Origin of the sequence: Polaromonas sp. (assembly GCF_029945925.1) — a bacterium.
Classification (GTDB): domain Bacteria; phylum Pseudomonadota; class Gammaproteobacteria; order Burkholderiales; family Burkholderiaceae_C; genus Polaromonas.
The window spans coordinates 1-50,897 of record NZ_JAQSDN010000025.1 but is presented as its reverse complement, the minus strand read 5'-3'; the positions used below and the strand labels follow the sequence as shown (position 1 = coordinate 50,897).

At 63.0% G+C, this 50,897-nt stretch carries 54 protein-coding genes; 38 read left to right on the top strand and 16 right to left on the bottom strand.

The annotated features are described in order from the left end of the window. The first annotated feature begins 226 nt into the window (after positions 1–226). Both flgK and flgL read left to right on the top strand, forming a co-directional pair. Positions 227–2,215: a flagellar hook-associated protein FlgK gene (gene flgK / locus PSV40_RS06515; RefSeq protein WP_300535714.1), complete on the top strand. Its 1,989-nt coding sequence runs from the start codon at positions 227–229 to the stop codon at positions 2,213–2,215. Between the two features lie 23 nt (positions 2,216–2,238). After that, on the top strand, positions 2,239–3,468 hold the full coding sequence (gene flgL, locus PSV40_RS06510) for a flagellar hook-associated protein FlgL (RefSeq protein WP_300535712.1): 1,230 nt from the start codon (positions 2,239–2,241) through the stop codon (positions 3,466–3,468). Positions 3,469–3,714: 246 nt separating this feature from the next. On the opposite strand, the gene fliR is transcribed toward flgL, so the two are convergent. From fliR to fliF, 13 genes are all read right to left on the bottom strand, one after another. Then, on the bottom strand, positions 3,715–4,509 hold the full coding sequence (gene fliR / locus PSV40_RS06505) for a flagellar biosynthetic protein FliR (RefSeq protein ID WP_300535710.1): 795 nt from the start codon (positions 4,507–4,509) through the stop codon (positions 3,715–3,717). After that, positions 4,509–4,778 carry a flagellar biosynthesis protein FliQ gene (gene fliQ, locus PSV40_RS06500; RefSeq protein WP_300535707.1) on the bottom strand — a complete coding sequence of 90 codons (270 nt, stop codon included), beginning with the start codon at positions 4,776–4,778 and terminating at the stop codon, positions 4,509–4,511. The genes fliR and fliQ overlap by 1 nt, the downstream gene beginning before the upstream one ends. 13 nt (positions 4,779–4,791) lie before the next feature. Next, positions 4,792–5,514, bottom strand: a complete 723-nt coding sequence (fliP, locus tag PSV40_RS06495; RefSeq protein WP_300535728.1) for a flagellar type III secretion system pore protein FliP — start codon at positions 5,512–5,514, stop codon at positions 4,792–4,794. A gap of 47 nt (positions 5,515–5,561) precedes the next feature. Then, positions 5,562–6,032 (bottom strand): flagellar biosynthetic protein FliO, encoded by a 471-nt coding sequence (gene fliO / locus PSV40_RS06490; protein WP_300535705.1) that lies wholly within the window; start codon positions 6,030–6,032, stop codon positions 5,562–5,564. After that, positions 6,029–6,502: a flagellar motor switch protein FliN gene (gene fliN, locus PSV40_RS06485; protein WP_300535702.1), complete on the bottom strand. Its 474-nt coding sequence runs from the start codon at positions 6,500–6,502 to the stop codon at positions 6,029–6,031. Before fliN ends, fliO begins: the two co-directional genes overlap by 4 nt. Then, positions 6,495–7,499, bottom strand: a complete 1,005-nt coding sequence (gene fliM, locus PSV40_RS06480) for a flagellar motor switch protein FliM (RefSeq protein WP_300535699.1) — start codon at positions 7,497–7,499, stop codon at positions 6,495–6,497. Before fliM ends, fliN begins: the two co-directional genes overlap by 8 nt. A 21-nt stretch (positions 7,500–7,520) precedes the next feature. Further along, complete coding sequence (gene fliL, locus PSV40_RS06475) at positions 7,521–7,997, bottom strand: flagellar basal body-associated protein FliL (protein ID WP_300535697.1); 477 nt, start codon at positions 7,995–7,997, stop codon at positions 7,521–7,523. 122 nt (positions 7,998–8,119) lie between these two features. Then, positions 8,120–9,511, bottom strand: coding sequence for a flagellar hook-length control protein FliK (locus PSV40_RS06470; protein WP_300535694.1), 1,392 nt, complete (start codon positions 9,509–9,511; stop codon positions 8,120–8,122). A 17-nt stretch (positions 9,512–9,528) separates the two neighbouring features. After that, the gene (gene fliJ / locus PSV40_RS06465) at positions 9,529–9,984 is read right to left on the bottom strand and encodes a flagellar export protein FliJ (RefSeq protein ID WP_300535692.1); all 456 of its coding nucleotides are present in this window, start codon (positions 9,982–9,984) and stop codon (positions 9,529–9,531) included. 50 nt (positions 9,985–10,034) lie between these two features. Next, the gene (gene fliI / locus PSV40_RS06460) at positions 10,035–11,450 is read right to left on the bottom strand and encodes a flagellar protein export ATPase FliI (protein WP_300535690.1); all 1,416 of its coding nucleotides are present in this window, start codon (positions 11,448–11,450) and stop codon (positions 10,035–10,037) included. Continuing rightward, positions 11,443–12,216 (bottom strand): flagellar assembly protein FliH, encoded by a 774-nt coding sequence (fliH, locus tag PSV40_RS06455; RefSeq protein WP_300535688.1) that lies wholly within the window; start codon positions 12,214–12,216, stop codon positions 11,443–11,445. The genes fliI and fliH overlap by 8 nt, the downstream gene beginning before the upstream one ends. After that, complete coding sequence (gene fliG, locus PSV40_RS06450; RefSeq protein WP_300535686.1) at positions 12,209–13,204, bottom strand: flagellar motor switch protein FliG; 996 nt, start codon at positions 13,202–13,204, stop codon at positions 12,209–12,211. The genes fliH and fliG overlap by 8 nt, the downstream gene beginning before the upstream one ends. After that, positions 13,197–14,891: a flagellar basal-body MS-ring/collar protein FliF gene (fliF, locus tag PSV40_RS06445; RefSeq protein ID WP_300535684.1), complete on the bottom strand. Its 1,695-nt coding sequence runs from the start codon at positions 14,889–14,891 to the stop codon at positions 13,197–13,199. The genes fliG and fliF overlap by 8 nt, the downstream gene beginning before the upstream one ends. 333 nt (positions 14,892–15,224) lie before the next feature. Between fliF and fliE the strand changes: the two genes are divergently transcribed. The 17 genes from fliE to PSV40_RS06360 all read left to right on the top strand — a co-directional run bounded on the left by fliE (position 15,225) and on the right by PSV40_RS06360 (position 29,482). After that, entirely contained in the window at positions 15,225–15,542 is a 318-nt protein-coding gene (fliE, locus tag PSV40_RS06440; RefSeq protein WP_300535682.1) for a flagellar hook-basal body complex protein FliE, read from the top strand. Between the two features lie 206 nt (positions 15,543–15,748). After that, complete coding sequence (locus tag PSV40_RS06435; RefSeq protein WP_300535679.1) at positions 15,749–15,967, top strand: ribbon-helix-helix protein, CopG family; 219 nt, start codon at positions 15,749–15,751, stop codon at positions 15,965–15,967. Positions 15,968–15,969: 2 nt separating this feature from the next. Continuing rightward, positions 15,970–16,140, top strand: coding sequence for a hypothetical protein (locus PSV40_RS06430; protein WP_300535676.1), 171 nt, complete (start codon positions 15,970–15,972; stop codon positions 16,138–16,140). Between the two features lie 553 nt (positions 16,141–16,693). Then, a complete protein-coding gene (locus PSV40_RS06425) occupies positions 16,694–18,538 on the top strand; it encodes a flagellin (protein ID WP_300535674.1) in 1,845 nt (614 codons plus the stop codon). 140 nt (positions 18,539–18,678) lie between these two features. Continuing rightward, positions 18,679–19,038, top strand: coding sequence for a flagellar protein FlaG (locus PSV40_RS06420; RefSeq protein WP_300535671.1), 360 nt, complete (start codon positions 18,679–18,681; stop codon positions 19,036–19,038). Positions 19,039–19,061: 23 nt separating this feature from the next. Continuing rightward, positions 19,062–20,504: a flagellar filament capping protein FliD gene (fliD, locus tag PSV40_RS06415; protein ID WP_300535668.1), complete on the top strand. Its 1,443-nt coding sequence runs from the start codon at positions 19,062–19,064 to the stop codon at positions 20,502–20,504. A gap of 10 nt (positions 20,505–20,514) precedes the next feature. Next, positions 20,515–20,991 (top strand): flagellar export chaperone FliS, encoded by a 477-nt coding sequence (gene fliS, locus PSV40_RS06410; protein ID WP_300535665.1) that lies wholly within the window; start codon positions 20,515–20,517, stop codon positions 20,989–20,991. 1 nt (position 20,992) lies between these two features. Continuing rightward, positions 20,993–21,337, top strand: coding sequence for a flagellar protein FliT (locus PSV40_RS06405; protein WP_300535663.1), 345 nt, complete (start codon positions 20,993–20,995; stop codon positions 21,335–21,337). After that, positions 21,334–22,701 (top strand): flagellar hook-length control protein FliK, encoded by a 1,368-nt coding sequence (locus PSV40_RS06400; protein ID WP_300535660.1) that lies wholly within the window; start codon positions 21,334–21,336, stop codon positions 22,699–22,701. The genes PSV40_RS06405 and PSV40_RS06400 overlap by 4 nt, the downstream gene beginning before the upstream one ends. Beyond that, complete coding sequence (locus PSV40_RS06395) at positions 22,691–22,993, top strand: EscU/YscU/HrcU family type III secretion system export apparatus switch protein (RefSeq protein ID WP_300535658.1); 303 nt, start codon at positions 22,691–22,693, stop codon at positions 22,991–22,993. Before PSV40_RS06400 ends, PSV40_RS06395 begins: the two co-directional genes overlap by 11 nt. A 293-nt stretch (positions 22,994–23,286) precedes the next feature. Beyond that, positions 23,287–23,604 (top strand): flagellar transcriptional regulator FlhD, encoded by a 318-nt coding sequence (gene flhD / locus PSV40_RS06390; RefSeq protein WP_300535656.1) that lies wholly within the window; start codon positions 23,287–23,289, stop codon positions 23,602–23,604. 54 nt (positions 23,605–23,658) lie between these two features. Further along, complete coding sequence (gene flhC / locus PSV40_RS06385) at positions 23,659–24,309, top strand: flagellar transcriptional regulator FlhC (protein ID WP_300535654.1); 651 nt, start codon at positions 23,659–23,661, stop codon at positions 24,307–24,309. 25 nt (positions 24,310–24,334) lie between these two features. Next, positions 24,335–25,198, top strand: a complete 864-nt coding sequence (gene motA / locus PSV40_RS06380) for a flagellar motor stator protein MotA (RefSeq protein ID WP_300535652.1) — start codon at positions 24,335–24,337, stop codon at positions 25,196–25,198. A 21-nt stretch (positions 25,199–25,219) separates the two neighbouring features. Further along, on the top strand, positions 25,220–26,161 hold the full coding sequence (gene motB / locus PSV40_RS06375; RefSeq protein ID WP_300535650.1) for a flagellar motor protein MotB: 942 nt from the start codon (positions 25,220–25,222) through the stop codon (positions 26,159–26,161). Further along, positions 26,161–26,529 carry a response regulator gene (locus PSV40_RS06370; RefSeq protein ID WP_300535648.1) on the top strand — a complete coding sequence of 123 codons (369 nt, stop codon included), beginning with the start codon at positions 26,161–26,163 and terminating at the stop codon, positions 26,527–26,529. Before motB ends, PSV40_RS06370 begins: the two co-directional genes overlap by 1 nt. 77 nt (positions 26,530–26,606) lie before the next feature. Further along, positions 26,607–28,667, top strand: a complete 2,061-nt coding sequence (gene cheA / locus PSV40_RS06365; protein WP_300535646.1) for a chemotaxis protein CheA — start codon at positions 26,607–26,609, stop codon at positions 28,665–28,667. 149 nt (positions 28,668–28,816) lie between these two features. Further along, positions 28,817–29,482 carry a response regulator gene (locus tag PSV40_RS06360; RefSeq protein WP_300535644.1) on the top strand — a complete coding sequence of 222 codons (666 nt, stop codon included), beginning with the start codon at positions 28,817–28,819 and terminating at the stop codon, positions 29,480–29,482. Between the two features lie 96 nt (positions 29,483–29,578). Here the strand turns inward: PSV40_RS06360 and PSV40_RS06355 are convergent, their stop codons facing one another. Next, positions 29,579–30,646 carry an MBL fold metallo-hydrolase gene (locus tag PSV40_RS06355; RefSeq protein ID WP_300535642.1) on the bottom strand — a complete coding sequence of 356 codons (1,068 nt, stop codon included), beginning with the start codon at positions 30,644–30,646 and terminating at the stop codon, positions 29,579–29,581. 112 nt (positions 30,647–30,758) lie between these two features. Here PSV40_RS06355 and PSV40_RS06350 point away from each other — a divergent pair, with 112 nt between their 5' ends. The 16 genes from PSV40_RS06350 to PSV40_RS06275 all read left to right on the top strand — a co-directional run bounded on the left by PSV40_RS06350 (position 30,759) and on the right by PSV40_RS06275 (position 45,863). Next, positions 30,759–31,163 carry a MerR family DNA-binding transcriptional regulator gene (locus PSV40_RS06350; RefSeq protein WP_096667450.1) on the top strand — a complete coding sequence of 135 codons (405 nt, stop codon included), beginning with the start codon at positions 30,759–30,761 and terminating at the stop codon, positions 31,161–31,163. A gap of 42 nt (positions 31,164–31,205) precedes the next feature. Beyond that, positions 31,206–31,667: a PaaI family thioesterase gene (locus PSV40_RS06345; protein ID WP_300535639.1), complete on the top strand. Its 462-nt coding sequence runs from the start codon at positions 31,206–31,208 to the stop codon at positions 31,665–31,667. Between the two features lie 21 nt (positions 31,668–31,688). Then, positions 31,689–32,870 carry an isovaleryl-CoA dehydrogenase gene (locus PSV40_RS06340; RefSeq protein WP_300535637.1) on the top strand — a complete coding sequence of 394 codons (1,182 nt, stop codon included), beginning with the start codon at positions 31,689–31,691 and terminating at the stop codon, positions 32,868–32,870. Between the two features lie 38 nt (positions 32,871–32,908). Beyond that, on the top strand, positions 32,909–33,565 hold the full coding sequence (gene can, locus PSV40_RS06335; protein WP_300535634.1) for a carbonate dehydratase: 657 nt from the start codon (positions 32,909–32,911) through the stop codon (positions 33,563–33,565). Positions 33,566–33,571: 6 nt separating this feature from the next. Continuing rightward, positions 33,572–35,383: a bifunctional isocitrate dehydrogenase kinase/phosphatase gene (gene aceK, locus PSV40_RS06330; RefSeq protein WP_300535632.1), complete on the top strand. Its 1,812-nt coding sequence runs from the start codon at positions 33,572–33,574 to the stop codon at positions 35,381–35,383. 92 nt (positions 35,384–35,475) lie between these two features. After that, positions 35,476–36,657, top strand: coding sequence for an acetyl-CoA C-acyltransferase (locus tag PSV40_RS06325; RefSeq protein ID WP_300535725.1), 1,182 nt, complete (start codon positions 35,476–35,478; stop codon positions 36,655–36,657). Between the two features lie 258 nt (positions 36,658–36,915). After that, positions 36,916–37,581: an SDR family oxidoreductase gene (locus PSV40_RS06320; protein ID WP_300535630.1), complete on the top strand. Its 666-nt coding sequence runs from the start codon at positions 36,916–36,918 to the stop codon at positions 37,579–37,581. A gap of 9 nt (positions 37,582–37,590) precedes the next feature. Further along, entirely contained in the window at positions 37,591–38,718 is a 1,128-nt protein-coding gene (locus tag PSV40_RS06315; protein WP_300535628.1) for an acyl-CoA dehydrogenase family protein, read from the top strand. Between the two features lie 157 nt (positions 38,719–38,875). Then, positions 38,876–39,325: a rhodanese-like domain-containing protein gene (locus tag PSV40_RS06310; RefSeq protein ID WP_300535626.1), complete on the top strand. Its 450-nt coding sequence runs from the start codon at positions 38,876–38,878 to the stop codon at positions 39,323–39,325. Between the two features lie 147 nt (positions 39,326–39,472). After that, positions 39,473–39,871: a YchJ family metal-binding protein gene (locus PSV40_RS06305; RefSeq protein ID WP_300535722.1), complete on the top strand. Its 399-nt coding sequence runs from the start codon at positions 39,473–39,475 to the stop codon at positions 39,869–39,871. 96 nt (positions 39,872–39,967) lie between these two features. Further along, positions 39,968–40,630: an HAD family phosphatase gene (locus PSV40_RS06300; protein WP_300535719.1), complete on the top strand. Its 663-nt coding sequence runs from the start codon at positions 39,968–39,970 to the stop codon at positions 40,628–40,630. 101 nt (positions 40,631–40,731) lie between these two features. Further along, positions 40,732–41,703 carry a thiamine pyrophosphate-dependent dehydrogenase E1 component subunit alpha gene (locus PSV40_RS06295; RefSeq protein WP_300535716.1) on the top strand — a complete coding sequence of 324 codons (972 nt, stop codon included), beginning with the start codon at positions 40,732–40,734 and terminating at the stop codon, positions 41,701–41,703. After that, entirely contained in the window at positions 41,694–42,650 is a 957-nt protein-coding gene (locus PSV40_RS06290) for a transketolase C-terminal domain-containing protein (RefSeq protein ID WP_300535624.1), read from the top strand. The genes PSV40_RS06295 and PSV40_RS06290 overlap by 10 nt, the downstream gene beginning before the upstream one ends. 75 nt (positions 42,651–42,725) lie before the next feature. Beyond that, positions 42,726–43,250: a TRAP transporter small permease gene (locus tag PSV40_RS06285; protein ID WP_300535622.1), complete on the top strand. Its 525-nt coding sequence runs from the start codon at positions 42,726–42,728 to the stop codon at positions 43,248–43,250. 235 nt (positions 43,251–43,485) lie between these two features. Further along, on the top strand, positions 43,486–44,784 hold the full coding sequence (locus tag PSV40_RS06280; protein WP_300535619.1) for a TRAP transporter large permease: 1,299 nt from the start codon (positions 43,486–43,488) through the stop codon (positions 44,782–44,784). A gap of 44 nt (positions 44,785–44,828) precedes the next feature. Further along, entirely contained in the window at positions 44,829–45,863 is a 1,035-nt protein-coding gene (locus PSV40_RS06275; RefSeq protein WP_300535616.1) for a DctP family TRAP transporter solute-binding subunit, read from the top strand. Positions 45,864–46,045: 182 nt separating this feature from the next. On the opposite strand, the gene PSV40_RS06270 is transcribed toward PSV40_RS06275, so the two are convergent. Further along, the gene (locus PSV40_RS06270; RefSeq protein ID WP_300535614.1) at positions 46,046–46,939 is read right to left on the bottom strand and encodes a LysR family transcriptional regulator; all 894 of its coding nucleotides are present in this window, start codon (positions 46,937–46,939) and stop codon (positions 46,046–46,048) included. Positions 46,940–47,044: 105 nt separating this feature from the next. On the opposite strand from PSV40_RS06270, the gene PSV40_RS06265 reads away from it, so the two are divergent. From PSV40_RS06265 to PSV40_RS06255, 3 genes are all read left to right on the top strand, one after another. Then, positions 47,045–47,482, top strand: a complete 438-nt coding sequence (locus PSV40_RS06265) for a cupin domain-containing protein (protein WP_300535612.1) — start codon at positions 47,045–47,047, stop codon at positions 47,480–47,482. 326 nt (positions 47,483–47,808) lie between these two features. After that, positions 47,809–48,189: a YciI family protein gene (locus PSV40_RS06260; RefSeq protein ID WP_300535609.1), complete on the top strand. Its 381-nt coding sequence runs from the start codon at positions 47,809–47,811 to the stop codon at positions 48,187–48,189. Positions 48,190–48,342: 153 nt separating this feature from the next. Continuing rightward, positions 48,343–48,573: a YciI family protein gene (locus tag PSV40_RS06255; protein ID WP_300535606.1), complete on the top strand. Its 231-nt coding sequence runs from the start codon at positions 48,343–48,345 to the stop codon at positions 48,571–48,573. 120 nt (positions 48,574–48,693) lie between these two features. On the opposite strand, the gene PSV40_RS06250 is transcribed toward PSV40_RS06255, so the two are convergent. Next, a partial coding sequence (locus PSV40_RS06250; RefSeq protein WP_300535604.1) for a hypothetical protein occupies positions 48,694–50,897 on the bottom strand: 2,204 nt, incomplete at its 5' end.

Genomic DNA, 50,897 nt, shown 5'->3' with positions numbered 1-50,897 from the left:
AGCCCGCTGCACCGGCCGGCGAATTGGCTGCGGCCGGTGGCAGTTGGGAAACGTTCTAGTTCATGACTTCCCGGGGTATTGAGGCTGAAGTTTTCTGCAAACGGGCGCTTGCTTCATCCTCAAGTTTTCCGGGGAAGTGTCGTTATCTATTTCAGAAGCGGTCGAAAAACGCCACCGGGTCACCGGAGTCACCGGGTAACAGTCGCCGCCTTGAAAGGCCAGCCTAATGTCGAATAGCATGTTTTATACCGGCCTGAGCGGTCTCAATGCCGCCCAGGCTGCATTGGTGACCACCGGCCACAATACCGCCAACGTCAATACCCCCGGCTACAGCCGCCAGGCCGCGCAAGTTGCATCGAATGGCGGCATTTACAGCCCAAGCGTCGGGTTCTTCGGCAGCGGTGTGAAGGTGGGTGACGTGACACGCAGCTACGACCAGTACCTGGCGTCGCAGCTCAACCAGGCACAGTCCCTGAACCAGTCGCTGACCACCTACTACACGCAGATCAGCCAGATCGACAACCTGCTGGCCGATCAGAAAGCGGGCCTGGCACCCCAACTGCAGTCCCTGTTCACCAATATCCAGGCGGTGGCCAACACCCCGGCCGATCCGGCGGCCCGGCAGCAACTGATCAGTTCCGCCCAAGCCACGGCCAACCAGTTCCGGTCCATGGACCAGTACCTGACCGGCCTCAACGGAAGCGTCAATGACCAGATTGCCGGCAGTGTCGAGCAGATCAACACTTATGCCGAGCAGATCGCCAGCCTGAACAAGCAAGTGGCCATGCTCAGCAATGCCACTGGCGGACAGGCGCCCAATGACCTGCTGGATCAACGGGACCAACTGGTCAATGAATTGGGACAGCTGATCGGCACCAAGCTGGTGGTGCAGGACGGCGGCCAGTACAACATCTTTATTGGCAACGGACAGACCCTGGTACTGGGCGACAGGGCCACCAAGCTGGCGGCGGTGTCATCGTCGGGCGATCCCGCCCGCACCATTGTCGCGGTGGTCAACGCTGCCGGAAATGCCGTGCAACTGCAGGACAGCATGCTCGGCGGCGGCGGCTCACTCGGCGGGCTGCTGCAATTTCGCAGCGAAACGCTGGCCCCGGCGCAAAACTCGCTGGGCCGCATGGCGATTGCGTTGGCCGATACGTTCAATGCCCAGCATAACCTCGGCATTGATCTGAATGGTGTTCTGGGTTCTGATTTCTTTTCGCAGGCCAGCCCCGGTGTGCTGTCGAACAGCAAGAACACAGGCAACCTGGTGTTGACGCCGTCTTTTTCCGACAGCAGCCAGCTGACCACCAGCGACTACCGCCTGGACGTGACCGCCGGCCCGGCCTACACCCTGACGCGGCTGTCGGACAACCAGGCCCTTCCCCTGACAGCTGGTTTTCCCGGCGCAGCGCCTGCGGATACCACCACCTTCGACGGCGTCACCCTGACGCTGGCCAGCGGCGCCGGCGCACCGGGTGATTCTTTCCTGATCCAGCCCACCCGCACCGGCGCACGCGACCTGTCGGTGCTGGTGTCCGACCCGGCCAGAATCGCGGCGGCCTCGCCCGTCGTGACCGGCAACACCGCCGGCAACCAGGGCAGCGGCGCCATCAGCGCCGGAAAAGTCGACGCGGCCTACCTGGCGACACCGCTGGCGGCCACGGTGACACTGACCTACAACAGTGCCACCAATCAGCTGTCGGGTTTTCCGGCTGGAGCCGCCGTCACCGTGACACCCGCCAACGGTGTGCCCGACCCTGCAAGCCCCTATGCCGCGGGCGCTCCCGTCACGTATTCGCCGGGGGCGACCATGAGTTTCAATGGCATCACCGTCACCATCAGCGGCACGCCTTCGAACAGCGACCGGTTCACCGTGGAGAAAAACAGCGGTGGCGTTTCCGATGGCAGCAATGCCTTGCTGCTGGGCGCCTTGCAAACCAAGAAAACCATGGGAAAGGGGTCGGCCAGCTTCAACGACGCGTATGCGCAGTTGGTCAGCAGCGTCGGCAACAAGGCACGGCAGATCCAGATCGCCGGTACCGCCCAGACCAGCCTGACCACCCAAATCCGGTCTGCCCAGCAGTCCGTGTCGGGTGTCAACCAGGACGAGGAAACCGCCAACCTGTTGATGTTCCAGCAGATGTACCAGGCCAATGCCAAAGTGATCCAGACGGCGTCCACCATGTTTGACGCGGTGCTTGGCATCCGTTAAGCGCCACACCCGAGGAATCCACAATGCGTGTCAGCACACAATCTTTTTATGAACAAAGCCGCGTCGCCATGGGCGGGCAGCAGAGTAGCCTTCTGCGCGTGCAACAGCAGCTGGGCGCCGGCACCAAAATCCTGGCACCATCGGACGACCCGCTGGGCGCCACCCGCGCGCTGGCCGTGTCGCAATCCATCGCCCTCAATGCGCAGTACGCGGCCAGCCGCGGCCATGCGGTGCAAAGCCTGACGCTGGAAGAAAACGCCTTGCAAAGCGTCACCACGGTGATGCAGAGCATCAAGACCCAGTTGATCGCCGCTGGCAACGGCACCCTGACCGATGTCGACCGTGCGACCATCGCCGGCACCCTGCAAAGCAGCATGGACCAGCTGCAGGGCCTGGCCAACAGCGACGACGGCAACGGCCAGTTTCTGTTCGCCGGCTTCAAGAGCGGCTCCGCGCCCTTTACCTTGCAGGCCGACGGCAGCATGAAGTACAACGGTGACCAGGGCCAGCGCATGGTGCAGGTTGATGTGTCGCGCCAGATGGCCGGTGCGGACGACGGCCGCAGCATTTTCCAGTCGGTGCAGGGTGGTGCGGGTTACGTCAGCGCATCGCCGGCCAGTTCCTCGTCGGCGCCCAATGCCGGCAGCGGCGTGTTCAGCTCGGTGAGCGTGGTGGATGTTTCGAACACAAGTTACGGCCAGGATTTTGAAATCAATTTCGTGGACGCGAACAACTACACGGTGACGACCAGGTCACAGCCACCGGTCACGAGCGCGTCCACCGGTTACACCGCGGGCAGCGCGATCAGCTTCGGTGGCCTGCAAATCAGCATCAGCGGCGAGCCGGCTGCCGGCGACAGCTTCAGCGTCGCCACCGCCAAAAATGCAGGCACCAATGTGTTTGAGGCCATCAACGACGTGATCAAGGCCCTGAAGGTGCCGGTGGATACCGGCGCGCCGGCGGCCAAGGCCCAGCTGCTCAATGCCCTGAGCACAGGCAACGTCAAGATCACCAACGCGCATGACAACGTGCTGACGGTGCGTTCCTCGGTGGGTTCGCGCCTGCAGGAGCTCGACGCGCTGCAGGTCACCGGCGACAGCCGCAAGCTGGCGGACAAGAGTTACCTGTCCGACCTGCAGGACCTGGACTACGCCGCGGCCATCGCGGAGTTTTACCAGCGCCAGACCGCGCTGCAGGCCAGCCAGCAGACTTTTGTCAAGATCCAGCAGATTGCGCTGTTCAACTACCTGTAGACCTCCTCTTTATTGCTATATAATTCATAGCTGATGGCACCCGTGGATAAAGAGCTGGCGTCCGATTTGGCTTGAAAATGCGGCCGTGTGCGGTCTGGGGCCGGCCCTCACCCCCGCCCTCTCCCGGAGGGAGAGGGAGAGGGAGAGGGAGATGGAAAAAAAGACGGGAGGTGGGAGGCCACCCTTCTTGCTCCCTCTCCCCCTGGGCGAGGGCAGGGGTGAGGGCAGCCAGCGCGTCTGCAGTCCTCAGGACCTCAGTGCCCCCAGAAACTCCAGGATGGACGTGAAAGTCGCCGCAAAACGTGGCTCCAGAAACGGCCCCAGGTATTGCATCAGGAGCTGCAGCATGGCCATGCCGGCCAGCAGCGTGATGGGGAAACCCACCGCGAAAATGCTGAACTGGGGAGACACCCGGTTCAGGATGCCCATGGCCAGGTTCAGGGTCAGCAAGATGGCGATCAGCGGCAGGGCCAGCATCAGCCCGTCCGAGATCACATGGCCGCCGGCCGAGGCCAGCAGAAACCAGCCACCGGCCGCCAGCGGCGCGTCGGACACCGGAAGCACCTGAAAACTCTGGACCAGCACCATGATCAGCATCAGGTGGCCGTCCACCGCCAGAAACAGCAGTATGGCTATCACATTGAGCAGACGCGCCAGCACCATGGTGTTGCCCCCGCTGGTCGGGTCGAAAAAAGATGCAAAAGACAGGCCCATTTGCAGGCCCACATATTCACCGGCCGCCTGCACCATGGCAAACACCAGGCGCATGGAAAACCCGATCGCCGCGCCTATCAGCACCTGCTGCACCATGATCCACAAGCCGCCCACGGACATCAGCGGCACGGCGGGCATGGCGCCCAAGGTGGGCGAGACCACGATCGCCAGCAGCGCGGCCAGGCCGACCTTGGCCGAGCGCGGCACGGCACGTTCGCTGAACAGCGGCGCCGTGCTGATCAGCGCCAGCATGCGCACAAAGGGCCAGAGAAAAGCCAGCAGCCAGAGGTTGAGCTGGTCCGAGGTGACCGAAACAATCGCGGGCATCACCCGATGATTTGCGGAATCGACGAGAACAGGTTGTGCATGTAGTCGACCACCGAGTTGAGCATCCAGGGCCCGGCCAACACCAGGGTGGCGAACACCGCCAGCAGCTTGGGGATGAAGGACAGCGTCATCTCGTTGATTTGCGTGGCCGCCTGGAACAGGCTGATGAGCAAACCGGTGACCAGTGCCACCAGCAGCAGCGGGGCGCCCAGCAGCAGCGCCAGCTTCATGGCCTCGTAGCCGAGCGTCATGACTGATTCGGGTGTCATATCCAGTTCATCCCTAGGTGTAGAAGCTCTGCGCCAGCGCGCCTATCAGCAGCTGCCAGCCGTCCACCAGCACAAACAGCATCAGCTTGAAGGGCAGCGAAATGGTCGCAGGTGGCACCATCATCATGCCCATGGACATCAGCACACTGGCGACGACCAGGTCAATGATCAAAAAGGGCAGAAAGATGGTGAAGCCGATCTGGAAGGCGGTTTTGAGCTCACTGATCACAAAGGCCGGCAGCAAGATGCGCAAGGTCACCTGTTCCGGGCCTTCCATGGACGGCGCATTGGCAAGTTTGGCGAACAGCGCCAGGTCGGCCTCGCGGGTCTGTTTGAGCATGAATTGCTTGAAGGGCGCGATCCCGCGTTCGAGTGCCTGCTCGGCGCTGATCCGGTTTTCGGCAAAAGGCTTGTAAGCCTCGCTGTGGACCTTGTCGAACACCGGCGACATCACGAAAAAAGTCAGGAACAGCGACAGGCCGACGAGGATCTGGTTGGGCGGGGCCGACTGCGTGCCAATGGCCGTGCGCAGCAGGCCCAGCACGATGAGAATGCGGGTGAAGCTGGTCATGGACAGCAGCAGCGCCGGCAGAAACGACAATGAGGTCAGAAGCACCATGGTCTGCACCGTCAGCGACCAGGTCTGGCTGCCGCCGGGGCCGCGCGTGCTGGTGATGCCGGGCAGGCCCTGGGCCGATGCCAGCGCGGGCCACAACAGCCACAGCAGCACAAACATCAGGGGCAGCAGGGCCGCGCGGCCCGGCAGGCGAACAGGGCGCATGCTCAGTCCCGCTTCTTGAGTTTGTTCAGGGATTCAAGCAGTTTCTGGGAGAAGGCCCCCGCGCCCTCCATGCCGCTGAACATGGGCGCCGCGTTGGTGTCGGATAACTTTCCGGCCGGCATGGTGTGCAGTGCGCTGACCTGGCCCGCGGCGACGCCGAGCACCAGCCACGAGCCGCCGATTTCCACGACCACCACGCGTTCGCGCTGGCCCACCATGGCACTGGACACCACCTTCAGCAGGCGGCCGCCGCCGGCCTGCGGCAGGCCGAAGCGCCGTGCGGCCCAGGCGCAGAGAAAGATGAGGGCAAGCACCACGGCCAGGCCCAGGCCAGCCTGCAGCAGGCCGGCGGCGCCGAATGAGCGCACGGGTTCTGCCGCCGCTGTGGGAACGGTCGGCAACACCGCACCGGCTGAAAAACTGACGCAGGCCAGCGCGGTGGCGGCCAGTGCGCGGAGGTCCGGCCGGCTCATCGGTTCAGTTTCTGCATGCGTTCGGACGGCGTGATGATGTCGGTCAGGCGGATGCCGAACTTGTCGTTGACAACCACCACTTCCCCTTGTGCAATCAGGTAACCATTGATGAAAACATCCATCGGCTGCCCCGCCAGGCCGTCCAGTTCGACAACCGAGCCCTGCGACAGCTGGAGCAGGCTCTTGATGGTGATGCGCGTGCGTCCCAGTTCAGCGGTCAGCTGGACAGGAACATCCAGCACCCTGTCGATGTCGCCCCTTGCGATGTCAGAACCCGCTTGGCTCTGCAGCGGCTGGAAAACCCGCTCGCCGGCCGGTGTGGACGGTACCGCGGGCGCCGGAGGCGGCGCAACAGGGGCGGGTGCAGGTTCAGGGGCAGGTTCAGGTGCGGAGGCGAGCGCCTGCTCGGCGAGCGCGCTGCCCCAGTCGTCCAGTTCCGCCGCCGGCTCTTGCTTGCTGTCTTCACTCATGGTCTTTTCCCTTGCTGGAGTCGCTGTCTTGGTGGTGGATCATTTTTTCCACGCGCAAGGCATAGTGGTTGTTGGAGGTGCCGTAGCCGCATTCCATGACGGGCACGCCATTGACCTTGCCGATGATGGTTTCCGGAATCTCCACAGGCAGCACGTCGCCGGCCTGCAGTCTGAGAAGCTGGCCAATGCTCGACTGCATGGTCAGGAAATGCGCCCTGAGCTCGACGTCGGCGCTTTGCACCTGCTGCGACAGCTGTTTGACCCAGCGTTTGTCAACTTCGATTTCGTCCTGCAGCGGGTTGGACAGCAGGTCCCGGATCGGCTCGATCATGGAGTACGGAATGCAGACATTGAGCGCGCCCCCAATGGGCCCGAACTCGATCTGGAAGGTGGTGTTGATCACCACTTCGTTGGGTGCCACGATGTTGGCCAGTTTGGCGTGCATCTCGGAGCGCACATATTCAAAGTCAAGCGGATAGACCGGCTGCCACGCGCTGCCGTAACTTTCCAGCGTGAGGTTGAGCAGCCGCTTGATGATGCGCTGTTCGGTCTGGGTGAAGTCGCGACCCTCGATCCGGACGTGGTAACGGCCGTCGCTGCCGAACAGGTTGTCCACCACGAGGAAAACCAGCTTGGGGTCGAACACGAACAGGGCCGTGCCGCGCAGCGGCTTCATGTGCATGAGGTTGATGTTGGCCGGAACCGGCAGGTGCCGGATGAAGTCGCCGTACTTCTGGATCTGCACCGCGCCGACCGAAATGTCGGCGCTGCGCCGCATGAAAGTCAGCAGCGCACTGCGCAGTTGCCGGGCAAAACGGTCGTTGATGACCTCCAGCGTGTGCATGCGGCTGCGCACGATGCGATCATCGGTGCCGAGGTTGTAGGTCGGCGGACCTTGCGGGGGAGGTGGCGGTGCAGTGACTGCGTCGGTGTCACCGGTGACACCCTGCAGCAGCGCATCTACTTCGTCCTGGGACAGCTGCTGGTCATAAGCCATGGGTGAATTTCATTGAGCGGGTTACTGCAGCATGAAAGTCGTGAACATCACGCTGGAGATCTTCAGCGACGGCAAATTGGCCACGAAGGGCTGGTTGAGCGTCGTCATGATGTCAGCGGCCAGTTGGGCTCTTTCTTCCGGGGTGACCAGCGACTCGGCCGCGCGATTGGACAAGGCCGAGAGAAGCCGGCTGCGCACTTCCGGCAGGTATTGGGTGACCAGTGCCTGCGACTTGACGTCCGGAACCTTCAGCGTGACGGCCACATGCAGGAAGCGGCTGCGGCCGTTGGGCTGGAGGTTGACGGTCATGGGCTCCAGAGCAATAAAAATCGGATCGACAGGTACCACTGCGACGGGCGCAGCTTCCTTGCGCTGGCTGACCAGATAAAAGGCTGCGCCAGCCGCCGCCAGGACGACCAGCGTGATCAGAACGATGACCAGGATGATGAGCTTGCGGGACTTGTTGGGTGTCTTCGCGGGGGGGGTGCTGGTGGCCATGGCTTCGCTGTTTGGGTTTGAGAATCGATTGTTTTCGAAAACCGGCGCCCGGCATCGCCGGATAAGCAGGGGTAAAACGCGTCAGATCCGGCATTTGCCGGACACGCGCCTCATGGCGCGCCTCAAGCGTAGGTGTCCACGCTGATCCCTCTGCCGGCTGGCCGCGAAGCTTCCGTGGCTGGCCGGACCACCGGTGCCAGGTTGTCGGGCGTGCGCTCCGCGCGGTAGCTGCGCTGGCCGGATTGCCCGTTTTGCCCGTTTTGCCCGTTCTGGTCCTGGGCAAAGGTGGTTTGTTGCTGGCTCTCGGAGTTGACCGAGGTGTTGCCAAGGCTGATTCCGCTGTCGGCCAGGGCGGTACGCAGTTGCGGCAATGCCGCCTCCACGGCGGCCCGCACCGATGAATGCGCGGTCACAAACATGGCCTGGACCTGGTGGTCGTTCATTGTCAGTGTGACTTTCAGGGGGCCGAGTCCCGGGGGATTGAGCTGGAGCTCCGCCACCTGTTCACCGCCCTTGCCCATGTGGATCATCTGCTGGCCCAGGGCCTTGCCCCATTCACCGCTGCCGACCTCAGGAGCGAGCGTCCGGGTCATGGCGGCAGGCGCTGCGCTGGAGGCAAGCATCGCGGTTGGTGCTGGCGTTGCTGCGACGCCGGCCGAGCTGATGGGCGGGGTGGCGCTGGCGGCGGAGATGTCGGTGACCGCCGCCTGACCGATGGCGCTGGTGCTGGTGCCTGACGCTGTGGCATCGGCCGTCGCCATCCCCTGGAGGGGCATTTTGACGCTGCTGTGTGTGGTGTCGGCTTCCGGTCCGCTGCCGGCTGTCGTTTCAGCCGAGACCTGCGGCAGGTTGTCGGCCCGGTCACGGTGCTGCGGCGACTGACCGGCAGTCCCGCTGTCCGAAGCGCCGGACGGGCCGGTGATGCCAGCCGTGGCCAATGCCACTGCCGGGCCGGCCTCGGCTGCCTGAAGCCGGGCGGGCAGAGCGGGTAGCCCTTTGTCCTTCTGGCTGGCCGCCGCCAACTCGGGTGTCAGCCCGGGTGCCGGCATCAGTAGTGGCGCAGCCTCCCCAGCGGATGCCACCTGTGCAGGCGCGGTGATCGGCTCGCCCGCCATCGCCATGTCTGCCGCGAGGGTTTTCCCCGCAAGCAGACCGGTGAGTCCAGGGTTGGCAGCGCCCGGGACGGTGCCGGCGACTGGCGTCGCGGCAGCATGGCCGGCGGCCACGGCTTGGGGCAGCAGGTTTTCAAGCGGGGCCAGGGGCATTGCCATGGCATTGATCAGCTCGTCCGGTTCGGCCTTGCGGCCCTCCGGTGGACGCCGGGCCGACGCGGCGGTTGCCGTCTTGCCCTCGGCCTTGCCGGCTGCCTCGCCGGCGGGCGCCAGTGAGCGGGAAAGCACGGCGCCGAAACTTTCGGCGCCATTCGGGTCCGGCTCATCGCTGCGTGCTGACGCCTGGGACGGCTGGCTGTCGGGTTGATGGGGGGCGCTGACGGGTGGAAGACTAAAAGACATGGTTTTCTCGGGTGAATTCAATCGGCCACGGTGCCTGCGCGCAGGTAGAACTGCCGGGAAGTGCGTTCGTCACTGTCGCGCTGCTCCTTTTTGCCGAGGGTGAGCATCTCCTGCTGGCGAACCCGGTTGGACAGGGTGTCGAAGGAGTTGAGGCGGCGCTTGTTGTTTTGCCAGTCGCCGCGTCCATGCGCCAGCCGCGTGTCGGCCTGGACGGTCAGGGCGCGCTGCTGCTCGATGGCGCCGTCCAGGGTGCCGATGAAATCCTGGAAATTGCGCACATGGGACGATGACAGGCCGGCCTGCATCTGGTGCTGCAGCTGGTCCAGGTACTCCTGCCGGTACTGCAGCAACATTTCCAGTTTTCCGGCCGCGCTGGTGTGGGCGTTCTGCAGCTGGCCCAGCCGGCGAGTCGCCTCGTCGGTCTTGTTTTGCGCCAGTTCGATCAGTGTCGCGAGAGGGAGCTTGTTGGGCACGGCGTTTTCTCCTGGTGGTTTGAGGGGCTGCGGTGAATGCGTAATCGGGCTCAGGCCTGGAAAAGTCCGTTCAACTGACCAGTGGCGGTCGCGTAGTCGACGCGTTCTTCCATCGTTTGCTGCAAAAAAGCCTCAATTTTTGGGTAGAGGGCAATGGCCTGGTCCAGCTGGACGTCGTGGCCGGGTGCATAGGCACCCACGCTGATCAGGTCGCGGTTGCGCTGGTAGCGCGACAGGGCCTGCTTGAAACTGCGAATGACCTGGAATTGCGCGGGGTCGATCAGCGCCGTCATCGCACGGCTGATGGACGCTTCGATGTCGATGGCCGGGTAATGGCCAGATTCGGCCAGGCTGCGTGACAGCACCACGTGGCCGTCCAGAATGGCGCGCGCCGAATCGGCAATCGGGTCCTGCTGGTCGTCGCCTTCGGTCAGCACTGTGTAGAACGCGGTGATGGAGCCGCCGCGGCCCTCGGCATCACGCGCGCCATTGCCCGCGCGTTCCACCAGGGCCGGCAGCTTCGCAAAAACCGAGGGCGGGTAACCTTTGGTGGCCGGCGGTTCGCCGACGGCCAGCGCGATCTCCCGCTGTGCCATCGCGTAGCGGGTCAGCGAGTCCATGATCAGCAGGACATTTTTCCCCTGGTCGCGAAAATATTCAGCCAGACAGGTGGCGTACGCGGCGCCCTGCAAGCGAAACAGGGGCGAAGTATCGGCCGGCGCCGCCACCAGCACGGCGCGGGCCATGCCTTCCTTGCCCAGCGTGTTTTCAATGAAGTCCTTGACCTCGCGGCCCCGTTCGCCAATCAGGCCAACCACAATCACGTCGGCGCTGGTGTAACGCGCCATCATGCCCAGCAGCACACTCTTGCCGACACCGGAGCCGGCGAACAGTCCCATGCGCTGCCCACGCCCCACGGTCAGCAGGCCATTGATGGCGCGCACCCCGACATCGAGCACGCTGTCAATCGGCGCGCGGGTCAACGGGTTGATGGGAGCCGCCGCCAGCGGCACTTCCCGGGAAAAATCGAGCGGACCCAGTCCGTCGAGAGGACGACCGGCCGCATCGACCACGCGGCCCAGCATGCCGTCGCCCACCGGCAGGCGTTTGGTACGGGGGCCGGTGCCACTGGCGTGGCCCCCGGGCGATTCCAGCGCGTAGACCCGGGCCCCCGGCAGCAGGCCGTCCACCTCGCTTTGGGGCATCAGGAAAATGCGGTCGCCGGCGAAACCGACGACTTCGGCCTCGGCGTTTTTTTGGGGGTAGCCGGGAGGCAGTTCAATCAGGCAGTCACTGCCGACCGGCAGTCGCAGCCCGACCGCTTCGAGGACCAGTCCCACGGCGCGTGTCAGCCGGCCATAGGTACGCACCGGAACACTGAGTGTCACGGAAGACCGGGCATCTTCCAGCAGGTTCTGCCAGGCCTCCAGCGGCGGCTTGGTGACGGCGTCGGGGGTGTCAACCATGGACCAGCGGCGCGGTGGCGGCCGTGTGGGGGGCCAGGGCTGCGGCGACGCGGTCCCAGCGGCTTTGCAGTGTGGCGTCCCGCTCGCCGCTGGCGGCCAGAACGCGGCAGCCGCCGCGCTGGGTATCCGCGTCGGCACGGATTCGCCATCCCGCAGTCTGCAGGTCGTCAGCGAGGTGTTCCCGCACCAGCGCCGCATCATCCGGGTGCAGGACCAGCTGGGGCGAACCGGTCAGGGCGGGTTCCGCCTGCAGCAATTCACGGACCGTCGGCAAAATGGTCTGGGGATCCAGTGCCAGCGCCTGGCCCAGCACCTGGCGCGCAATGTCCATCGCCAGCGCCAGCAACTGTCCGGCAACCTCGCGCTCGGCAAGGCGCAAGGCGGCGGGAAGGGCCTGGGTCAATGCCCGCAGGTGGCCGGCCTGTTCGTGGACGGCCGCCATCGCGGCGGCATGGCCCTCGGCCTGCCCCTGCGCATAACCCTGTTGGCGCCCTTCTTCCTCGCCGGCCTGCCGCGCCTGAAGCCGCAGGCGTGCCAATTCCTTCTCATTGATCAGCAGCGCCGGCTTGAGCGGCTCGACGACGGGCGTCGGCTCGGGTTCAGCGGGAACGGGCGTCATGTCCTGCGCGAGGGAGGTCATCTCCCAGCGTTCCCAGGCGGTCATCTGTTCCTTCGCTGTGCCGGGCCGGCGCACGGCAGGCGCGGCGAAGCCGGAGGCAAACCGGTCGGCGCCGGAACGCTGCGCGAGCGGGGCTTTGTCATACATAGGAGTCGCTTCCCTGCCCGCCGAGCACGATTTCCCCGGCATCGGCCAGGCGGCGCACGATCAGCAGAATGCCTTTTTGCTCGGTTTCGACCTGTGACACCCGTACCGGGCCACGCATCTCGATGTCCTCGCGCAGCATTTCGGCAGCGCGTTGCGACATGTTCTTGAGGAACTTGTCGCGCAACTCCTGCGGTGCGCCCTTGAGCGCAATGATCAGCGACTCCGACTCCACTTCCTTGAGCAGGAGCTGGACGCTGCGGTCTTCGAGTTCCAGCAGGTTCTCGAAGAGGAACATCTCGTCGATCATCTTCTGCGCCAGCGCTTCGTCATGCTCACGAACATGCTTGATCACGCTTTCTTCCTGCGCGCTGCTCATCATGTTGACAATTTCGGCGGCGGCGCGGATGCCGCCGAGCCGGCTGCGCTTGCCGCCTTCGCCGCCCAGCATGTCGGTCAGTACCTCGGTTAGTTCCTTCAGCGCCGCAGGCTGCACGCCGCCGAAGGTGGCCACGCGCAACACCGCATCGTGTCGTGCACGCTCGGGAAGTTGCTCCAGAACGTCCGCGGCCTTGTTGCGATCCATGTGGACCAGCAGCGTGGCGATGATCTGTGGATGCTCGTCGCGAATCAGCTCGACCACTTCGGTGGCCTCGAGCTGGTTCAGCCGCTCGATGCCGCTGACCGATTCATTCGATTGCAGGATGCCCTCCAGCAGGTCTGCGGCACGGTCATTGCCCATGGCCTTGTTCAGCACGGCCCGCAGGTAACTGCCCGAATCCAGGTGGAGAGCCGAATACTGTTCGGTTTCGAGGCGGAACTCTTCCAGAACGTCATTGACCTCGGTGCGTTTGACATGCGCCAGGGTGGCCATGGCCTCGCCGAGCGCCTGGACTTCGCTGGGGGACATCTGCTGCAGCACCTTGCCGGCAGCTTCCTCGCCGAGCGTCATCAAGAGGATGGCGCTTTTACGTGTTCCTTCGTCAAGCATTTTTTTCGCCCATCCAGTGTTTGATCAGCATGGCCACAGCCCGTGGCTCCTTGGCAGCTGTTTCCTGCGCATACCGGATGTTCTCCAGATGACGCTCGGCCTGCCGTTCCGGTGGTTCCGCAACGGTGTCTGCGGAGGGCACTTCTTCATGGCCAGTCGCTGCTGCCTGGGCCGGCACCGGATGCAAATGCTTGCGCAGCAGCGGCCGCAGCACGGCAAACCAGATGTACAAGGCCAATATTCCCAGCAACAGGTATTTACCGCCGGCCTTGGCCATCTCGATGTTGTCGGGCTGACGCCAGACGGGCAGTTCCGGCGTGTCGGTGGCATCCGAGGCAAACGCACTGTTCACCACATTGAGCGAATCGCCGCGCGCGGCGTTGAAGCCCATGCTTTCGCGCACCAGGTTCTGTATCTGCGTCAGCTCGGCCGCCGACAGCGCCTGCGTGGTCCGCTTGCCCTGGGCGTTCACCGTGGAGCGGTAATTGACGACCACCGCCACCGACAGCCGCTTGATGCCACCTGCACCCTGCTGCACATGGCGAATGGAGCGGTCCAGCTCGTAATTGATAGTGGTGTCCTTGCGGTTGCTGGCCGGGCCCGTGCCGCGCGCCGGCGCACCCATCACGGCGCCCAGTTCCGTGGTCATCTTGAGCTGACCTGCGCCGGCTTCGGCCGGTGGCTTGCCGGGCGCGGTGATGGGGGCCACCGGATCGGGTCCGGGCTGATTGGTCAGCGCGCCCGGCACGCCGCCCACTGCGCCCGCACCTTGCTGGCCGGACTCGCTGGACTGCTGGCTGCGCACCGCCGCGCTGCCGGGGTCCTGATTGGGCCTGTATTTCTCGTCGGTGTTCTCGACGACGGAAAAATCAATGTCCGCCGCTACCTGGGCGTGCACATTGTTGGCGCCAACAATGGGCTGCAAAATGGCTTCGATGCGGCGGATATAACCCTGCTCGATTTCCTGCGAATACTTCAGCTGGGTCACGTCCAGCCCGCGGGTGCCGGCGTTGGCCGCCGACAGCAGGTTGCCGGCCTGATCCACCACCGTGATGCTTTTGGAGGACAGCTCGGGCACGCTGCTGGAAATCAGGTGCACCATCGCGCTGATCTGACCCTCGTCCAGAGAGCGACCCCGGTGCAGGCTCAGGACCACCGAGGCACTGGGTTTTTTCTGGTCGCGCACAAACAGCGAAGGTTTGGGCAGCGCCAGGTGGACCCGGGCCGACTCCACCGCCGAGATGGAATTGATGGAGCGGGCCAGCTCACCCTCGAGCGCGCGCTGGTAGTTGACCTGTTCGGCGAACTGGCTGGTGCCGAACTTCTGGTTGTCCATCAGCTCGAAACCCACCGAGCCGCCCTTCGGCAGGCCCTGGGAAGCCAGCCGCAGCCGCGCCTCGGGCACCTTGTCGGCCGCCACCAGCAAGGCGCCGCCGCCGGCGGCGAACTTGTAGGGAATGTTCATCTGCTGCAGCGACGCGATGATGGCGCCGCCGTCGCGATCCGACAGGTTGCTGTACAGCACGCCGTAGTCCGGGGCACGGCTCCACAGCCACATGGCGGCCACCGCCGCCACCGCGGCAGACGCGCCGATCATCAACGGCAGGCGGGGATTGGCCCGCAGCTGCTCCAGCCATGGCAGGGCGTTGGGCAGGGCCGCTTCATTGCCCATGGCAGCAGAACTCATGTGTTCAACCGCCTGCCGCCGCGGAACGGAATGGGTTCGCGCCAGTGGATGTCAGGCAGTCCGGATGCCTGCGGAGGCTGCTGATCGGCGACAGGGCAGAAACGACAGGTGACATACGACAGTGGTTGATTGATAAGGCATAAGGCAAAGGGCCGTCTGGCCGGTGCTGGGGGGCAACCGGTGTTCGTGAATGATTGTCAGAGCGGGGTGTCTTTCCCGATCAGCCGAATAGCCGGGGGTTTTGCCGTCTTTTGGCGGGATGCGCCGCCTGACCCGCTGGTACGCTTCAAGCCGTTCATCAAGCAATGGGCGCACAGGCGCCAGGAAAACACCATGGCGATATCTTCTATTGAGTCCGTCCTGCAGCAAATGCGGGTTCTTGCCCAGACTTCCGGTCACCCGTCGGCGGTGAGCAGCGAGGTGGCCAGCGGCGGATTTGCAGGCGAACTGCGCAAATCGCTGGACCGCATCAGCGGCGCCCAGCAAACCGCCTCCAGGCAGGCCGAGGACTTCGAACTCGGCAAGCCCGGGGTGGCGCTGAACGACGTGATGGTGGATATGCAAAAGGCCGGCATCGGCTTCCAGATGGGCCTGCAGGTGCGCAACAAGGTGGTGGCCGCCTACCAGGAAATCATGAACATGCCTGCCTAGCTATTTGCTACTGTATTGATAGCTGCTTGCGCACGTTCTGTAAGGGCTGGAGCCCGATTTGGTATATATTTTGTGGCTCGGGCTAACGCAGCGTAACCCGAAGCTCCGCACAACGCCGACGCACAGGAAGCGCCCGCAAGCGCCAATGGAGGGTCCCCGTTGGTAGCCAGTTTTGTATTGCCATGTCGTACAAATTGGAGATTCGCATGCAAAGCACGCTGACCGTTCGACTGACGGACCACGAAGCACGAGCCCTTGATGTGCTGTGCAGCGGCACGCACAAATTGCGCAGTGAGGGGGTGCGCGACGCGTTGCGCGCCTACCGATTGCGCGAGCCCTTGCGCCAAAGCCAGGCTCAGTTGGCGCCGCTGGCACGGACATCGGGATGGCTGACCGAAGAGGACATCCTGCAAGACGTGTCATGAGGGTGTATCTGGATACCAATGCCTGCGATCTGTTTGAGGCCGTTTGGCAAGAGGCACAACTCATTGACGATGCGCCGGAGCCCGCGAACAACAATGACGCTCGCCTGGTGGCCGCTGCAACTGCAGCAGGCATGCGGCTGTTTGTCACCGGCGACAAGCGGGTGCTCGGGTAGCCTGGCATGCAGGGTCCGAAGGACGTGATGCGCATCCTGTCACCCAGGCAGGCTTGGGATGCGTTGTTTGGGTCGGCGACAGGTCATTGAGTGCGGGGTTGCGGGGCTCGATGGGCGCTTGCGCGTCAGGCTCACACTGCACTTGCCCCCTCTCGCAGGTCGGGTTAGCGCAGCGTAAGCCGACGCTTCCCACGATACCTTGAATAGCCGGGGGTTTTGCCATCAGTTGGCGGCATGTGACCGGGCCTATCCTTGATATTCTGGCCGACATCCCCCGGACGCCGCAGCCAACGCCGGTGTCGGGTGACGCCTGCGGCTAAACCGCCCTGCGAAGCTTCCCGGGTCCGGCGCGACAGGGTTTTCATCAGGTTTCGGTCATGAAGGGTGGTTTTTCCGGAGGGAGAGCGGGTTTTTTGAGTCCAGCCCTAAAGGTTTTGCAGGCACTGGCCGATAACCTGAATAACGGTGGCTTGCAAACTGTCCAGGCAGGCAACAAGGCCAGCGTGACGGCAAGAAGCCGGAGTACACAAACTTTGAAATTCAGGAGTTCCTCATGGGCCAAGTCATCAACACCAATTCGCTTTCGCTGCTCACGCAGAACAACCTCAACAAGTCGCAGGGTTCGCTGAACACCGCGATCCAGCGCCTGTCTTCCGGCCTGCGCATCAACAGCGCCAAGGACGACGCCGCCGGCCAGGCGATTGCCAACCGCTTCACCTCCAACATCAAGGGCCTGACGCAAGCCTCGCGCAATGCCAACGACGGCATCTCGATGGCGCAAACCACCGAGGGCGCGCTCGGCGAAATCAACACCAACCTGCAGCGCATCCGCGAACTGGCGGTGCAGGCCAGCAATGCCACCAACTCCACGGCCGACAAGACATCGATCCAGGCTGAAATTAAACAGCGCCTGGAAGAAATCACCCGCACGTCAGCCCAAACTGACTTCAACGGCACCAAGGTGCTCAATGCCGACCAGTCCCTGAAGATCCAGGTCGGTGCGAACGACAACGAAGTCATCAGCATCGATCTGAAGAAAATGGACCTCGCTGCCCTGGGCTTGACCAGTTTCAATGTGGACGGCCAAGGCAGTGTTGCCAATGCTGCCGCCACTGCGGATAAGCTTCTTGTTGCCGGTTTCGCCAAGGCTGGTTCGGCCAACGCGAATGGTTCGTTCGACTACACAAAGACCGCCGTGACGCCTAACACCGCATCCTCTGCCAGCGCCGTACTGTCCACGATGGCAAACGCCGCGGTGGCTACTTTTGCGGGTGCAGGCAATGCTTACGGTCAAGCTGCAACGGGCAATGCTTACACGTATAACAGTACCGCTGGCAATTTCTCGTACAGCACGGCTGATGTTGCTGCTGCTAACGTCGCCACTGCGCTGACTCCGGCTGCGGGTGCTGCTTCTGTATCGGCAAGCATCAATATTGGTGGCACTTCGACGAGCGTGTTGATTACCAATGCCGGTGACATCACGGCCGCTGACGGCCAGGCGCTGTTCATTGACGCGTCCGGCAATCTGACCGAAACGACGGCTGGCGCGAATACCACCTATGCGAAGGCCACGGTTGCAAATCTGACCACGGCGATGGATAGCGATGCCGCTGGCGCCAGTACCAATATCTTGGCTGCGGATGGGGTTACCAACTTGCAGGTTGGTGGTGTTGGTGCAGATATCGGTGTAGCCATCGCCAGCGCCGTGATTACCATGGCCGATGGCTCGACCCTGACAGGCAATGCCGGGGTGAATGCTGACGGTATTGACGTGGTGGGTGCCAAGATCAGCTCTACCGAACTGTTGAATGCCGAGGCTGCGGGTACTGCTAACGACTTGACCTTCAGTGTCAATGTCAACACCGCTGGCGTTTCTGCTCTTACCGCAATTACCGTCAGCACGGCTGTTGCTGGCACGACGACGATTAAAGCTGGTGGAAATACCATCCGGAACGACCAAGGAACCAATGCTGGTGAGTTCACTGTGGACGCAGCTACCTCTGTGACAACCACCTACGTCGCCCAGACCAATGGCAATGTTACGGACACTTCAGGCGGGAAAATCTACCAGGTTGCAGCTGACAACACGTTTACCCTGGATGAAAACACCCTCTCTGCGGCTACTGGCAGCCCGCTGGACGTGCTGGACAAGGCCCTGTCAACAGTGGACAACCTGCGCGGCGCACTCGGCGCGGTGCAAAACCGCTTTGACTCGGTGATCTCCAACCTCGGCACCACCATCACCAACCTGCAGGCTTCACGCTCGCGCATTGAAGATGCAGACTACGCGACCGAAGTGTCCAACATGACGCGCGCGAACATTCTGCAACAGGCCGGCACCTCGGTGCTGGCCCAGGCCAACCAGTCGACCCAGGGCGTGTTGTCGCTGCTGCGTTAATCGGCTAAGAAAGCGTGTGCCACGAGGCGCACGCTTTTGGGCTTGATGTGTCAACCAGGCGGCCAGGCCGCCTGCGTTAAGCACTCCCGCTTGGAAAACTTCAGGCGGGAGTCCCTAGCGATTCCTCAGGAGATGAAGTCATGACGATTCCCGTAAAAGCCTTGCCGGCAAACACGCAGCGCGAGCCGGTGTTGCCGGCGCAGCAGCCGTCCAAAACTGCCGGACCGGCGCGTGAAGCAGCGCTTGTGGGTCGCGCGGAAAAAAGGCCTGAAACCGCACCCGAACAGGCGCATGTCGCGCTGGCCGAGATCAACCATGTCTTGCAGATGGCGTCCGTCGGGGTGCGTTTTGAGTTCGACAAGGAGGCCAACACCATGGTCACCAAGGTGGTGGACATGGAAAGCGGCGAGATGATTCGCCAGATGCCTTCCGAAGAGGCGGTGCACCTCTCGAAAGCGCTGGGCAAGTTGCAGGGTCTTCTGGTAAGCCAGAAGGTCTGACTGTCAATATTTAGGGAATCATCATGGCGTCAATTGCAAATCTGGGTGTGGGCTCCGGCCTTGAGTTGAGCAGCTTGCTCTCACAGCTGGGCACTGCAGAGAGGCAGCCCCTGGTGGCCCTGGAAGCCAGGGCCAAAAGTTACACCACCAAGCTGTCGGCCTACGGCACGCTGCAAAGTTCGGTCAGTGCGCTGCAAACGGCGTCTGCCAGGTTGTCGAGCCTGAGCCTTTTCCAGGGGGTCAAGGCCGCGTCAAGTTTCAACACGGTCCTGACCGCCAGCGCCGAGACCACGGCGGTGGCGGGCAGCTATGCCATCAATGTGAGCCAGCTGGCGCAGGCGCAGTCACTGGCCACCACCGGGCAGGCCAGCGCAAGCGCGGCCGTGGGCAGCGGCACCATGACCTTTGACTTTGGCGCCGTCGCCACGGATGACGTGGTTGGCAGCCCGACCTTCGGCCAGCAGTACTTCAAGAGCGATGTCAGCCGTTCCGCTACCGTCACCATTGGCACGAACAACACCCTTGAAGGCATTCGCGATGCGGTCAATGCCGCCAACGCGGGGGTGTCTGCCAGCATCGTGAACGACGGCAGCGGCACACCGCATCGCCTGGTCCTGGTGTCGAGTCAAACCGGTGCAGCGTCGAGCATGAAAATCTCGGTGGTGGGTGATGCGGCCTTGGGAACCCTGATGAATCACGACCCGCTTGGCACGCCCACCATGACGGAGACGCTGCAAGCAAAAAACGCCCAGCTCACCGTCAATGGCCTGGCCATTTCCAGCGCGACCAATACGGTGTCGGAGTCCATGCAGGGCGTGACGCTGACCCTGGCCAGCAAGGGCGACAGCACGCTGACGGTAGCGCGTGATACATCGAGCGTGTCATCGGCCATCAATGCGTTTGTCGCTGCTTACAACGGTTTGCTGAGCACCGGCGCCAAACTGACAAGCTACGACGCAGACACCCAAAAGGGCTCTGCCTTGACGGGCGACTCGACGCTGCGCAACCTTCAGGTACGCATTCGCGGCGCGCTGACCTCGCCGCAAAGCGGTGCGACCGGTGATTTCACGATGTTGTCGAACATTGGCGTCTCGTTTCAGAAAGACGGCACGCTGGCGGTGGACGCCACCAAGCTGGAGGCAGCGCTCGGCGCCAACATGGATGGCGTGGCCAAGCTGTTTGCGGGTAGCGCGACCGACACGGCCGGCTATGGCAAGCAGTTGTCTGCGCTGGCGCTGAGTTTTACCGCCACCGGTGGTGCCTTGACGGCGGCGGCGGATGGCTTGACGACCTCGATCAAACGGCTAGACAAACAATACGATGCGATGGAAACAAGGATCGAAGCAACAGTTGCGCGTTATCGCGCCCAATTCACGCAGCTGGATATCGCGATGTCGAGCATGAACTCGACCACCAGCTACCTGACCGCGCAGTTTGACGCCATGAACGCAAACGCTGGAAAATAAGGAGACATTTGTGTACACCCCGGCTCATTCCTACAACTCGGGCGCCACCGCCTACGCCAAGATCAGCACCGAAAGCGGCGCCATGAGCGCCTCACCGCACCAGCTGATCACCATGCTGTTTGATGGCGCGAAAACCGCCATCACCATGGCGCGCCACCACATGGCCAACCAGGACATCGCGGCCAAGGGCAGGGCGATTTCCAAGGCGATCAACATCGTCGACAACGGCCTCAAGGCCAGCCTGGACGCCGAAGCGGGCGGCATGGCCGGCGCCAACCTGGTCGCAGATTTGTCGGCGCTTTACGATTACATCGCCCAGCGCCTGATGTACGCCAACCTGCGCAATGACCCGGCGCTGCTTGACGAAGCAGACCGTTTGCTCGACAACATCAGTTCTGCCTGGCGCGAGATTGACCCGCATAAACCCAGTGACGTGCCAGATACATCCGCTGCGCCCGCGACCGCCCGTCTTTCCATAGGCGTTTGAGATGTGCTCCCACAGTGAAGTCATGCACTGCTACGAGCAGATTGCATCGCTGAGCGAGCGCATGTTGTTGCTGGCCCGCACCAAGCAGTGGGGTGATCTGCCGGCGCTGGAAGCCCAGTACAGCGACATGGTGGCCCGCCTGAAGGCCATCGAAGCGCTGGAGGCGCTCGATGAGGCGCAGTCGGCCCGCAAGTACCAGCTGCTCAGTCGGATCAATGCCAACCACGACGGGATTTCCAGCTTGGTGGTGCCGCAGCTGGCCAGGCTGAGGGACGCGCTCAAGAGCCTGGAGCAACAGGAAAGCCTGCACAAGGTCTATGGCCAGACCGATGATGCCCTGTTATGAGTGGTGTCACGCCCCTGCTTGACACGCTGCTGGCCACGCGGCTGGCGCAGCGTGTGGATCTGGTTCCATTAAAGGGGGAGCTCGAGATCGCCGGCCCCGGTGCCGTGACAAATGTCGAAAAAATCAGCAATGACGTCCGCCTGCCATCGCGCGAAGCCCTGCAGCGTCAGTTGGCCGGGGTGCTTTCCGACAAGGGTGACAGCGGGCAGGGTCGCGCCTCCAACCGGGCGGGTGGGGCCGTGACCCTGAGTGCCGCCGCCCGTGTTGTCAGCACCATCCTGAATCTGCCGACCGATTCGGTGCCTGCCGTGCGAGGAACGGTCCCCCTTGCACCGCAGGTTGCCACACTGGCGGTGCCCGTCCTGGCGGCGACGCTGGCCCGGACGGTTGCCGGCTCAGGCCTGTTTTATGAATCCCACCTGCAGCAGTATGCCGCCGGCACGCGCACGCTGGCCCAGATGGTGCAGGAGCCGCAAGCCGGGCTGCCGTCTGCCGCCAGGCGCGTCATGATCGCTCCGGCGACGCCTATGGCGATTCCGGATCTGGTTGCCGGCGGTGCCGGAGGGCTCCCGACGCCAGCCATACCGGCCGCCTCTGCCGTGGCGCTTGCGGGAGCCGTTGCTGCACTGCCCGGCGTCGATACGCAAGCGCTTGCGACGCCGCCGCAGGATGCCGCCCCGGCTGCCCCGCTTGCCACATCGGACGGCAGCGCCGAACCCGGCGCCAATCCGGACCGCGCGCCGCAGCCGCCGGTCATCAGGATTGTTCATCCGGAAACAGCCGAACTCGCCGCGGCCTACCGCCGTGTGGGGACGCCGGCAAGCGGGCTGGGCGCCCTGCATGGCGCTGGCGGACAGGAATTTACCGACGCGGAGCCCGGCACGGGCTCCGTACCCGCTCAAGAGCGTGGCGAACCGGTCGCAGCCATTCATCCGGAGGCTGTTGCGCTGGTGCGCCAGCAACTCGAGATGCTGGCATCACCGGTATTTCGCTGGAGCGGCGAAGGCTGGCCGGGCATGGCCATGGACTGGGAAATACACGAGGAGCGCGGTGAGCCGCAGGAACAGGAGGAGGGCCGCGGTGACGACGGCGATCTCCCGGCTGCCTCCACCTGGACCACCCGGGTCACCATGCAATTGCCCAGGCTGGGCGCCGTGGACCTCCGCTTGAGCCTTGCCGACACCGCGCTACGGCTGCATCTGGTGGCCTCGGAAAAGGCCACCGTGGCACTGCTCGACGCGGGCCGCGATGTGTTGCCGCAGCGTTTCGGTGCATTGGGGCTGCAGTTGACCGAGTTGCAGATCGGCGCCTTGACGGAAGACACCTCGGCATCGGCCACACCGGGGCAGGAAGATGCCGCTTGACACCCCCCAGGGACCCATGGCCGAAAGCCCGCTGCCCACCAGGCCAAGCGCGATTGCGCTTTCTGCTGGGGTCGGAAATGCTGCACCCAGGGTCGTCGCCAAGGGCTACGGCGCCGTGGCCGAGGCCATCGTCCAGCGTGCGCAGGAAAGCGGCCTGTACGTCCACACCTCGCCAGATCTGGTGAAACTGCTGATGCATGTGGACCTCGATTCCCGGATCCCGCCCAACCTGTACATCGCCGTCGCGGAAATGCTGTCCTGGGTGCACCAGCTTGAGAGGCAGCAGAAGTAGGCAGTAATAGCTGCCAAGTCGCCAGAAAGACTTTTTAAATAACTAAAAGTTTGGTTTTGGCGGTCTGATTGGCTCATTTATTTGATAATCGACGTAAAAATGATACTCAAACGATAAATATGTTTCCTATATGTAAGTTTTACGATTGGTGTGTTAAAAATTGCAATACAGGCTTTGTCTGACGTAAGTGATGAGAAATCTGTGAAAGCGCGGAAATTTGACAAAAGCACTGCCGTTTACTCTGCTTTTGACCCCCTCCGCAATGAACATGACGAGATACAAGGAGTTCAGACGTGATTGAAACTGGTACCGCCAACGAGGTTGGCGATTTGAATTTGGCTTACCTGCTGCTTGCCCAGCGACTGGTCAGGGAAGATGTCGCCTCTGCCATGTTCCGGCTTGGCATGAGCCGGGAACTGGCCGACCTGCTTGGCAGCCTGTCGCTTTCGCAGATTGTGAAGCTGGCCGGCTCCAGCCTGCTGCTGTGCCGCTTCAGGTTTGACGACCAACCCATTTTGTCGGCCCTGACGCTGGACGGCAAAAATCTGGCCTTGCAGCAGGCGCACGCCGCCATTTTGCTGTCCGGCCAGCAGGTCGAGGCGGTCCGGTGATGTGCCGCCCTGCCCACGCCGTCAACGCACTTTACATTTGCGGGAGCCGTCCTCATGGCCACTAAAAGTGTCATCCTTGAAGCACGTGAAATTCACCTGGCCATTGACCTGATCAAGCTGGGTGCCCGCCTGCAGTTCCTGGAAGCCGAAACCAGCCTGAGCCGGGACCGCCTGGTCAAGCTGTACAAGGAGATCAAGGGCGCTTCGCCCCCCAAAGGCTTGCTGCCTTTCTCCACCGACTGGTTCATGACCTGGATGTCGAACATCCACTCGTCGATGTTTTACAACATCTACCGCTTCATGGTCACGCATGGGGGGTGCACCCGGATTCCGGCCATCATCAAGGCCTACCGGCTTTATCTCGAGCAGGTGCAGCAGCAGGGCGGCGAGCCGGTTCTTGACTTCACCCGGGCCTGGACACTGGTGCGTTTCTTTGACAGCGACATGTTGCAGCTGAGCACTTGCACCCGCTGCACGGGCCTCTTTGTCGCCCATGCCCACGACTCCCAGTCCGGTTACGTCTGCGTGTTGTGCCGCCCTCCCTCGCGTGCAGGCAAGACACGCAAGATCAGCGTCCAACATGACCATGCCGACATGCCAGTCGCCGTCGCCGGCAACCAGCGCGTGGCGTCATCCTCGCAATGGCTGGCGGATGTGATGAACGGGGCGCACGGGGCACAGGCGGCTGGCTTGCCAGCCGCCTGATTTGAATGATTAGTGGGAGAACACTGTGCTGGTGATTGTTGGCTATTTGGTTGTGCTGGGGTCCGTGTTCGGCGGCTATGCGCTGATGGGCGGGCATTTCGGCGTGCTGTTTCAGCCGCTCGAGGTGCTGATCATTGGCGGGGCCGCCGTGGGGGCATTTATCGCAGGCAACGACGGCAAGACCATACGCGCCACGATGAAGCAGCTTCCCAAGTTGCTGGGCAACTCGAAGAAACACGACAAGGCGCTCTACATGGAACTGCTGGCACTGCTGTATGTGCTGCTGTCCAAGGGCCGCAAGGAAGGAATGATGGCGCTGGAGTCGGACATCGACGACCCCCAGAACAGCCCCATTTTTGCCCCCTACCCGGTGATCCTGAAAGACGAGCGTGTGCTGGAGTTCATGACCGACTACCTGCGCCTGATCGTGAGCGGCAACACCGATGCGCATGAGATCGGCGAGTTGATGGAGCACGAGCTCGAGACCTACAAGCACGAGGCGGAGGTTCCTGCGCACAGCCTGACGCGGGTCGGCGATGCGCTTCCGGCGCTGGGCATTGTCGCTGCGGTTCTCGGTGTTGTGCATGCGCTGGCATCCGCCGACCTGCCGCCTGCGGAGATGGGGCAATTGATTGCACATGCGATGGTCGGCACTTTTCTCGGCATCCTGCTGGCCTACGGCTTTGTCTCGCCGCTGGCCACGCTGATCGAGCACAAGGTGGTCGAATCCCTCAAGGTCTACCAGTGCGTCAAGGTCACCCTGATGGCGAGCCTGAATGGTTATGCACCCCAGTTGGCGGTGGAATTCGGCCGCAAAATCCTGTGTTCGACCGAACGGCCTTCCTTTTCCGAGCTTGATGAACATGTCCGCGACGTCAAGAGCCGCTAAGGCGGGCGGGAGGAGTCTGCCATGAGCGACGCTGGCGGCAAACGGCCCATCATCATTATCAGGCGGCCGGTGATGGCGGCGGCCCATCACGGCGGGGCATGGAAAATCGCATTCGCCGATTTCATGACGGCGATGTTCGCGTTTTTCCTGGTCATGTGGTTGTTGAGCACCTCGTCGCCCAAGCAGCTGGCCGGCATTGCGGAACAATTCAAGATGCCCCTGGCGGTGGCCGTCAGCGGCGGCAAGAAAAGCAGCACCAGCACCAGCGTGATACCGGGTGGGGGCGCCGACCCGACTTCCCGTATAGACGGCGAAGTCAGCAAATCCGACGAAGAGAGCGCCAACGACCCCAATGACGGCAGGCGCCTCGACGACCTGAAGAAACGGTTGGACGACATGATCGAGTCCAGCCCGGTTCTCAAGCAGTTCCGGCCGCAGCTGCTGATCGACATCACGCCCGAAGGCCTGCGGATCCAGATCGTCGACAGCAGCAACCGACCCATGTTCGACCGTTCCAGCGCTGTGGTGGCGTCCTACATGCGCACCATCCTGCGCGAACTCGGACCGGTGCTCAACGAACAACCCAGCAAACTGACGCTCTCCGGACACACCGACTCAACGGCGTACACGCAGGGCGACAAGTCCTACAGCAACTGGGAGCTGTCCGCAGACCGGGCCAACGCGTCGCGGCGGGAACTGCTTGCCGGTGGCATGCAGGACACGAAGGTGTTGCGGGTCGTGGGGGTGTCTTCGAGTGTGCACCTGAACAAGGATGACCCGTATGCACCGGTCAACCGCCGCATCAGCATCGTGGTGCTGAACAGGCGTGCGCAAGCAGATATAGAAAACGCCAATGCCGTTCCTTCCGACGCCGCCGCCCTCAAGCAGGTCAGTGTCAGGCCGGACGGCGGCAAGCAAACCGCGGTGCCCCCGACAGCCCTCAAACCTGGAAGCCGGATCTGATGAACAGAAAAACCATATTGGTGGTCGACGATTCGGCCGTGATGCGTCATTTGAACTCGGCAGTTCTCGAAGAAGGGGGCTACCACGTGCTGCTGGCCGAAGACGGCAGTGCTGCCCTGGAGCAGGTCAACAAGTCCGCCGTCGACCTGGTGCTGACCGACTGGACCATGATTCCCATGGACGGCTGCGAGCTCACGCGCCAATTGCGGCAGCGGCCCGATTGCACGCAGGTGCCCATCCTGATTCTGAGCACGGTCAGCAACGATGCCAGCAAGGCAGCGGCGAGAAAAGCCGGCGCCACCGGCTGGCTGTGCAAGCCCATCGAGCCCGAAACCCTTCTGGCGGTGGTGGGCAGCCTGATGGCCTGACACCGGCTTCCTCCCCGGTGGGCGACATCTGTCGCACGCCGGGGACAGACAGTACCTAACACGAGAGACTTAGCGCGATGGATATCACCCAGTTTTACCAGGCATTTTTTGAGGAGGCCGACGAGTTGCTCGCCGAGATGGAGTTGCTGCTTCTGGGGCTCGATCTCGAGGCGCCGGACAGCGAGCATCTCAACGCCATCTTTCGTGCCGCGCATTCGATCAAGGGCGGCGCAGCCACGTTCGGTTTTCTCGCCCTGACGGAGACCACGCACCTGCTGGAAAACCTGTTCGACCGTGCGCGCCACGGGGAACTCAAACTGAACACCAGGCTGATGGATGCCTTTCTGGAGACCAAAGACGTGCTGCAAAAACAAATGAATGCCTACCGGGATGGCGGCGAACCCGACCGCGAGACCGTCGTGCGAATCTGCGAGGTGCTGCGGCAGCTGGCTCAGGAGGAAGAGGGCGGGCCGGCTGCCGCGGCTCCAGCCGCCCCCGCCCAGGCGGTGGCCGTTGTGGCGGAGCCGGTCCTGCCTGCGGGTGAGCCGGCTGCCGCCGCGGACGGACGGACGTTGAAGGTGCGTTTCAGCAAAATCTCCGAAGGCGACGGCCGGGTGCTCAGCGAGGAGCTGGCCAATCTGGGCAAGGTGACCGCCCAAACCCGGACGGAGGACAGCCTGAGCATCTGGCTCAAGACCACTTGTGATGCCGATGACATCATTGCCGTGTGCTGTTTCATCATCGAGGCCGATCAGATGGAAATCAGCACGGAGCCCCTGGCCGCTCCCGATGCCGCGCCAGTGGCCCCGCAAGTCAGCCTCCTGACGGGCCAGGCTGTTCCCCCGGAGAGTTCTGCGGTGGCACCGGGTCCAGTTAAGCCCGCCGCGGGTGCCGCCGCGGCTGCGGCGACCGGAGGCGCCAAGGAGTCAAGTTCCATTCGGGTGGATGTCGAAAAGGTCGACCAGATCATCAACCTGGTCGGTGAGCTCGTGATCACCCAGTCGATGCTGACGCAGACCGCATCGACGCTGGACCCGGTTCTGCACGAGCGCCTGCTCAGCGGCATGGGCCATCTTGAGCGCAATGCCCGGGATCTGCAGGAATCGGTGATGTCGATCCGGATGATGCCCATGGACTACGTCTTCAGTCGTTTTCCGCGCCTGATCCGCGACCTGTCGGCCAAACTCGGCAAGCAGGTCCAGTTGGTCACGGTCGGCAAGGAAACAGAGCTGGACAAGAGCCTGATCGAGCGGATCATCGACCCGATCACCCACTTGGTCCGCAACAGCCTGGACCACGGCATCGAAAGTCCCGAGCAGCGCGTTTTCGCGGGCAAGGACCCGGTCGGGCGCCTGACCATGTCGGCACAGCACCAGGGCGGCAGCATCGTGATCGAGGTCAAGGACGACGGCGGCGGGCTGGTCCGGGAGAGGATTCTGGCCAAGGCGATCCAGCAGGGCATGGCGATCAGCGAGACCATTTCCGATGACGAAGTCTGGCAGCTGATTTTTGCGCCCGGATTTTCCACGGCAGAGGCCGTGACGGACGTGTCCGGTCGCGGAGTGGGCATGGATGTGGTGAAACGCAATATCCACGAAATGGGCGGCCACGTGGAAATCGCGTCCGCACAAGGCAAGGGCACGACCATCAGGATCGTCCTGCCGCTGACGCTGGCCATCCTCAACGGCATGTCGGTCAAGGTTGGCAAGGAGATCTACATTCTTCCGCTGAACTACGTCATCGAATCCCTGCAACCGCTGGAAAAGGATGTCCACTCGATCACCAGCGACGAACATGTCATGCATGTACGCGGCGAGTACCTGGCGCTGATCGAGCTGCACAAGCTGTTCGGAGTCCCCGATGCGGTGAGCCATCCGATGCAGGGCATCGCTGTCATCGTGCAGGCCGACGGAACGCGTTTTGCCCTCCTGGTGGATCAACTGGTCGGCCAGCATCAGGTGGTGGTCAAGAACCTGGAAACCAACTACCGCAAGGTGCCGGGCATTTCCGCTGCAACGATTCTGGGCGACGGCAACGTGGCGCTGATCATTGATGTCGTGGCAGTGCAGCGGATCAACCGCGAAAAGGCAGGCCAGCGGGGCTTGCCTCGTCAGGGGTTCGAGCAAAACCCAGGCTGATCCTCCCCTGTCGCCCAGCCGGTCTGTTGGGCGTCCGCGGGGGGAGGGGCGAAGCACGGTACCATGGCGGTAAATTCAGCAAACAAGCATCAAATACGCTGAAATAGTCAAATTCATGAACCAATCCATCAAAATACCCCATTTGCCGGATGCCAACCTTTTCGGGTTTTCTTGTGACGCGTGAACCGCAATCCTTTGAGAACGCCATTTCGGCGAAAGAGTTTTCCAGTGACGACTACTGCGGCACCACCTATGCCGCCAAGTTGCTGGGGCTGTCGGTGGCCACGGTGCAGTCGCTGGTTGAAAGGGGGGAAATCCCGGCCTGGAAAACACTGGGCGGCCATCGCAGGCTGTCCCTGCGTGCGATCAATAGCTACCTGAAAAAACACAACCCGCAACTCACCCAGGCCGAACCGGATCCCCGGCAGCGTCTGAGTGTCCTGGTGGTGGAAGACGAAGAACTGACCCGCGAGTTGTACCTCTCCCATTTCGACGAATGGGACCTGGCGATGGACTGCACCTTCATGCCGTCGGCCATGGAAGCGCTGATGGACATTGCCAGCATGCGGCCGGACTTGCTGATCACGGACCTGAACATGCCCGGCGTCGATGGCATCGAGATGCTGCGCAGCATCAAGCGCAACCAGCAACTGGCCGCCATGCAGATTCTGGTGATCAGCGGTTTGTCCCAGGAAGCCATCCAGGCCAGGGGCGGCCTTCCGTCCGACGCCCATTTCCATGGAAAACCGATCAATTTTGACTGGTTGCAAGGGTATGTTACCGCCCTGATCGGGGCCAATCGCAGATGGCGTTGATGCAGTGCTGATGCGGCAGGTTCCCGGCGGTTTGGGCGCCGTTTCCGTCAGTTGACAGCATACGCCCGTTGAGTCAAGCCCTCCAGGCGCGTCGCTTCAGTCCGGTGCGAACCGGTATATACCATCATCGCCCAGCCGGCGCTGCAGCCGGCCTTCAAACCACAAGGTGTGCAGATGTGCCACGGCCTCACCCATGGCGAAGGTGGTCTGGTGCAGGTCCAGGGCACGCTTGAACATCACGGGCAGGATGTCTGCGCCGCTGCACGGGCTGGCCTGGCAGGCTTGTATTACCTCGGCCAGACGGTCGCGGTGATGCTCATGCAGCTGCGCAATCCGTGTGTGCAGGCCCCGGAAGGGCTTGCCGTGCGAGGGCAGGGTCAGCGTGTCGGCGTGCAAGGGCGCAAACTTGTTGATGGACTGCAAAAACAGGGTCAGCGGATTCGATTCGGGCTCGGTGTCGTACACGCTGACATTGGTAGAGATGCGCGGCAGCACCATGTCGCCGCTGATCAGCGTTTGTGTTTCGGCGCAGTGCAGCGCAATGTGTTCGGGCGCATGGCCGTAACCGCTGATGCAGGTCCAGCGGCGTCCGCCGATGGTGATGACCTGGCCGTCCATCATGCGGTGGAAGTGGGCGGGCACTTCGGGTACCAGGCCCGGGTAATAGTTGGCGCGAGCCCGGATCAGGGCCAGGGATTCGGGGTCGGTCAGGCCATGCGAGGCAAAAAAAGCGGCGGCGCTGTCGCCGCCGAAGCCGGTGCTGTTCCCGGTGGCCAGGCGCGCCGTGTGGTAATCGGTGGCGCTGATCCACAGCGGCGCGTTCCAGCGCCGGCACAACCAGTGCGCCAGGCCGATGTGGTCCGGGTGCATGTGCGTCACGATAACCCGCAGAATCGGCAGGCCTTCCAGTTCACCGGCAAAAATCTGTTCCCACTGCGCTTTCGCCTCGTCCCGGCTGACGCAGCAATCCACCACGGTCCAGCCGGGCACGGCGCCGTCGGGGCCGGGCAGTTCGTCGCGCAGCAGCCAGAGGTTGATGTGGTCCAGCACAAAGGGCAGGCGCATGCGCAGCCACTTGACGCCCGGGGCGACCTCCATGGCACCGCCGGACGGCGGCAGGGCATCGCCGAAAGGGTAGTGCAGCTGGGCTTCCTGTGGATTCATCTTGTAAGATCGCCGTTTGGATTGACGTTTACGTTAACGTAAACTTGATGCCTGCATTACACCCGAATTAGCGAGCGGGCTCACCAGCAACCTGTCCCCAGGGTTTCACCACATGGCAACCACGACCACGCACTCCATCAGCGATCTGGCCAAAGAGTTCGACCTGACCACACGCGCCATCCGTTTTTACGAAGACATGGGCCTGTTGCAGCCGCAGCGCGAGGGGCCCGGCGGGCGCAACCGCGTGTACAGTGCGCGCGACCGCACCCGGCTCAAGCTCACCCTGCGTGCCAAGCGCCTGGGGCTGAGCCTGTCCGAGGCGAAGGAAATCATCGACACCTACGACAGCCCGCGCGACACCGGCCCGCAACTGAAAAAATTCCTGGCCGTGCTGGCCCAGCACCGCAAGCAGCTCGAGGAACAGATGGCCGATCTGCAGGCCAACCTCGAAGAGGTCAGGCTCCACGAAAAGGAAGCCCGCGCCCTGCTGGCCAAGACGGCCAAAACCGCAAAATAGGCCATAATTGACGTTTACGTAAACGTCAACCAGGAACCGGCCATGGAACTGCCCCATTTCGAGCCCAAGGATCAGGCTTACGCGGCCCGCGTGCAGGACAGTTTTGCACGCCAGGGGGCCATGGCCACCCTGGGCGCCTCGCTGGCCGGCATCACGCCTGGCCGGGTGGTCATCGAGCTCGATTGGGCCGCCGGGCTGAGCCAGCAGCACGGCTTTCTGCATGCCGGCATGGTGGCCACGGCGCTCGACTCGGCCTGCGGTTACGCCGGCTTCACGCTCATGCCGCTTGACGCCGGCGTGCTGACCATCGAATACAAGATCAACCTGCTCGCCCCCGCCAAAGGCCAGCGTTTTCGCATGGTGGGCCAGGTGATCAAGCCCGGGCGCACCGTGACCGTGACCGAGGGGCGCGCCTATGCCATCGACGACGGCCGCGAAAAACTCATTGCCACCATGGGCGCCACGCTGATGACCATCACCGGCCGCGACGACGTGAAAAACTGAACCAGAAAAGGAGACTTTCCCATGAACAACCTGCCCGGACTCAACTTCCAGCTCGGCGAAGACATTGACGCACTGCGCGACGCGGTGCGCGAATTCGCCCAGGCCGAGATCGCGCCGCGCGCCGCCGCCATCGATGCCAACGACCAGTTCCCCATGGACCTCTGGCAGAAAATGGGCAGCCTGGGCGTGCTCGGCATCACCGTCAGCGAGGAGTACGGCGGTGCCAACATGGGTTACCTGGCGCACATGATCGCCATGGAAGAAATCAGCCGCGCCAGCGCCTCCGTGGGCCTGTCCTACGGCGCGCACAGCAACCTGTGCGTCAACCAGATCAAGCGCAACGGCACCGAAGCGCAACGCGCCAAATACCTGCCCAAACTGATCAGCGGCGAACATGTCGGTGCTCTGGCCATGAGCGAGCCCGGCGCCGGCAGCGACGTGATCAGCATGAAGCTGAAAGCCGAAGACAAGGGCGGCTACTACCTGCTCAACGGCAGCAAGATGTGGATCACCAACGGCCCCGACGCCGACACCCTGGTGGTTTACGCCAAGACCGAACCTGAACTGGGTGCGCGCGGCGTCACCGCCTTCCTGATCGAAAAAGGCATGAAAGGTTTTTCGGTCGCGCAAAAGCTCGACAAGCTCGGCATGCGCGGCTCGCACACCGGCGAGCTGGTTTTCAGCAATGTCGAGGTGCCGGCGCAGAACATCCTGGGCGGCCTCAACAGCGGCGCCAAGGTGCTCATGAGCGGGCTGGACTACGAACGTGCGGTGCTCACCGGCGGGCCGCTGGGCATCATGCAGTCCGTCATGGACAGCGTGATTCCCTACATTCACGACCGCAAGCAGTTCGGCACCAGCATCGGCGAGTTCCAGTTGATCCAGGGCAAGGTGGCCGACATGTACACCGTGCTGCAGGCCGGCCGCTCCTTTGCCTACACCGTCGCCAAAAACCTCGACCTGCTGGGCACCGAGCATGTGCGCCAGGTGCGCAAGGACTGCGCTTCCGTCATTCTCTGGTGCGCCGAAAAAGCCACCTGGATGGCCGGCGAGGGCGTGCAGATTTTCGGCGGCAACGGCTATATCAACGACTACCCGCTGGGCCGGCTCTGGCGCGATGCCAAGCTGTATGAAATCGGCGCCGGTACCAGCGAGATCCGCCGCATGCTGATCGGGCGCGAGCTGTTTGCCGAGACCATGTAGAGACCAGGTAAATTGCGACGCAGGCCACAATAACGCTTATGACTTCTTCCATCAACGACCTTTTCTCCCACAACCGCGCCTGGGCCGAGCAGATGGAGCGTGATCGCCCCGGCTTTTTCACCAAGCTGGTCAAGCAGCAAAAGCCCAAGTACATGTGGATTGGCTGCTCCGACAGCCGCGTGCCGGCCAACCAGATCACCGGCCTGGAGCCGGGCGAGGTGTTTGTGCACCGCAACGTGGCCAACATCGTGGTGCACTCCGACCTCAACGCGCTGTCGGCCATCCAGTTTGCGGTGGACATGCTCAAGGTCGAACACATCATGGTGGTGGGCCACTACGGTTGTGGCGGCGTGCAGGCGGCGCTGGACGGCGCGCGCATCGGCCTGGCCGACAACTGGATACGCCACATCCAGGACGTGCGCCACCGCCACCGCCAGCTGCTCGACAGCCTGGCCGAGGGCGTGCGCGCCGACGCGCTGTGCGACCTCAATGTGATCGAGCAGGTGGTCAACGTCTGCGTCAGCACCGTCATGGTTGATGCCTGGGCCAAAGGCCAGAAGGTCAGCATCCATGGCTGGGCCTTTGGCGTGCACGACGGCCTGCTGCAGGACCTGAAGATGACCATTTCCGACCCCGCCGATCTCGATACGCTGTACCGTGCCGCGGTGGACCGCGTCTGGGACACGAGACGGTAAACAAACATGTTTCCGCAGCGCCTTGACTCGCCGCTTGCCTACGACATTGCCAAGGCGATGATGGACGGCTTCAACCGGCACTACCAGCTGTTCCGCACCGAGTCCGCGCGCGCCAAACACCGCTTTGAAACCGCCGACTGGCACGGCCAGCAGCGGTCGCAGCGCGAGCGCATCGAGTTCTACGACCTGCGCGTGCGCGAGGCCTCGACCCGGCTGGAGCGCGAGTTCAGGGCGGGCGAGCAGTCCATGGACGTCTGGCACCAGGTCAAGCTGCATTACATCGGGCTGCTGGTCGACCATCACCAGCCCGAGCTGGCCGAGACCTTTTTCAACTCGGTCACCACCAAGATCCTGCACCGCAGCTACTTCCAGAACGACTTCATTTTTGTCCGGCCGGCCATCAGCACCGAGTACATCGAAAACGACGAGCCCGCCGCGCGGCCCACCTACCGGGCCTACTACCCCCAGCGCGACACCCTGCACGACCACCTGGTCCGGCTGGTCAACGATTTCGAGCTGCACATCGAGTTTGAAGACCTGGCGCGCGACGCCGGCTACGTGGTCGAGGAACTGGGCGGCCGGCTGGGCGACGTGAAGCTGCGCGCCAACTTCCAGATCCAGGTGCTCTCGGGCCTGTTCTTTCGAAACAAGGGCGCCTACATCGTCGGCAAGCTGATCAACGGCTTCAACGAGCTGCCCTTTGCCCTGCCGCTGCTGCACGCCAAATCGGGCAAGCTGGCGATTGATTCCGTGCTGATTGGCGAAGACGACCTGCTGATCCTGTTCAGTTTTGCCCGGGCCTACTTCATGGTGGACATGGGCATTCCCTCGGCTTATGTGCAGTTCCTGCGCAGCATGATGCCGCGCATGCCGCGCGCCGAAATCTACAACGCGCTGGGCCTGGCCAAGCAGGGCAAGACGCTGTTTTACCGCGACTTCCTCTACCACTTGCGCCATTCCACCGACAAGTTCCGCATTGCCCCCGGCATCAAGGGCATGGTCATGCTGGTGTTCGACCTGCCGTCCTTTCCCTATGTGTTCAAGGTCATCAAGGACTACTACCCGCCGCAGAAGGACACGACACGCGAGCAGATCAAGGCCAAGTACCTGCTGGTCAAGCAGCACGACCGCGTCGGCCGCATGGCTGACACGCAGGAGTACAGCGAGGTGGCCTTCCCGCGTGAGCGTTTCGACGACGAGCTGATAACCGAGATCGAAAAGTTTGCGCCCAGCCAGCTCGAGATCAGCGACCGCGACGGCGACGGCAACATCGAGGTCATCATCAAGCATGTGTACATCGAGCGGCGCATGATCCCGCTCAACATCTACCTGCAGGAAGCCTTCGACACCGGCGTGGACGAGCCGGCGGCGAAGGCGCAGATCGAGCGCGCCGTGATCGAATACGGAAATGCCATCAAGGACATGGTGGCGGCCAACATCTTCCCGGGCGACATGCTGTTCAAGAACTTCGGCATCACGCGCCACGGCAAGGTCGTGTTCTACGACTACGACGAGATCGAGTACCTCACCGACTGCAACTTCCGCAAGGTGCCCACGCCGCGCAATGAGGAAGAAGAGATGAGCGGCGAGGTCTGGTACTCGGTCGGGCCGCGGGACGTGTTCCCGGAAACCTTCGAGCCCTTCCTGCTCGGCAACCCTGCCGTGCGCGAGGTCTTCATGAAGCACCACGCCGACCTGCTCGACGCCGCCTTCTGGCAGGGCCACAAGGAGCGTATTGCCGCCGGCCATGTGCACGACGTGTTTCCCTACGAGCGCGAGCGGCGTTTTGTGGGCAGGCACGCGGCGCAGAAAGCCTGAGCACGGCCCTGTGAAGAGCGCGGCGCAGTCATCCAGCTTGCCTAATTTGTTTAACTTGTTCAACTCAGGAGAAAACCACCATGTCCAATCCCATCACTGATTCCGTCGTCATCCTCGGCGCCGCCCGCACCCCCATGGGCGGCTTTCAGGGCGACTTTTCCAGCCTTGCCGCGCACGACCTTGGCGGCGCCGCCATCAAGGCGGCCATCGAGCGCTCCGGCATTGCGGCCGAAAAAGTCGACGAAGTGCTGTTCGGCAACTGCCTGATGGCCGGCCAGGGCCAGGCGCCGGCGCGCCAGGCCGGTTTCAAGGGCGGCCTGCCCGCCAGCGCGGGCGCGGTCACGCTGTCCAAGATGTGCGGCTCCGGCATGGAAGCCACCCTGCTCGCGCACGACCAGCTGCTGGTCGGCAGCCGCGACGTGATGGTGTCCGGCGGCATGGAAAGCATGACCAACGCACCGCACCTGCTGCTCAAGGGCCGCAGCGGCATCCGCATCGGTCATGACCGCATTTACGACCACATGATGCTTGACGGCCTGGAAGACGCCTACGAACCCGGCCGTGCCATGGGCACCTTCGGCGAGCAGTGCGCCGAGAAGTATCAGTTCACGCGGGAAGCGCAGGACGCTTTCGCCACCACCAGCGTCAACCGCGCCAAGGCCGCCACCGAGTCCGGCGCCTTCAAGGCCGAGATCACGCCCGTCACCGTCAAGGGCCGCAGCGGCGACACCGTGATTTCCATCGACGAAGGTCCGGGCAAGGTCAAGCTCGACAAGATTTCCACGCTGCGCCCCGCCTTCAAGAAAGACGGCACCATCACCGCCGCGTCCAGCTCGTCGATCAACGACGGCGCGGCCGCCCTGGTGCTCACCCGCGAATCAACGGCGAAGGAGCTGGGCGCCAAGCCGCTGGCCCGCATCGTCGGCCATGCCACTTTTGCCCAGGCGCCCGAGTGGTTCACCACCGCACCGGTCGGCGCGGTGCAGAAGCTGCTCAAGAAAATCGGCTGGAGCGTGAAAGACGTGGACCTGTGGGAAATCAACGAGGCTTTTGCCGTGGTGCCCATGGCCGCCATGAAGGAACTCGGCATCAGCCACGACATCGTCAACGTCAATGGCGGCGCCTGCGCGCTGGGCCACCCGATTGGTTGCAGCGGCGCACGCATCATCGTCACGCTGATGTATGCGCTCAAGGCCCGCGGCCTGAAAAAAGGTGTTGCCACGCTGTGTATAGGCGGCGGTGAAGGCACGGCGATAGCGATTGAGTTGCTATAAATTATATAGCTGGTTGCGCACGTCGTATAAGGGTTGGAGGCTGATTTCCCTTGAGAAAATGTAACTACTCAGGTCGTCTGGGCGGGTTTTACTCCCTCTCCCCCTGGGAGAGGGCGGGGGTGAGGGCTGGCGGTCTGTGCATAGAGTTATCGCCTGTTGTGCCCTGCTGGCCCTCACCCCAACCCTCTCCCACAGGGCGAGGGGGCAAGAAAAGCATGCTGCATGCAGCGACCTGAGTAGTTACGAAAAAATGCTGATATGAGCACCGTCCTCGTCATCGGCGCCTCGCGCGGCATCGGGCTGGAGTTTGTGCGGCAGTATGTGGCCGACGGCGCAAAGGTCATTGCCACGGCCCGCGACGACGCGGGGCTGCAGCGCCTGAAAGCGCTGGGCGCCAAGGCCCTGCGCGTTGATGTGGCCGAGCCGGCCAGCATCAGTGGCCTGGACTGGTTGCTCGATGGCGAAAAAATCGACGTCGCGCTGTATGTCGCCGGGGTTTTGGCGGGCGGCAATGCGAGCGACCCACCGGCTGCCGATGTGTTCGATCAGGTGATGCGCACCAACGTGCTGGCGCCTATGCGCGTCCTGCCGCAACTCGTGGAGGTTCTGGCGCCTGACGCCCGGCTGGTGGTCTTGTCATCCCGCATGGGCTCTATCGGGCTGCGCACCAATGGCAACAGCTGGCTGTACCGCGCCTCCAAATCCGCCGTCAACTCGGTGGTCAAAGACATATCGTTTGGCTTGCAGGGCAAAGCCATCTGCGTTGCGATGCACCCCGGCTGGGTCAAGACCGACATGGGTGGCGCTGGCGCCGATCTCGATGTCACGCAAAGCGTTGCTGACATGCGCACCACCGTGGCCAGCCTGCGCGCGGAACACAATGGCACTTTCATCAACCACGACGGCCAGGTTTTGGCCTGGTAGGTACTCCTCATGCTGCTGACACAAGACCAGGAAATGATTCGCGACGCGGTGCGCGACTTTGCCCAGACCGAACTCTGGCCCCATGCCGCAAAGTGGGACAAGGCGCACCACTTCCCGAAAGAGGCGCACCAGGGACTGGCGGCGCTGGGTGCTTACGGCATCTGCGTGCCCGAAGAGTTGGGCGGCGCCAACCTCGACTACCTGACGCTCGCGCTGGTGATCGAGGAAATCGCCGCTGGCGACGGCGGCACCAGCACCGCCATCAGTGTGACCAACTGCCCGGTCAACGCCATCCTTTTGCGTTACGGCAATGCCGCGCAGAAAAAGCAGTGGCTCACGCCGCTGGCGCAGGGGCAGATGCTGGGCGTGTTCTGCCTGACCGAGCCGCATGTAGGCAGCGACGCCTCGTCGCTGCGCACCACCGCGGTGAAAGAGGGTGACGAATACGTGATCAACGGCGTCAAGCAGTTCATCACCAGCGGCAAGAACGGCCACGCGGCCGTGGTGATTGCCGTCACCGACAAGGGCGCCGGCAAAAAAGGCATGAGCGCCTTCATGGTACCCACCAACGCGCCCGGTTACGTCGTTGCGCGGCTTGAAGACAAGCTGGGCCAGAACTCCAGCGACACGGCGCAGATCAACTTCGACAACTGCCGCATCCCGGCCGACAACCTGATCGGCGCCGAGGGCGAAGGCTACAAGATCGCACTGGGCGCGCTCGAAGGCGGGCGCATCGGCATTGCCGCGCAAAGCGTGGGCATGGCGCGCAGCGCGTTTGAATTTGCCGTGCAGTACGCCAAAGAGCGCAAGAGCTTCGGCACCGCCATCTTCAACCACCAGGCGGTCGGTTTCCGTCTGGCCGACTGCGCCACCAAACTGGAAGCCGCACGCCAGCTGATCTGGCACGCCGCCAGCCTGCGCGACGCCGGGCTGCCCTGCCTGAAGGAGGCGGCCATGGCCAAACTCTTCGCCAGCGAAATGGCCGAAGAAGTCTGCAGTGCCGCCATCCAGACCCTGGGCGGCTACGGGTATGTCAGCGACTTTCCGGTGGAACGCATCTACCGCGACGTGCGCGTCTGCCAGATCTACGAAGGCACGAGTGACGTGCAGAAAATCATCATCCAAAGGGCACTTTAGCCCCCACGGTCGTTCACTGCGTGTAACTCCCTGCCCCCCGAGGGGGCCGCTGCGCCTGCGGTCCGGCAAAGCCGGTCCCGCGGCCCCTGCTTGAATCGAGCCCCCGGCGCCGTAAACTTGACCGCCCGTCCGCCATCCACAACCAGAGACAAATCCCATGCCCATCACCAAAGGATTCCGCGCCCTCGTCGATGAGGCCATGGCGCAGGTCACCACTTATTCGGTGGCCGAGGCCCAGGCCAGACTCGCCGACCCGCAGGTGCAGATCGTCGACATCCGCGACGTGCGCGAGCTTGAACGCGAAGGCACGGTGCCGGGTGCCCTGCTGGCGCCGCGCGGCATGCTGGAGTTCTGGGTGGACCCGGCCTCGCCCTATTTCAAGCCGGTGTTCGGCGACGAGAGCAAGCAGTTCATCCTGTTCTGCGGCGCCGGCTGGCGCAGCGCGCTGGCCACCAAGACGCTGCAGGACATGGGCATGACCAACGTGGCCCACATCGACGGCGGCTTTGCCGAGTGGAAAAAGCAGGGCGCCGCTATGGAAACCCTGGAAGCGCACAAGCTGGCCCACGCGGCGCGCCACCCCGCTAGTACTGCAGCACGGAAGTAGCGAAACAAAATGAAAGTGATGACTTCGTGCCCAGGGCAAGGCGCAAGCCGCAGCGAAGGCTGTGCGCCTTCGCAAGGATTGCAACGCCGCCACGGGTGCGAAGGCGCGCTTTCATGTTTCGATATTTTCGGGTTGCAGTACTAGGGGCTGACGGTGGCTGCCTGCCCCTGCGGCCGGGCCGATACACGCGGCCGGCCGCTGGCCTACGCCGCCTGCTGCGCCCGCTACTTGGCGCATGACACGCCGGCACCCGATGCCGAAACGCTGATGCGCTCGCGTTACACCGCCTTTGTGCTCGAGCGGGCCGACTACCTGCTGGCCACCTGGCACGCCAGCCACCGCCCACCGGCCATCGAGTTCGACCCCGGCGTGAAGTGGCTGGGGCTGGACGTGCGCCAGCACCGGCTGCTGGACGACAGCCACGCCGAAGTCGAATTTGTCGCCCGCCAGAAAAACCCGGGGAGCCCCGCCGTGCGCCTGCACGAGCGCAGCCGCTTTGTGCGCGAAGACGGCCGTTGGTACTATGTGGACGGCGACCAGCTGTGATGCCTGAGGTTTGTGAATAAAAAAGGCCTCCAGCCCTTTTCCCGCCTGCGCCAGCAGCTACTAAATCAATAGCATTTTGAAGAGAGGCCACCCGTGTTGAAATTCGAAGCCGTGTTGTTTGACTGTGACGGCGTGCTGGTCGACAGCGAGCCCATCACCAACGGCGTGCTGCGCGACATGCTGGAAGAGGCCGGCTGGAAGCTCAGCTCCGCCGAGTGCATGCGCCTGTTCATTGGCAAGGCCGTCAAGGACGAAATCGCCGTCATCGAGGCCAACACCGGCCAGCCGCTGACCGAGCAGTGGCTGCATGAGTTTCGCGGCCGGCGCAACGAGGCGCTCGTCGAAGGCCTGCTGCCGATTCGCGGCGCTGTCGAAACCGTGGCGCAGATCCACACCCTCTATGAAGGCCGCATTGCCTGCGCCTCCGGCGCCGACCGCTTCAAGGTCGAGCTGCAGCTGGAAAAGTGCGGCCTCATGCCCAGCTTCCACGGCCGCATCTTCAGCGGGCACGAGATGCCGCGCTCCAAACCCGCCCCCGATGTCTACCTGGCCGCTGCCGCCGCGCTGGGCATCGCCCCGCACCGCTGCGTGGTGGTGGAAGACACCGTGGCCGGCGTCACCTCCGGCGTGGCCGCCGGCGCCACCGTGTTTGGCTACAGCCCGCCGGAAGCCGGGCACGACGCGCCGGCTGCGCTGCGCCAGGCCGGTGCGACATGGATATTCACCGACATGGCTGAGCTGGCCGGCCACCTCCGGTAAAACCAGGGCCTGCGAGCCAATACAATGCACACATACCAATAAGACAGCCGGAGACACTTTTGAGCGGCAAGGCAGAACAACTCGCGGCGTTGTACCGCACCATGGTCCGTATCCGGGCTTTTGAAAATGCAGCTGAAATCGCCAGCCAGGGTGGCGTCAGCGCCTATGGCAAGGCCGCCGACGGCACCGCCCGCGTGCGCGGCCCGCTGCACCTGTCCACCGGCCAGGAAGCCGTGCCGGCCGGCGTCTGCGCTCACCTCAAGCGCGAGGACTATCTGACCTCCACCCACCGCGGCCACGGCCACACCCTGGCCAAGGGCGCCGACCTGCAGGGCATGATGAGCGAGCTGTTCGGCAAGGCCACCGGCTTCAACGGCGGCAAGGGCGGCTCCATGCACATCGCCGACTTCTCGGTCGGCATGCTGGGCGCCAACGGCGTGGTGGCTGCCGGTCTGCCGATTGCCGTCGGTGCTGCCCATGCGCAGAAGCTGCAAAAACGTGATGCGATCACGGTCTGTTTTTTTGGCGACGGCGCCATCAACCGCGGTCCCTTCCTGGAGGCGCTGAACTGGGCGCAGGTCTACAGCCTGCCGGTTCTCTTTGTCTGCGAAGACAACCGCTGGAGCGCCACCACCGCCAGCGGTCCGATGACGGCCGGCGCGGGCGCCTCGGTGCGCGCCGAAAGTTTTGACATTCCTGCAGTCAAGGTTGACGGCAACGACGTGCTGGCCGTGTTTGCGGCCGCCGCCACGCTGGTGCAGCAGGTGCGCTCGGGCATCGGTCCGCGCCTGCTGCACGCCATCACCTACCGCGTCAAGGGCCATGTCTCGGTGGACCCGGCGGCTTACCGCCATCCTGATGAACTGAACGAGGCGCTCAAGACCGACCCGATCGCGCGCGCCCGCGCTGCCTACCTGCAGGCCGGCGGTGATGCGGGTGTGCTCGCCGCCATCGAAACGCAGGCGACCGATGAGGTCGCTGCCGCCGTCGCCGGTGCCGACGCCGCGCCCTGGCCCGATGCCGCTGCGGCCTTCACCGACATCCAGACCACGGGGGCCGGCACATGGCGCTGATGACTTACGCTGAAGCCGCGGCGTTGGCCGTGGCGCATGAGATGGAAGCCGACGCCAATGTGGTGGTGATCGGCGAAGACGTGGGCCGGGGCGGCATCTTCGGCCAGTACAGGGGCTTGCAGGAGCGCTTCGGCGGGGACCGCGTGATCGACACCCCGATCAGCGAAGCCGCCATCCTGGGCGCTGGCGTTGGCATGGCGCTGGCCGGCCTGCGGCCGGTGGTCGAGATGCGCGTGGTGGACTTTGCGCTGTGCGGCATGGACGAGATCGTGAATCAGGCCGCCAAAAACCGCTTCATGTTCGGCGGCCAGGGCCGCGTGCCCATGGTGGTGCGCATGCCCATCGGCATCTGGGACTCGTCGGCCGCGCAGCATTCGCAGTCGCTCGAAAGCTGGTTCGCCCACCTGCCCGGCGTGGTGGTGGTCTGCCCCGCCACGCCGCAGGACAATTATTCGATGCTGCGCGCGGCGCTGGCCAGCGGCGACCCGGTGGTCTACATGGAGCACAAGACGCTGTGGGGCCTGAGTGGTGAGGTCAATACCGCAGAGAAAGCCGTGCTGGGCCAGGCCCGCACCGTGCGCGCCGGCAGCGCCCTCACGCTGGTGAGCTGGAGCAAACAGGTGCAGGTCTGCGCCGACGCCTGCGAGCAACTCGCCATAGAGGGCATCGCCGTCGAACTGATCGACCTGCGCAGCATCTGGCCCTGGGACCGCGAGGCGGTGCTGGCCTCCTGCCGCAAGACCGGCAAATTGCTGGTGGTGCATGAGGCGGTGCAGGCGGCAGGCTTCGGCGCCGAAGTCGCCGCCACCGTCGCCGAGGCCTTGGGCTGCAAGGTCAAACGGCTGGGCGCGCCGCGCATTCCCGTGGGTTACGCGCCCGTGCTCGAAGCCCAGTCGCGTGTCGCCGCGGCCGACATCGCAGCCGCAGCGCGCAGCCTGCTGGCCTGAGTTTGTTGTTCATCGTTCAAGGTATCCCCCAATGGCCCGCCCCGCGCTTTGGCCCTAATCTCCAGCCTCCACCCCATGTCACAGCCTGAAACCACACCCCTGCCGGGCGATTCGCCCAACCCTGCCGACCAGGACGAACACACCGTCATTCCGCTGGCCATCGAAGACTGGCTCACCGTCATCGTCATGGGCCTGCTGGCGCTGATCACCTTTGCCAATGTGCTGGTGCGTTACTTCACCAGCCAGTCCTTTGCCTGGACCGAGGAGTTCTCGGTGTTCCTGATGATCGTGCTGGCGCTGGTCGCCGGCTCGGCCTCGGTGGCGCGCAACCGGCAGATCCGCATCGAATACTTTGCCGACAACGGCCCGGCGGCCCGCCAGCGCGCGCTGGCCCGCTTCGGCGCCATCATGGTGTTTGCGCTGTTCGCGCTGATCGCGGTGCTCAGCACCCGCATGGTCTACGACGACATCCGTTACGGCGAGACCTCGCCCGGCATTGGCGTGCCGCAGTGGTGGTACACCATCTGGCTGCCCATCATGTCGGTGGCGATTGCCGGCCGCGCGCTGGGCCTGTTCATCCGTCGGGGGCGTAGGGCATGAGCCGCCGGGCCGTTCCCAAGGCGAATAGCACCGCAGCGCATCGCGCGGAGGTGTTTTCTGTCCGCGCCGCGCCGGGCCGCCCCAGGCAAGCGAACGCCCCCTTGGGGCTGATGCCTGCGGCTCCAAGCCTGCTTGAGCAGGTTTGGACAGGCATCAGAAGCAAAGTCTCTGACGAGCGGCGGCCTGCAAGGCGCAGCGCAGTACACGAAGTGACAAGCGTGGGGGCTACATCCCTATGATTTCAACGCTCCTGTTTGTCGCGTTCATCGTCCTGCTGCTGATGGGCGTGCCCATCGGCGCGGCGCTCGGCCTGGCCGGCGCCGCCTGCATCGCCCTGGCCAATTCGGACGTGCAATGGTTCGGCCTGCTGGCCGTGCCGCAAAACTTCTACGCCGGCCTGGGCAAGTACCCGCTGCTGGCGATCCCGATGTTTGTGCTGGTCGGCTCCATCTTCGACCGCTCCGGCGTGGCGCTGCGCCTGGTCAACTTTGCCGTGGCCATCGTCGGCCGCGGCCCCGGCATGCTGCCGTTGGTGGCGATTGCGGTCGCCATGTTTCTGGGCGGCATCTCGGGCTCGGGCCCGGCCAATGCCGCGGCTGTGGGTGGTGTGATGATTCTGGCCATGAGCCGCGCCGGTTACCCGCCGGCGTTTTCGGCCAGCGTGGTCGGCGCCGCCGCCGCCACCGACATCCTGATCCCGCCGTCGATCGCCTTCATCGTGTATTCGGTCATGGTGCCCGGCGCCTCGGTGCCGGCGCTGTTTGCCGCCGGCATGATTCCCGGCGTGATGGCCGGCCTCGCGCTGATGATTCCCGCCGTCTGGATGGCGCGCAAACACAAGATGGGCACGCTGGAAGCCACCATGCCGCGCCCGGCCTTCTGGAAGAGTTTTCGCGAAGCAACCTGGGGCCTGGCCGCGCCGGTGCTGATCCTGGGCGGCATGCGCGCCGGCTGGTTCACGCCGACCGAAGCCGCCGTGGTGGCGGTGTTCTACGGCCTGTTCGTCGGCATGATCATCTACCGGACCATCAGGGTGCGCGACCTGTTTGTCATCCTGCGCGAATCCGGCGAGCTCTCGGCCGTGATCCTGCTGGTGGTGTCGCTGGCCGGCATCTTTGCCTACTCGCTGTCCACGCTGGGCGTGATCGACCCGGTCACCAAGGCCATCGTCAACTCGGGCCTGGGTGAATACGGCGTGCTGGCGCTGCTGATCCTGCTGCTGGTCACCGTCGGCATGTTCCTCGACGGCGTGTCCATCTTTCTGATCTTCGTGCCGCTGCTGCTGCCCATCGTCAACCACTACAAATGGGACCCGGTCTGGTTCGGCGTGATCCTCACGCTCAAGGTCGCCTTGGGCCAGTTCACGCCGCCGCTGGCCGTCAACCTGATGGTCTCTTGCCGCATTGCCAAAGTGCCGATGGAAGCCACGGTGCGCTGGGTCGGCTGGATGCTGTTCTCGATGGCCATCGTGATGGTGCTGGTCATCGCCTTCCCCGAGCTTGCGCTGTGGCTGCCGCGCACCCTCGGATATTGAGTTTTTTGTCCGTCAGTTCGCGTATTTCAACCAAAGGAGACTTCATGAAATTCCGCCGCACCTTGCTGGGCTTGGCCCTGGCAGCAACCGCCCTGACTTTCGGCACCGGCGCCATGGCGCAGGCCGCCTACAAGCCCGAGTACAAGATGTCGCTGGTGCTGGGCCCGCCCACACCCTGGGGCATGGCCGGCCAGGTCTGGGCCGACCTCGTGAAAGAGCGCACCGCAGGCCGCATCAACATCAAGCTTTTCCCCGGCGTGTCTCTGGTGCAGGGCGACCAGACGCGCGAGTTCAGCGCGCTGCGCCAGGGCGTGATCGACATGGCCGTCGGCTCGACCATCAACTGGTCGCCGCAGATCAAGGAGCTCAACCTGTTCTCCATGCCTTTCCTGATGCCCGACTACGCCGCGGTGGACGCGCTGACCCAGGGTGAAGTCGGCAAACAGATCTTCGCCACCGTGGAAAAAGCCGGCGCTGTGCCGCTGGCCTGGGGTGAAAACGGCTACCGCGAGCTGACCAACAGCAAGAAGGCCATCAAGTCGCCCGACGACCTGAAGGGCATGAAGATCCGCGTGGTCGGCTCGCCGCTGTTCGCCGACGTCTTCAACGCCTTCGGCGCCAACCCCACGCAAATGAGCTGGGCCGACGCCCAGCCGGCGCTGTCCAGCGGCGCGGTGGACGGCCAGGAGAACCCGCTGTTTCTGTTCACCGTGCTCAAGATGCACACCGTGGGCCAGAAGTTCGTGACGACCTGGGGTTATGTCGCTGACCCGCTGATCTTCGTGGTCAACAAGGAAGTGTTCGCCTCGTGGACACCGGCCGACCAGGCCATCGTTCGCCAGGCCGCCATCGACGCCGGCAAGCAGGAAATCGCGCTGGCCCGCAAAGGCCTGACCGAAGCCGACAAGCCGCTGCTCAAGGAGATCGCCGGCATGGGCGTGACCGTGACCCAGCTCACCCCGGCCGAGCGCGAAGCCTTCGTCAAGGCCACTCGCCCGGTCTACGCCAAGTGGAAAACCACCATTGGCGCCGACCTGGTCAACAGCGCTGAAAAAGCGATTGCTGCGCGCAAGAAGTAAGTTTTTGCACTCATGAAGAAGGCCTCCCTGTCGGGAGGCTTTTTTTTCGGCTGTTCCGGGGAATCAGGCATCAAATCGGCCTCCAGCCCTTGTGTGGCGGGCGCAAGCAGCTATCAAAATTGTAGTGAATGCACTTGCCGCCTTCACCTGCAGGGACGGGCTGGGCACGCTGGCGGTGGCGCTCAACCGGTGAGGATGGGGCGCAGCGTGTCCATCTCGCTGGCCATGAACGCAAAGAAGGCCGACACCCGCGGCGTGCGCCGCAGCTGGCGCGTGGTCAGCAGGCGCCAGATGCGCGTCAGCTCGGGCACCGGGCCCAGCACCCGCACCAGGTCGGGTTCGGCATCGCCCAGCGCCGTCGGCAGCGCGGCCAGGCCCACATTCGCCTTCGCCAGCTGAACCAGGCCCAGCACACTGCCGCTGGTGGCCACGATGCGTGCGCCGGGCGCCACCTGGCGCAGCCACTGCGTGGAACGGTGTTTGCCCATGCTGGCGTCCAGCCCGATCCAGGCGTGCTGCGCCAGGTCCTCGGTGCGCGCCGGGCTGCCCTGGCGCGCGAGGTAGTCGCGGCCCCCGTACACCGCCCACAGCGAATCGGCCACCTTGCGGCCAATGAGCTGGTTGTCCACGGTGTCGCCCGAGCGCAGCGCCACATCGGCTTCGCCCTGGCCCAGGTCCACGTAATGGTCGCTCACGACAAACTCCACGCGCAGGCCGGGGTGCCGTGTCTGCAGGCGCTCCAGCAAGGGCGATTGGGTGATGCGTGCCACCAGCGGTTCCGGGCAGGTCAGGCGAATGACGCCGTTCAGCTCACGCGCGGAAGACTGCACGACGTTCTGCAGGGCCAGCATGTGCTGCTCAACCAGCTGCGCATGGGGCAGCAACTGCCGGCCGTAAGCGGTCAGCCGGTAGCCGCTGGGGTGCCGCTCGACCAGGGGCTGGCCGATGCGCAGTTCAAGCCGGGTGATGCGCCGCTGCACGGTGGACTGGTCGGTGTTCAGCGCGCGCCCCGCGGCGGTGGTGCTGCCGTGGCGCGCCACCGCCAGGAAATGCTTGAGGTCATCCCAATCGAACATGTGAACTCCGCGTCGGTGCGGCCCCATTATGCAGTTCTGCGGCTGGCGCACGGCAGGGCCGCTGCCTAAACTGGCCGCATCTTCCCTCTCATGAAAGGCCTTGCCATGAACTCACGTCATGAACCCCCATCGTCCACCCGCCGGGCCTGTCTGGTCTTGCTGCTGGGCGCCGCCTTCGGCATGTCTGCGGTCCATGCCCAGGCGCCCGGCCTGGCCGCACCCCAGCTGGTGCTGAAAGAAAACGTGCTGCAGATGCCCAAGGGCGACACGCAGGAAGTCAGGGTGATGACCGCCGCATTCAAGCCCGGCGACAGGACGGTTTTCCACACCCACCGCTCCCCGGTGACGGTGTACGTGCTCGAAGGCCAGTTCACGCTGGACCTGGAGGGCAGGGCGCCGGTGGTCCTCAGCGCCGGCCAGGCCTTCGTCGAACCGCCCAACGTGAAAATGACCGGCTACAACAAAAGCGCCACCGACCCGCTGCGGGTGGTCATCTTCTACGTGAGCGACCCCAACACGCCGTTTCTGGACGCAGCCCACTGAGCGGCCGCAACCGCAGCGCGCACTGCGGGGCTTGGCGGCGGGGACGGGCTTCGACTTGGGGTGTAGGGGCCTACGATCGAAACTTGTGCATCAAATCGGCCTCTACCCTTTGTGGGGCGTGCGCAAGCAGCTATGAAAACAGTAGCAAAAACGGCGGGCTGATCCAATCGCAGGGGCCTTGGCCGGCCGAAGCGCAGGGCAGCCCTTCCGCAGAAAAAGCCTTCCTGCGGGAGTTTTTTTTGACAGCCTGGGGCAAGATGTCGAAAGTCGGGCCAGCCGTTCGTCGTGCAGGTGTGACCCTCAACCACCGACCCAAGGACATCTCCATGCAATACCTCTGCCTTGCCTATTACGACCCCGAAAAAATGGCCGCCATGGCGCCCGCCGACATGCAGGCGCTGGCCGCGCAATTGCCGGCCAAGGACGCCGAACTCGCGCAAACCGGGTGCCTGCTCTGGAGCGCCTCGCTCGAAGGGCCCCAGGCCACCTTCGCGCTGCGCCCGCGCGGCGGCAAGCCGGCCGTGACCGATGGGCCTTATGCCGAAGCCAAGGAACTGGTGGGCGGCGTCATCCTCATCGAAGCGCCCAACAAGGAGGAAGCCATACGCATCGCCTCGCTGCATCCCGCCGCCACGCTAGGTGAAAGCATAGGCTGGGGCATCGAGGTGCACCCGATCGGGGTGTGTTCGGTGAAGATCCAGAAATAGCGGCGCAGGCTTCTGCTCTTGTGGCGGCGCCAGTCTGCCGCATTTCACCCCCGCCGCTGCATGTCATCCTGGCCTCGTATGTCATCCCGGACCTGATCCGGGATCCATGCCCCGCGTCCGCGCCCGTGGGTCGGCGCGTCAAACGCAAGGGCAGTGGCAACCCGCCTTCGCCCCGCGCTCTCGCACGGCAAGCCGGCCGTGACCGACGTGCCTTGTGCCGAAGCCAAGGATCTGGTCGGCGGGTTCTTCATCATTAATGCGGCAGATCGGGACGAGGCGGTGCGGGTGGCGTCGCTGCATCCGGCGGCGACGCTGGGGGAGAGTGTGGGGTGGGGGATTGAGGTGCACCCGATTGGGTTTTTTGAGCAGGCGCCCGGCAAATAGAAATATCAGCAAGGAGGAAGCTACAACCACTGCGGGCAGGAAGCCAGAGTGCCACGAGACTCCCGATGATGACCTCCGCTCACCGGTAGCTAACTTGCGGTGGCGCTGGACTGTAGGTTGCTAAAACGGCAGAGCGCCCAGATTACTTTTGAGTAACGCCTGAGTTCTTGGCCTTCCGCCCACTGATGTTTCAAATCCCAACCCGGTTCGGTAGATTTCTGGAAGATAAAGCCGCGCTTCATTTACTGCAACTTGTGTGTCTTCATAAATCACGCCGAGTCCCTGCAGTGCGATTAGGTCTTTACTCTCCAACTTCATATTCACCGCACTAAATGGAACTAGCTTTCGTTCTGTTACTCCGTGAAGTCTTTCAATCCAATCTCTCAATGGTGCAATTTCCTTAGCCGCTTCCCCTACTTTTTCAAAACTGCATTTAGGAATTGCCTTGCGCATGGATTCGGGAGCCAATATTCGATCTGGCCACGTTTCACCGATACGGCCAGCCTCGATCTCAGACGCAAACTTCAAAAATCGGACTAAATCCCTCGCCTGAATGTTTCCTTTTAGATCGCACAAAGAGGCGAAAACCCAGCGTGCCGAATGCGCTTCTTTGGAGTTGTCGTTGCCAAGCTTCTTTCCCCAAAGTGGTTCTAATTTTTCTAAGAGGCTATTGAGTGAAAGAGTTTCGGCCTGCCCCTTTGAGTTATCAACAATATTGGCCAACGCACATAGCCAATAAGCTAGGCGCAGGAAGCTCTCGGGGCTCCACTCAAGCTTAAATGGGGCGTAGCGGCTCAAAAACTGCGCGACATTCTGTCTAACGGAGCTTTGCACATAGTCGGCACGGACGAGTACTAGTACGCCAACATGGCGCCGTGCCAATTCGTCTAAACGATTAGGAAGCATTAGTAGCGAATTGATGGCATCGCGTGAAACCTCGCTGGACGGATCTACGAATGCATCCTCGATGCCATCAATTACAAACAGAACGGATTTCCCAACGCTGATCAGGTAGTCATTGATTGCTGATAGTGTGGCGCCACCCATTCCAAGCTGTGTACCAATAAAATCTGCCCAAAAGTCATCCCAATGCGCCGGTGGGTTTTTCGTCGCAATTTCAATTGCTCGAGAAAGTTCGGATTCAGTTGGTGGCTCTGTTCCTATTTTGAGTTGGCCAAACCATTCCTTTCGCATGTCTGCAATCGTTCGCCTGGACTCCACCGCCAGATTTTTTGACCAGAGCCCAGGAAAAATCAGAGCGTTGGATACCCCGTTGGGATCGACGCCTACCTTTTGCATGAATACATGCCAGGTTCTGGCGCGACACACTTGCAAAAACGTGAACGTTTTACCTGCGCCTTTTGCGCCGACTGAGACCAGGTTGGGCACCTCGGTCGCGAAATGCTTCACGAAGTTTCTCAAAGGCTCTGTCACGAGCATTTCTGCAGAATTGTCCTGCTCCGCGAATTGAACGCGAGTGCATACGTCCAATAGCGCTGCCGCGGCTGTCCTACTACTAGTGGCTGACAAAGTGGAAACTCGACTGACGGCTTGCTTCTGTGTTTGGAGGGTTTGGGCCCAATCTTGTGCGACTTTGTATAACGAAGATTGCTTAAGTGTTTCAAACGCAGGCCGCAACGAATTGACCGACATCAACGGCTCTGTGAACTCGACTTCTAGCCATTCCAAACCTGGGGACATTGTTTGATCATCAATCGCTGGATAGGCAAGCCCTAATGTATTTAACGCATCCTTGTACTCTTCAGACTTTCGCAACTGGTCTGTGAGCATGCTTAAGACCACCGACGGCATAGCATTTACACGTTCTCTTTGCGACAAGCGAGTATTGAATGTATGCAAACGCTTAAGAACCTCGGCCATCCCTGCAACAGACTGTTTGGTAACCGTGGTTACAAAAAAATGTTCGACGCGAGGGTCAAAAAGAACTGGACTTGCCAGTTCACTTAATCCCGCGCGAAGATCAACGAATACAGCGTCGACATCGAGTTTTTGACCCAGCGCTCGCAAGCGATCGGTTAGCACCCACGGATTCTCTGGATTACTCGCTAAGTGGCTGGGTTGTACCGGCATGTCTTGTATTTCAGTCAAATCAAGCGCCGCAGGCAGCACGAACAACTCCCTATTAGTGCCACCTACATTTAGGGACGTTTTGCGGAGCGCTTGGGCGAAGAAATCAAGACTGCTTTCCACGCTTACTGGCGGATAGTGCATAGCCTCCAGAAAATGCACAAATGAAACCTGAGGCCGGTTGAGCCTGTCAGAAATTTTGTGTGTGAGGCATAACATGTCACGAAGGAACATGA

Coding starts and splice junctions, on each gene's coding strand:
- can (WP_300535634.1), top strand. CDS start 32,909: ATGACTTCTTCCATCAACGACCTTTTCTCCCACAACCGCGCCTGGGCC.
- flgL (WP_300535712.1), top strand. CDS start 2,239: ATGCGTGTCAGCACACAATCTTTTTATGAACAAAGCCGCGTCGCCATG.
- PSV40_RS06295 (WP_300535716.1), top strand. CDS start 40,732: ATGGTCCGTATCCGGGCTTTTGAAAATGCAGCTGAAATCGCCAGCCAG.
- fliF (WP_300535684.1), bottom strand. CDS start 14,891: ATGAGTTCTGCTGCCATGGGCAATGAAGCGGCCCTGCCCAACGCCCTG.
- PSV40_RS06280 (WP_300535619.1), top strand. CDS start 43,486: ATGATTTCAACGCTCCTGTTTGTCGCGTTCATCGTCCTGCTGCTGATG.
- fliG (WP_300535686.1), bottom strand. CDS start 13,204: ATGCTTGACGAAGGAACACGTAAAAGCGCCATCCTCTTGATGACGCTC.
- motB (WP_300535650.1), top strand. CDS start 25,220: ATGAGCGACGCTGGCGGCAAACGGCCCATCATCATTATCAGGCGGCCG.
- flgK (WP_300535714.1), top strand. CDS start 227: ATGTCGAATAGCATGTTTTATACCGGCCTGAGCGGTCTCAATGCCGCC.
- fliR (WP_300535710.1), bottom strand. CDS start 4,509: ATGCCCGCGATTGTTTCGGTCACCTCGGACCAGCTCAACCTCTGGCTG.
- PSV40_RS06285 (WP_300535622.1), top strand. CDS start 42,726: ATGTCACAGCCTGAAACCACACCCCTGCCGGGCGATTCGCCCAACCCT.
- PSV40_RS06470 (WP_300535694.1), bottom strand. CDS start 9,511: ATGTCTTTTAGTCTTCCACCCGTCAGCGCCCCCCATCAACCCGACAGC.
- PSV40_RS06395 (WP_300535658.1), top strand. CDS start 22,691: ATGCCGCTTGACACCCCCCAGGGACCCATGGCCGAAAGCCCGCTGCCC.
- PSV40_RS06360 (WP_300535644.1), top strand. CDS start 28,817: ATGCCAACCTTTTCGGGTTTTCTTGTGACGCGTGAACCGCAATCCTTT.
- PSV40_RS06355 (WP_300535642.1), bottom strand. CDS start 30,646: ATGAATCCACAGGAAGCCCAGCTGCACTACCCTTTCGGCGATGCCCTG.
- aceK (WP_300535632.1), top strand. CDS start 33,572: ATGTTTCCGCAGCGCCTTGACTCGCCGCTTGCCTACGACATTGCCAAG.
- cheA (WP_300535646.1), top strand. CDS start 26,607: ATGGATATCACCCAGTTTTACCAGGCATTTTTTGAGGAGGCCGACGAG.
- PSV40_RS06435 (WP_300535679.1), top strand. CDS start 15,749: ATGCAAAGCACGCTGACCGTTCGACTGACGGACCACGAAGCACGAGCC.
- PSV40_RS06400 (WP_300535660.1), top strand. CDS start 21,334: ATGAGTGGTGTCACGCCCCTGCTTGACACGCTGCTGGCCACGCGGCTG.
- fliE (WP_300535682.1), top strand. CDS start 15,225: ATGGCGATATCTTCTATTGAGTCCGTCCTGCAGCAAATGCGGGTTCTT.
- PSV40_RS06290 (WP_300535624.1), top strand. CDS start 41,694: ATGGCGCTGATGACTTACGCTGAAGCCGCGGCGTTGGCCGTGGCGCAT.
- fliD (WP_300535668.1), top strand. CDS start 19,062: ATGGCGTCAATTGCAAATCTGGGTGTGGGCTCCGGCCTTGAGTTGAGC.
- fliM (WP_300535699.1), bottom strand. CDS start 7,499: ATGGCTTATGACCAGCAGCTGTCCCAGGACGAAGTAGATGCGCTGCTG.
- fliN (WP_300535702.1), bottom strand. CDS start 6,502: ATGAGTGAAGACAGCAAGCAAGAGCCGGCGGCGGAACTGGACGACTGG.
- fliQ (WP_300535707.1), bottom strand. CDS start 4,778: ATGACACCCGAATCAGTCATGACGCTCGGCTACGAGGCCATGAAGCTG.
- fliI (WP_300535690.1), bottom strand. CDS start 11,450: ATGGTTGACACCCCCGACGCCGTCACCAAGCCGCCGCTGGAGGCCTGG.
- PSV40_RS06370 (WP_300535648.1), top strand. CDS start 26,161: ATGAACAGAAAAACCATATTGGTGGTCGACGATTCGGCCGTGATGCGT.
- PSV40_RS06260 (WP_300535609.1), top strand. CDS start 47,809: ATGCAATACCTCTGCCTTGCCTATTACGACCCCGAAAAAATGGCCGCC.
- fliL (WP_300535697.1), bottom strand. CDS start 7,997: ATGGCCACCAGCACCCCCCCCGCGAAGACACCCAACAAGTCCCGCAAG.
- PSV40_RS06345 (WP_300535639.1), top strand. CDS start 31,206: ATGGAACTGCCCCATTTCGAGCCCAAGGATCAGGCTTACGCGGCCCGC.
- PSV40_RS06265 (WP_300535612.1), top strand. CDS start 47,045: ATGAACTCACGTCATGAACCCCCATCGTCCACCCGCCGGGCCTGTCTG.
- PSV40_RS06420 (WP_300535671.1), top strand. CDS start 18,679: ATGACGATTCCCGTAAAAGCCTTGCCGGCAAACACGCAGCGCGAGCCG.
- PSV40_RS06310 (WP_300535626.1), top strand. CDS start 38,876: ATGCCCATCACCAAAGGATTCCGCGCCCTCGTCGATGAGGCCATGGCG.
- PSV40_RS06425 (WP_300535674.1), top strand. CDS start 16,694: ATGGGCCAAGTCATCAACACCAATTCGCTTTCGCTGCTCACGCAGAAC.
- PSV40_RS06275 (WP_300535616.1), top strand. CDS start 44,829: ATGAAATTCCGCCGCACCTTGCTGGGCTTGGCCCTGGCAGCAACCGCC.
- PSV40_RS06405 (WP_300535663.1), top strand. CDS start 20,993: ATGTGCTCCCACAGTGAAGTCATGCACTGCTACGAGCAGATTGCATCG.
- fliO (WP_300535705.1), bottom strand. CDS start 6,032: ATGAGCCGGCCGGACCTCCGCGCACTGGCCGCCACCGCGCTGGCCTGC.
- fliH (WP_300535688.1), bottom strand. CDS start 12,216: ATGTATGACAAAGCCCCGCTCGCGCAGCGTTCCGGCGCCGACCGGTTT.
- flhC (WP_300535654.1), top strand. CDS start 23,659: ATGGCCACTAAAAGTGTCATCCTTGAAGCACGTGAAATTCACCTGGCC.
- fliP (WP_300535728.1), bottom strand. CDS start 5,514: ATGTTTGTGCTGCTGTGGCTGTTGTGGCCCGCGCTGGCATCGGCCCAG.
- PSV40_RS06320 (WP_300535630.1), top strand. CDS start 36,916: ATGAGCACCGTCCTCGTCATCGGCGCCTCGCGCGGCATCGGGCTGGAG.
- PSV40_RS06350 (WP_096667450.1), top strand. CDS start 30,759: ATGGCAACCACGACCACGCACTCCATCAGCGATCTGGCCAAAGAGTTC.
- PSV40_RS06315 (WP_300535628.1), top strand. CDS start 37,591: ATGCTGCTGACACAAGACCAGGAAATGATTCGCGACGCGGTGCGCGAC.
- PSV40_RS06270 (WP_300535614.1), bottom strand. CDS start 46,939: ATGTTCGATTGGGATGACCTCAAGCATTTCCTGGCGGTGGCGCGCCAC.
- PSV40_RS06340 (WP_300535637.1), top strand. CDS start 31,689: ATGAACAACCTGCCCGGACTCAACTTCCAGCTCGGCGAAGACATTGAC.